The organism is Cupriavidus sp. GW822-FHT06G04 (assembly GCF_058799075.1).
This window is the reverse complement of sequence record NZ_JBXALD010000003.1, coordinates 115,344-171,876: the sequence shown is the minus strand read 5'-3', so window position 1 is coordinate 171,876 and position 56,533 is coordinate 115,344. Positions and strand designations below refer to the sequence as shown.

Here is a 56,533-nt window from a genome sequence, read left to right as displayed (position 1 = left end):
CTGCCTATACTGGATTCGCACCGTGCAAGCGATCGCGCATGCACGCGTGTGCCCCAACAACAACGGGCAGGCGAAGGGCGACCTCGGGAGGACGCCGCGAAGGGCCAAGTCATACTGCCTGCCCATGAATAGGAAAGTGGAGATGGGCATGCCCAGCGAACAGTTCCTTGCTATCCAGGAAACCCGCCGCTCGGGGTTACGAGCCCTGCGCGCGGCACTGCTCGAAGTACACAAGGAAGTTATCGGTTATGACCGTGGCCAGTATGAAAGACTGCACGGCCCGATTCCCGCAGGGCAATTTGTGCAGCTCGTCACGGAAGAATCATTCTTCCGCTGGCTCGATCCGCTGTCGCGCCTGATCATCGAAATCGATGAAGAACTCGATGGCGACGAACACCACGACGAGACTTGCCGGGCCGTGGCAGGCGCTACGCAGAAATTGTTCAGCGAGCGCGGCGACCAGACGTTTCGCAAGCGCTATCAGGAAGCGCTGCAGGACGAAACCGCGGTGACCGTGGCGCACGGCCGACTGATGTCGGTGATCGGGCAGTTGCGTCAGTTGCCGTAACGTCGCTCACTGCACCGATGTCGAGGTGGTGACGATGGCGGTGTCGCCTTGGGTGAGGTGCGGCACGTCAGGCAATGACGCCGGGCGCTGCACGGGCACGCACCTAGTGATGCCCTCCGCCGCCACGCCCACCCCCTCCTCCGCGGCCGCCGCCGCGGTAGCCACCGTAAGCGCCGCCATATCCACGGTACCCGCCGTAACCCCCGTAGCCGTGGTATCCGCCATAACCGTGGTAACCGTAGTAGCCGTGGTATCCGTGATAGCCGTAGTAACCGCGATAGCCGCCGCGATACCCGTAGTAGCCGGAGCCGATCCACACACCGCCATACACCGGCCATGGCGAATATCCGTAGGGATAGCCATATGGGTAGCCGTAGCCATAGGGATATCCATATGCGTAGCCATACGATGTGGCCGGATAGTAGCCGCTCGATAACGTACCGGCATAGCTGGCGCTGTCGTAGCCATATCCATATCCATAGCCGGATGCGACGTCGTAGCCGGGATATGCCACGCAGCCGCCCAGTGCCAGCACGCTTGCGCCCAGCAGGCCCGTCATCCGGCCACGAATGCCACCCATGATTTGTCTCCCGCGTGTCTTTGCCGAGGTCATGACGACGACCTTCCGTGCTTGGACATCGTACGTACAGAAACGCTCCTGAATTAAGGGTAATCCGATTTAGAAATCAGAATCGTCTAATTACACTGCGAGCCACCCATGCAATATGGGTGACCCAACCGAGTTTCGGGGGATACCCCTCCCTGATACTCATTCTTCCGATGCCACGTGGATCCCCGCCCGTGGCATCTTTTTTTTCGGCATGCCAGAGCCGGCTACAGGCCCTTTTCCACCATATCAATCACGCGCTGTCCAAGCAGCGAAGCCTGTTCTCGTGCGTGCGCGCGCAGCGGCCCGTCGATCAGCAGCATCGCCAGACCGTGCACGGCGGACCACGCGATGTATTCGGCGCCAGGCCGCCGCGCCGGCGGAAGCATCCCGGCCTCCACCCAGAGATCCAGTGCCGAGCCAAGCAACTCGAACGGGTTCATGCCGCTGTCACCGGCCTTGGCCGGATCGACGTCGCCCTCCACCTCGTCCGGCGTGGAGAACGCCGTGCGAAACAGTCCGGTTTCGGCCAAGGCAAATTTCAGATATCCCGCGCCCACCGCGCGCAGGCTGCCGCGCGCGCGCTCCTGGGGCGAGGCGTCGCCGGGGATCGATGACAGTTCCGACTCCATGGCCAGAGCCAGCCGCGAAAGCGCCGCCGCGCGCACCGCCTGCAGCAGGTCCTGGCGGCTGGCAAAGTGTCGATACGCAGCATTGGGCACCACACCGGCGCGTCGCGTGGCCTCGCGCAGCACAATGGCGTCCGGGCCGCCGTCGCGGGCCAGATCGATACCGGCCTCCAGCAAGGCGCGGCGCAGGTCTCCGTGTCGGTATGTGGTGCGCGTGGGCGGTGTGGCGGCGACCGTGCGGGTCATGTCGGCTCCTATGTGAACGTCGTCCACAATTTTCCTGGCGTAATAGTAGACAGTGTACACAAACGCCGCATCGCGTGACGGGCCGCCGCCGTCAGAGAATCGGCGCGAACAGCTTGGCCACGTGCATCGCAACGCGCAGTAGCGCGGGCGAATCCAGGAAGTCGTCGCGGCCGATCTGGCGGGCCTGGGCGAAATCGGCCTCGAGCATGCGCGCCACGTCGGCGGCAAACGCCGGATGCGCGGTCATCACCATCAGTTCGAAGTTGAGCCGGAACGACCGGTTGTCGAGATTGGCGGTGCCCACCGCAGCCGCCTCGTCGTCGATCAGGATCACCTTCTGATGCAGGAACCCGGGCTCGTAGCGATACACCTTCACGCCAGCGCAAATCGCCTGGTACGCGTAGATGGTCGACGCCGCGTAAACCACCAGATGATCGGGGCGCGACGGGATCAGGATGCGCACGTCGACACCACGCAGAACGGCCAGCCGCAACATGGCGGAGACCGCTTCGTCCGGCACGAAATACGGCGACGTGATCCACAGGCGGCGGGTGGCGGACTGGATCGCCTCGACAAAGAACAGCGAGCAGGTTTCCTGCGCGTCGGCCGGCCCGGACGGCACGATCTGGCACACCATGTTTCCGGTCGGGCCCGGCGGCGGCATCATCAGGTAAGGCACCTCGCGCGCGGCCCAGTACCAGTCCTCGGCGAATGCCATCTGCAGATCGAGTACCGCTGCGCCGCGGATCTCGATATGGGTGTCGCGCCACGGCGATAGCGGCGCGCGCCGACCCAGATATTCGTTGCCGACGTTGTGCCCGCCCACGAACGCGCGCGCTCCGTCCACCACGACCAGCTTGCGGTGATTGCGAAAGTTCAGCTGGAAGCGGTTGACGAAACCCGGATGGGTCGAGAACGCACGCGCCTGCACGCCGGCCTCGTGCAGGACACGGATATAGCCACGGCCCAGCGCATGGCAGCCAATGCTGTCGTACAGAAAATGGACCTTGACGCCGGCGCGCGCGCGCTCACACAGCCGCCGCTGCAATTCGCGGCCGAGCGTATCGTCGTGAACGATGAAGAACTGTACGAGGATCTGCTCGCGCGCCGCGTCGATGGCGGCGAAGATCGCGTCGAACGTGGCCTCGCCGTTGATCAGCAGGCGCACATCGTTGTTGTTCAGACAAGGGATGCCGGTGAGCCGGGGCAGCGCGCGCATGCACGCCTGTGCCGGGGCATGCACGACGCTCGCGCGCAGCGCCTGGCGCCCCTGTTCGTCCATGCCGAGCCGGATCTCGCGCATGCGATCGTTATTGAATCGTCGCGCATTGACGTAGCCCTCGAAGCGGCTGCGGCCGAAGATCAGGTACGGGATCAGCGCGAAGTACGGCATCATCACCAGCGATCCCGCCCACGCGATGGCGCCGGGCGCAGTGCGCACCGTCATCACGGCGTGCAGCGCCGCCACCATGCCCACGATGTGGAACGTCAGCACGACTGCGGCAATCACGCTAGGAGTGAACATAGACGACCGGCACCGAGGGCGCCCGGACAACAAGGGCCTCTATTCTGGCATAGCGCGTCACTTCGTCGCAGTGCGCAACGACGCATCGCGCAAACCATGCCTAATTTTTAGTCAGGCCGGGCGGCACCCCGCCGCACCACCGCGCCAGCCCAGATTTCGCAACGGTTATCCACAAGATCTGTGGATAAAAATTCTTCCATCCCTACCCGTTGCATTACGACGTCGAGGCAGGCCATTTAAGGGAACCGCGATTGTTGATGGTATGGCCGATGGCTACGCTGCAACGTGTTTGCCCATATCAATGCATTTCGCCTGTTCGATAGTTTCGTATGAATGCCCAAGCTAATATCGCGCTGCTGGCCGGCCGCGCCTCTCCCCTTCAACCGATGCAGGAACTGTTGTCCATCGCAGGCTTCAAGTGCAGCGCCTTCCAGGCCGGTCGAGACCTGATTCATGGTCTGGGCCACGACAACTACGACATGCTGCTGATCGATCGGGAGCTGCCGGACATCTCCGCCATCGACGTGATCCGCGCGGTGCGCGCGGTGCGCAATCGCGATGTGCCGATCGTCATGTTTTCCGGTGAGAGCAGCGACGACGACATGGTTGAAGCACTGGACGCCGGCGCCGACGACTACGTGGTGCGCCCGCTCAGCGCGCGCGTACTGCTCGCGCGCATCGCGGCGCTGCGCCGCCGCATGGCCGGCACGCGGCTGCGCGGCCAGATGCCGCTGCGCGCGGGTCCGTATGAACTGAACAGCCCGGGCCGCTACGCGACGCTGAACGGCGAGCGCATTCCGATGACGCCGAAGGAATTCGACCTCGCCATGCTGATGTTCTCCAACGCCGGCCGCATTCTTGCCAGCCCGCGCATCGAGAACACGATCTGGGGCCATGACCTGCCGCCCGATTCGCGCGCGCTCGCGGGACTGGTTTCACGCATGCGCCGCACGCTCAATCTATGCCCGGAGAACGGCGTCACGGTCTCCGTGGTCTACGCCAAGGGCTACCGGCTCGACATCCTCGACAACGCCGCACGCGAAGAGCTCTCCGTGACCCGCCAGATGCCTCACCGCCTGCTGCCATCGGCCGGCCGCTAGCCGTTAGCCGCTAGCGCCGAACGTCAAACGTCAAGTTCTCCCTGCGCAGCCAGCTCGGCCATGTCGACGATCACCAGGCCATGCGCCAGACGTTTGGCGCGACGCTTGGCAACCGCCGCTGCGGCGCCGATATGCTGGCTGCCCAGCCTCAGCGTCGCCATCGCTTCGGCCCCCACACGGACCACCCCAACCGCCATGGTCACCGGTGGATGGAACACCGGGCGACCGAAGCGGTCTTCCCCGTGAATGCCGCCCGCCACGCGATCCGCAGCCGCGTACATCGCCAGCGCGCCGTCATTGAAACGCGCCATCGCATCCTCAATACGCTCGCGCCAATCCTGACCCTGATAGAGCACCAGGAAATCGTCGCCGCCGACGTGGCCGAGAAAGTCGCGCGCCGCATCGCACGCCTGCGCCAGGATCGCAGCCGCGCCCTTCAGTAGCTCGTCGCCTTTCCAGTACCCGTAGCGGTCGTTGAACGGCTTGAAATGATTCAGGTCGACGTAGCATGCATGAAACGGACTGCCCGCCTCGATCAATCTGTCGATGTGCTGGTTCAACAGGATATTGCCGGGCAGGAAAGTCAACGGGTTGGCATAGCGCGCCGCCTCCATGCGCACTTCGGTGATGGCGCGCAGCAGGTCCGCGCCGGTGCCCAGACCGACGTAGCGGTCCGCATCGGTAATCACGAAGCCGTCTGCCAATGCGCGCGAATGCTCGCCCGCAAACAGGCTCGCCATATCGTCCAGCGTCACGCGTCGATCGAAACACAGCGGCGCCGGATTGGCCAGCGCGATGCATGCCTTGCGTCCGTATAGCTCACGATGAAACGGCGTGGCGTAGCGATCGATCAAACTTTGCCGGTTGATCAGCGCAAGTGGCCTGCCACTGTCGTCGATCACCGCCATCGCATGCAGGTCCGGCTGCGCATGAAAGCGCGCCAGCACCTCGTTGTTGGACGTGTGCGCACTGACTGCCGGCGCGGGACGCAACAACTGGCCCGCGGTGATGCCGGAGCGTCCCGTGCGCAGCGTCTGCGGAAACACTGCGATCTGGCTTGAATCGAGCACGGCACGCACCTGTGGCGACGGTTCCAGCGGCGGAGACAGCGCAGGCCGCCCGAGAAAGTAGCCCTGCCCCGCCATCACGCCAAGGTCGCGCACCAGCGCCAGCTCCTCGGCGTCTTCAATACCCTCTGCGATCACGCCACCGCCCAGTCCATGCATCATCCGCAGCACGGCACGCAACACTTCGAGCCGCCTCGAACTGGCGCCGATACCGCGCACCAGCGACTTGTCGATCTTGACGAACTCCGGCGTCAGCTCGGCCAGCCGATCGAGATTGGCATGACCGGTGCCGAAATCGTCCAGCGCGTATTGCAGGCCAAGTTCGGTCAGCACGCCCATCGCCCGCGCAAAGCTGGTCGCGTCGCCGACCGCGGTCTGCTCGGTGACTTCGATCACCACGCGTGATGGCGCGATGGCGGCGCGTGCGTCGGGCGCGCCGTTCAGCCCAAGCAAAGCCGCCATGCCGTGACCTTGTCGATCGAGCAGATGGCGCAGCGTCAATGGACTGAAATTGAGAAACAGCTTGCCCGGCAAATGCAGCGCCGCCCACGACGACAAGGCGGTGTGCGCCGCGGCGGTTTCCAGCGCCACGGTCGTGCCCGCGGCCTGAGCCATGCGGAACAGCGCATCGGGGGTGGCGTGCGCGGAGCCGGCGGGCCCGCGAATCAGCGCTTCATAACCGAGCACGTCGCCGCTCGCCAGGGCGACGATCGGCTGGAACACCGCGTGCAGCGGTAGCGAGCGCACGTTCTCATCGAACATGGCCGACTCGGGGGCGACGGTAAGCATGGAAAGAATTCAGGCCGGATAGCGGCCCACCTGCGCAATTTCGGTTCGCACCCAGCGATGTCGGGCAAACCAGGGAATCGGGGCTCAGAATGAAGCGCGCGTCATTTCATGACAAAACTATGTCACCCGTATGACAACCTGCTTCGCCCCGGCGCGTCACGCGGGCGTCACATGGCTGGACGACGATCACGCTGCACCGCAACAGGACCATGCCCCGCGATCGTCCGACGCGCCGATCGTCGAGAGGCCGGCCTGGCGCGGTGCATCGGGTCATGTATGCCGGGGCTGCGCCCCGAAGGAGTCTTACTCGTGTTGCGAGCCATCAAGCTTGGGTTGCCGGGACGGCGCGGCAATTCCGTATGGCAAAGACTGGCGCGTCTGCCGCTGGTGATGCGGCTGTCTGCCGCCTTCGTGCTGATTTACGCATTCGGCGCCGTGGTCGGGCTGACCGGCATCGTCAACCTGATCGAGCTGAAACGCGATACCGACACGCTATACCAGCGCGATATGCGCGGCGCGATCTCGGCCGAACGCGCGCAGGCGGAACTGGCCAAGCTGGGACGCGCGCAGCTTGCGTTGACACTGGCCACCAGCGGCGCCGAGCGCGATACCGCCGCGAGCGACATCGCGCAGGCGATGAAGCAGCTCGACGAAGCGGTCGATGGCGTGCGCAACGCCGCCCCGCAACAGGCGCAGGCGCTGCAGAAAGAGCGCGCCGCCGCGGGCCGGATGATGAATGACTACATCACCCTGATCCGCAAGCAGCCGCTCGACGCCTTGCAGTTCGACGCGTCGGTGTCGATCGACAGCCATTTTCTTGGCGAACAACTACAGAAGCTGGGTGCGCTGGTAGAAGGCACACGCACCGCCTTGGCGCGGCAGGCCGGCGATACGGTCGCGGGCGTCGCCGCGGCGCAGATCACTGCGCAGACGGTGATGGCGGCGCTGCTCGTCGCCAGCCTGGTTGCCGCGGCGCTGCTGGCCTGGATCGCGGCCCGCAGTCTGACGCGCGAACTCGGTGGCGAACCGCGTGATGCGGCAGCGGTCGCCAATCGCATCGCCGGCGGCGACCTGACCGCCCGCATCGCGTTGCGCCCGCATGATCAAGACAGCCTGCTGTTCTACCTGTCCGGCATGCGCGATCAGCTTGCCGGCGTGCTCGCACGCATCCAGCAGTGCGCGCACGAGATTTCGGCGGCCAGCGACGGCATTGCCGATGGCAATCGCGCGCTCGCCGTGCGCACCGGCACGCAGGCCACTGCGCTGGCCGAAGCCGCTGCCAACGTGGCGCGCCTGATCGCACTGATCCAGCAGGCCCACGAGCAGGCGCAAGAGTCCAGCGACATGGCCAGCCGCGCGCGCGGCGCCACCAGTGCGGGCATGGCCGCGGTGCGCGACATGAGCGGCGCGATGGCCAACGTGCATGCGCAATCGCGGAATATTTCCGAAATCGTCACGGTGATCGAAGGCATCGCGTTCCAGACCAATATCCTGGCCCTGAACGCCGCCGTGGAAGCCGCGCGCGCGGGCGAGGCCGGCCGCGGCTTCGCGGTGGTGGCGCAGGAGGTGCGTGCGCTGGCGCAGCGCAGCGCCACTGCCGCGCGCGAAATCGGCGGCATTATCGGCGAGGCTGCCAAGGAGATCGGTCGCGGCGCGGAATTGAGCGGCCGCGTGGAGACGGCGATGAGCGGCATCGAGGCGGCGGTCAATCACAGCCACGCACTGGCCGAGGCGCTGCGCACCCTGGCCGACGATCAGGCCGCTGGCATCCGCATCGTCGGCGATGCGCTGGCCCGCCTGGAAGAGACCAGCGCGGACAACGCCAAGCTGGTCGATGAGGTCAGCGATCAGGCGGCGCGCCTCGATCACCAGGCCGCGGCGCTTGAATCGGACGTGGCGCGCTTTCATTTCTAGCGTTGTCGAGACGATTTTTGCCGCACTGCCGCAAACGGCCTCCGCCGCCCAACGTGCCCGGCAGCGACGCGCTGCGTTTCATGTCTTGCGCGTACGGAGCTCAGCTTTTTGCGCGCGCCGCCGTAAATACGGTCAGTCCGATCTGCTGCGATGCGTGCCGTGGCGCCCAGCGCCTTGGCACCGCCTGCCGACGCGCGCGGCGCGCAGGCGCAATCGGACGCCGATCAACGCCAGCGCGGACCACGTCGACAAGCATGCTACGAAAGGTTGTACAGGACGATCTGTCGTTCCAGGAGGATTTCGAGGCTGCCGGCCGGGACTGGGCGCCGCGGTTGAAGCCTTGCGGCACATGCCACGCCTGCGAGCAGCCGGTCGGCAAGACCGACCTGTTCTGCGGCATTGCCTGCCAATACGCTTTTGAGCATTTCGAAATGCAGTTGCTGCAGAAGCGTTGAGTGCCGCGTCGCGGCGTTGTCTCGTCGTCCGGGTGTGTCAGGACGAAGTACATTTCCTTTCAAATTCCTGTCAACCGGCTTTGCCGATCGCCCGTTGAGGCGAACATCATGGCGGCATCCGCACGCGAACATCGGCTCGGAAAGCCAGTCCTGACGCGGCAGATGTGTCCGGCCGAAACAATCGCGAGCACGGGGTAACCGGCATTTACGAATGGCGGCTGCAAGTTACACAACTGTTTCACTTGCGCACATTTTGTGTCCCCTTTCTCACGCAAAAGCCGGATACGCTTGATTCATCCCATCACCGATTGACCACGAAAAATCATGTCTGAACGCCTCATCATGCTGGACGTACCCGGCGTCCTCTATTCGGACCGCTCCGCTGCCCGTCTTGGCGGTACGCCAACCTCGGGGACCCTGCGCGACGTCAGGTTTTTCGATCCGATCGCGCTTGGGTTTCTGCGTCGACTGTTCGGCATCGCCGGCGCGCGGGTTGTGGTGTCCGACGCGTGGCGCCGCGGCACGCCCGCAGCGATCTTCCAGCAGTTGGACCTGCAGGTGGAAGGCATGACCCCGGCGGTGGCCGGTGGCCACGGCGCGGAGATCGACGCCTGGTTTGCCCAGCACCCGGCGCCGGGCGCGTGGATCATCGTGTCGGCGGCGCCTGCCGCATCGTTCAGCGCCGAACAGCGCAAGCATCTGGTGCAGGTCGATCCCGCCGAAGGCCTTGCGGTCGACAACTTCCGCCAGGCGCTGGATCTGCTCGGTGTGGCCTGCCCGTCCACCGTTACGCCGGATTCGCGCGTCGAACCCGGCCTGAAAGCCAAGCTGCGCCATCTGCAACGCCTGGCGCGCGAAGCTCCGGAACGTTTCATGCCGGCCCCCGCCGCCGCCGAGGCGCGCGAACAGGCCATGGCTGTGGCCGTGGCCAGCCTGACCGGCAAGCAACTGACGGCCGCCCCGATCCACGCCTGATCGTACGGCGCGCAACGTCGCGAGACGTACAAAGGCCGCAACCATTCGTTGCGGCCTTTTTCGTTGGCAAACGCCGTTCGGCGCCTGACGCCTCAGCCGTTGACGTTCGACACGTCGACCTTCAATAGTCGACCGTCATCGACAGCTTGAACGTGCGCGGATTGCCCACCACGAGGTAGCCGCCATACGACGACGCCCAGTAGTCCTTGTTGGCGACGTTCTCGACCGACGCGCGCACCGTGTAGCGCATCTGCGATGCCTTGAACGCATAGCGCGCACCCAGATCGAAGCGGTGCCATGACGGCAGGCTGATGGTATTGGTGGCATTGGCCTGCTGCCGTCCCGTCTGGATATAGCGCCCCGAAACCGTCGCGCCCGCCACGAACGGCAGATCGTACTCGGCGCTGGCCGTCACTGTGTAGTTCGGCACGCCCACCGCCTGTTTGCCTTCGGTTGCCGTGTTGCCGGTATTCGACATCTTCGTGTCGATATAGCCGACGCCGCCTAGCAGGCGCAGACCGCGCAGCGGTTCGCCGAACACGCTCCATTCCACGCCGCGATTGCGCTGCTCGCCAGCCACCGAAAATACGTTGTTGACGGTGATGCCGTTGGGCTGGCGGATCTGGAAAAATGCCAGCGTGGTGCCGAAGCGGCCAGCGTCGTACTTCACGCCTGCCTCGTCCTGCTTGGACTTGATGGGCGCGAAAACGGCATCGCGATTGAGCGCCGTGCTGGGCGGCGTGGGGCCCTGCGTCAGGCCTTCGATATGGTTGTAGTAGACCGACAGGTTTCGCAGCGGCTTGACCACCAGCCCGAACATCGGCGACGTGGCCGCATCGCTGTACGGGGTGACCGCGTTGGTGTTGTACGCGTAGGCACGCGTGTTGATCACCTGACGGCGCACGCCTGCGGTCAGCAGCACGCGATCGTCCAGGAACGACAGCGTGTCGGAGATCGACACGCCATTGAGGTTCGTGCGCCCCGTGGTCTGCGGATCGGTCATGCTGCTGCGCGCAATCGACGTCATCGGACGCGCGACGGCCGGCGCGTCATAAAGATTGGTCGGATAGCTTGCCGACATCTCGTACGCCGAGCGCTTCTCCTGCTCCAGTCCGGACCAGCCGAGATTGACACTGTGCTTGATCGGCCCGGTGACAAAGCGTCCGCGGATCCCCACCTCACCGCTCGTGGTGTCCTGCTTGAGCGGCACGGACAGTCGGTACGCCGTGCCGAATCCGGTGTTGCCAACGGTGGCGCCCCCGTAGTTGCCCATCTCGTTAGTGTGATGCATGCCGAAGGCGGCGTACGCGGTCCAGTCCCGGGTGATGTCGTATTCGCTGCGAATCGTGCCCCACGTATCTTCGAGCATCGAGTTGGTCCAGTCCTGCGCGAAGCTGGAACTCGCCTTCGGCACCGGCGGCAGCGCCGTGGTGCCGGACGCCAGGCTGATCGTGGCGCGCCCTTGCTGCACCATCTGGCGCTGGTAGCCAAAATCGGCGTTGACGCGGAACTTGTCGCCCTGATAATCGAGGCCGACACTCAGCAAACGCTGCTGGCGATCTTCCTTGTCGATCGGCGTTTCGCCGCCGCGCGCCATGGCGTTGACACGCACGCCGAATTGCCTGGCATCGCCGAAGCGACGTCCGACATCAATGGCGCCGCCGACTTGCGCGTTGCTGGTGTAGTCGATGGTGGCCTGCGTGATCGGTGCGGCGGTCGCGTATTTCGGCGCGAGATTGATGCCGCCGCCAATCCCGCTACCAGTCGGTGACACCCCATTGAGAAAGGCACTGGCACCGCGAAACGTCTCGACGCGGTCCACCGCCTCGGTGGCGGTCAGTTGACGCGGCGCGATGCCGTACAGGCCATTCCAGGCGAGGTCGTCGCCGGCCAGCTGGAAACCGCGCACCATGAATGTTTCGGCGAAATTGCCAAAGCCGTAGCTGGTGCGGATAAACGGATCGTCGGCCAGCACGCCGGCGATGCTGTGGGCCTGCTGGTTCTGGATCGCCTGCGCCGTGTACGACGTAATGCTGAACGGCACATCCATGAAATCCTGATTGCCTAGCATGCCAAGCCGTCCGCCGCGCGCCACCTGTCCGCCCGCATACGGGGCAGGTGTCTGGTCGGGCGACGCTTCGGCGCGCACCGTCACAGCCGGCAAGGCCGACGACGGGGCTGCCTGGACAGATTGTCCGGGCGCGACGGCGGCTTCTTGCGCGGATGCCAGCGATGGCAGAACGCCTGCCGCAGCCAGCGCCGTCATCAGGCAACCGCGGCGCATCGGGGAAAAACGCGAATCGCGCGAACGTGCGCGAAGATCGGCAAACAACAAGTTGACACTCCCAAAAAAGAAAAAAGGCGCCCCGCGCCGCGTCGATGTCGCGGCGGCTCAGGGGCATGACCCGTCTCTACCCGAGTGAAGGCATTGCTCTGGCGGCAATGCTCGAAGGTGTTGCTATGGCTGCATCAGCCATGGCGACGCGATGGAGGCGACGACGCCCACCGCGATGGATGCGCGCGCAAGGCGCGGTGTGGCGTGGGGCGTCCACGTCAGGGCGCCGACCACGGTCAGGGCGCCCACGGTCAGCAACCCGGCCCAATAGATGACGCCAAACGCCCAGCCTTCGGCCAGTACGCACGCCGCCAGCGCCAGGGCCAGCGCCAGCGCGCCCTGACAACGCAAGCGCGCAACGCGCGCGCCGGAGAGCTGCGCGCCGCGTCCGAACAGATCCGCATGATGGCGATCGATGGCGTGCGCGAGCCATATGAAGCCGCCGACGGCAAACGCCGCACCCGCCACGCAGGCGGGCCATACCGGCACAACCGGCAACGATGCGGCGCCGCTCATTGCGATACCTCGCCCGCAGTGCGCATGGCGCGCGGCGCGCCTGCCCGAACAGGCGCCGCGGCATGCTTGCCCAGCATCCAGGCTGCCGCGCCCAGCGCGATGCCGAGTGCCAGCACCGTCAGGTCGAATCCGGCCAGCACGACGGGTCCGCGCACCAGGGTCACGCCGAGATGGGTCGATGTGGTCAATGCGTTCAGGACCGGCACGCCCACCAGCAGCACGGCGCCCGCCGCCAGCAACACGCGCCACATCGCCCGCGTGGGCCGCCATTGCGCCAGCAGCGCGGCCAGCGCCCACGCACCGAAGAACGCCTGGATCTCGGCGTCAGGCCGCTGCGCCAGATCGATGGGCAGCAACCGGTTGGCCCAGAAATACGCGCCAAAGGCGATCGGCAATCCGGCAATTGCGCCCAGATTGAGCGCCTCGACCAGTCGCAGGCCGAATGGCGTACGTCCCGTCTGGGCAATGATCCTGGCATGGCTTTGCCGCGTCTTGACAGCCCACAGCAACGCGCCCGTCGCCACCATCAGCGCGCCTGCGAGGCCCGAGGCGAAGAACAACGCGCGCAGCAACGGCGGCGCGAAATGCGCGACGTGCAAACCGACCATCGTGCCGCGCGTGACATTGGCCGGTCCCTGTGCGTCGCCGAGGGTCGCCTGCAAGGCGCCGGTGGCGCCGGCAAACACCATCGTCGGCGCGGCCGTATTGATATTGCGGCCCGCATCGCGCGTGATAGACACCACGGCGTTGGCCCGGTTCGGCTGGTCGACGGTGATACGTTGCGGCGGCATCCCCTGCCAGTGCGTGACGGCCTGCGTGAGCATCGGCTCGATGGGCGCCAGCGGCGCGCTTTCCTTCGACGGCTTGACGCGCGGCGCGCGCGTTGCAAGCTCGGCGTTGAAGGCTTTCTCGTCGCCGTGGTAGACGGCCTGGATACCCCACGGCATGTACAGAAACAGCAGCGTGACCAGCCCCGTATAGGTAATCATCAGATGGAACGGCAGCGCCAGAACCGCCACGGCGTTATGGGCATCGAGCCAGGACCGCTGGCCGCGGCGCGTGCGGAACGTAAAGAAGTCCGCGAAGATCCGCCGATGCGTGATCACGCCGCTGATGATGGCCACCAGCATGAACATCGTGCAGAAGCCGATGATCCAGCGCCCCCATAGCGCTGGCATGTAGTGCAGGTCGAAATGCAGTCGGTAAAGGAATTCGCCGCCGCGGGTCTCGCGCGCGCCGGGAATCGGCGCACCGCTGGCCGGATCGAGCGTGCGCGAGACCAGCCGCGCCCGCGCGGGCTTGCCCGCGTCTTCCGATGTGGCGGGACGCACCCAGAACAGCGAAATCGCCGGATTGCGCGCGTCGGGCAGCGTCAGGAACCAGCGCTCCGCATGGGGCGCCTCGCGTTGCAGATAGGCGTAGGCGCGCGACGCGGCTTGCGCAGGGCTGGTCTTTTCGTTGAGCGATGCATGGAGTTCCGGCCGCATCCACAACGAGATTTCATCCTTGACGTAGCTGGCCGTGCCGCTGCAAAACACGAGGAACAACACCCAGCACACCAGCAATCCGGACCATGTGTGCAGCCACGCCATCGACTGGCGCAATCCCTGGCCTTTGCGAAGCATCGTCATCACGCGCCACCCAAGGTGGCCCAGCCCAACGCCAGCACGGCGCCCGACACGATCAATCCCGACCAAGCACGCCAGGCGCTATCGGCCGCGAACACCCAGATCGCGGCCAGCGCAAACCACGCGAACGACAGCAGCGTGGCGGTCATCACGGCCTCTGCCCGTGCCATGCCGGCCCATCGCACCAACGCCAGCGAGAGGCAGCCAGTGGCCAGCGCGGCCACGCCGTAGCCGCCCAGGATAGCGGCCACCGCGCGCGAGGCGACCGCAATGCGATAACTGGCCGGGATGCCGTGCTTCATGTCTGGCTAAGTGTCGAGAACGAGTAGACGCATATGATAAGCGTTCTCATCTGCATTGTCTGCAGCGGCATTACGACACGCGTCCCCATCACGACACGGCCGGTTGCATTGCGGGCATCGCCATTTGCTGCGATGCGGCCGTCGGACCGCTGACGATATTCGCACGTTTTTCAATTTAAATTCTGCATAGCAGAATTGCGATTCTGTACTGCGGTTGACACTTACGTGAAAACGATGGGACGATCCAAGCCATCGAATACCGGCGACCCCACGCCGGAAGTTTTACCCGGAGACCTCATGCGCAGTACCGCCGCACCCGCTGGCCAGTCACGGCCCGCGTCCTCATCGCCCACCCCTTCCGCATTCCAGCCCCAATTCGAACGTCTGCACCAGACCATGGCGCCATGGGTCGCCAGCGATCCCGAACGCATCGCCATCATGGACGCGCATCGCGCGATGCGTTACGCCGAACTCGACGCCGCCGTGTGCGAGACCGCCGAAACCCTGCGCACGCTCGGTGTGCGTGGCGGCGACCGCGTGGTGCTCGTCACCGAAAACAGCGTTGGCTGCGCGGTCATCCTGCTGGCGCTCAGCGCCATCGATGCGTGGTCGGTGCCGGTCAATGCGCGACTGTCGGCGCGCGAGATCGCAAATATCGTCGAGCACGCCGGCGCGCGCGTCACGCTGTATCTGGACAACGATTTCGCCGAGGCGCGCGAGCATGGGCTGGCGCGCGGTGCGCAGTGGGCCGAATGGCCGCACGTGGGCCGGCTGCTGGTAGGCGCCGTCGATGAGGCCGCCACGCCGGAAGCGGTCGAAGCCGATCCGCGCAGACAGGTGGCCGCGCTGATCTACACCACAGGCACTACGGGCGCATCGAAGGCCGTCATGCTGACGCACGCCAACCTGATGTTCATCGGTCATTCCAACCGCCTGCAATCGCGCGTCAGGCCCGGCGATCGCGTCTATGGCGTGCTGCCGATCTCGCACGTCTATGGCTTGTCGGTCCTGCTGGTCGGTCCGGTGTCGAACGGCGCGACGGTCTATTACGAGCCGCGCTTCCGCCCGGAAAAACTCGCCCGCACGCTGCTTGACGAACAACTGACCGTGCTGCACGGCGTGCCGGCGATGTACGCGAAGGTGGTCGAATGGAGCCGCGCCAACAGTCAATCGCTGCGCACGCCGTCGCTGCGCATCGCGCAGTCTGGCGGCGCCCCGCTGACCGCGTCGCTGAAGGCGGCCTTCGAGGACGCATTCGGCATCGTGCTGCACAACGGCTACGGCATGACCGAGACCTCGCCGACCGTATGCCAGACCCGCGTGGACAATCCGCGCAGCGACTGTTCGGTCGGCCCGGCCGTACCCGACGTGGAGATCCGGCTTGGCACGCCGTTGCCGGACGGCAGCGGCGAGCTGCTGGTGCGCGGCCCGAACGTGATGAAGGGCTACTATCGGCGTCCGGACCTGACCGCGCAGACCATCGACAGCGATGGCTGGCTGCACACCGGCGACCTCGCGCGGATCGATGCCGATGGTGCGGTCAGCATCGTCGGGCGTTCCAAGGAAATCATCATCCATTCGGGTTTCAACGTGTACCCGGAGGAAGTCGAGCAGTCGCTCAATGCGTTTCCGGCGGTGCTGCAGTCGGCCGTGGTCGGCCGCGCCACCGAGGGCAACGAGGAAGTGATCGCGTTCGTGGAAGTGCGCGGCGGCATGACGCTGGACGAGGCCGCATTGCGCGCGTTCCTGCGCGAGCGTCTGTCGCCTTACAAGATCCCCGCGGAAATCCGCACCGTTGCGCAGTTGCCCGCCGCACCATCGGGCAAGATCCTCAAGGCTAAGCTGCGCGAGCAGCTTGCAGCCGGCAACATGTGAGCGCGCCATGGCAGACCATCCGATCGACCGCACCGGCATCGCCGCAAACGATATGACCGACCTTAACGATACGACGCCCGCCATCGACCCCGCGACCGCATCCGAGTCCGTGACGGCGGCTGCGAAGAAGGAAAGCAAGCGCAAGGAAGACCGTCACTTCGTCACCGCGCTGGCGCGCGGACTGGACGTGCTGGCGTGCTTCCGCGCCTTCGACAGCGAACTTGGCAATGCCGAACTGGCCCAACGCTGCGGACTTCCCAAGTCGACGATTTCCCGGCTGACGCACACGCTGACCGAACTCGGCTACCTGCAGGCGCTGACCGATCCCGTGCGCTATCGCCTGGGCAGCTCCGCGCTGGCGCTGGCACCGGCCGCCCAACAAGGGGCGGACGTGCTGGCCGTGGCGCGCCCCTTCATGCAGGAACTGGCCGATCTGTCGCAAGGCGTCGCATCACTGATCGTGCGCGACCGCGGCCGTATGCTGATCTACGAGAATTGCCAGGCCGAGAGCTATCTGACGCTGCGCGTGCCCGTTGGCAGCCGCGTATCGGGCCTGAACACGGCAGCCGGGCGCGCCTATCTGCTGGCGCTGCCGGCGTCGGAACAACGTCAGGCGCTCACCGCGTTCCGCACGGATGACAAGGTCAGCGCGGCCATGGCCGAAGGCGTGCTGTCGAACTGTCGCGACGAATCGCGGCGCCTGGGTTGCACCACGTCGTTCGGCGAATGGCTGCCGGACATCAACTCGATCGCGCTGGCATTCCGGCCCGGACCGTCGCTGCCGCCGATGACGCTGAGCTGCAGCGGCCCCAACGCCGTGGTGCCGCCCGCGCATCTGCTGGACAAAGTGCGCCCACTGCTCCAACAGCACATCCGCAAGATCGAGGCGGCGTTCGGCGTGGCGGCCTGACAGCCAGACCCAGACGCATCGCGCGCCGAAGCCCCGCCGGGCCGGCGCGCGATGACGTTTCGTGGTGCGTGGTTCGTTGTTCGTCGTTGAATCGCTGATCGATGGGCGCGGGTCAGAGCAATCCCTGGTCGTCGGGATTGTTGTGCGGCCGTTCTTCGTGCTTGCCCGCCTGGCGGGCCTCGAACCGGCCATGCAGGCTGTTTTCCAGCTTGCCGCCGAGCCGCAACAACAACAGCGCCAGCACCAGCGAGAACACCACGATGGCGTAATAGCCCGCGCCAGCCGCAGCGCCCAGAATGGCCGCCAGCCAGATGCCAGCCGCAGTGGTCAGTCCCTGCGGCTTGTCGGAATTGCCATGGCGCGCGATCACGCCCACGCCCAGAAAACCGATGCCCGTCAAAAGACCCTGCAGCACGCGCGACATCGCATCGGGCGGATGCTGGTTGAGCGCAACCACGCAGACGGCAGCGGCCGCGCCGAGCGACACGAGCCCGAGCGTGCGCATGCCGGCGGCCTTGCCGTGCAGGTTGCGGTCCAGGCCGATGATGGCGCCGGCCGCCAGGCCGCCCACCAGCCGCAGGAAAAGTTCGAGCGAAAATTGGTCCATGGCGCAAGCTTAGCGCGCCGCGCATCGACATGACAGAGGCAAACCGCTGCCGATTGCCGTACGATGCGATTTTCCCGGCTTTCACATCACCGCCCTGCCATGCCCCATCTCGTTATCGAAATTACGGAAAACACGCGCCTGACCTGTTCTCAGGAAGAATTGCTCGACGAGTGCAATGCGGCGCTGCTTTCCAGCGGACAGTTCCAGGAACCCGATATCAAGTCGCGCTGCGTGACGCTGACCACCTACCGCCAGGGCACGGAACAGGCGGAACGCGCCTTCGTGCATGCCACGCTGCAAATCCTGGACGGCCGCGAGCAAGGCGTGCGCAAGCAGCTCGGCCAGTTGGTGGTCAACGCAATTGCGGAAATGGTGCGCCCCGGTGCGGCCGACCAGACCGTCCAGATCACCGCCAACGTGGTCGAGATGGAACGCGCGACGTTTGCCAAGCAGGTGATCGGCGGCTGATTCGGCTCGGGGCCTTTTGCGGCGCTTCGAGAGCGCCGGCGGAGCCGGCCTCAGATACCCCGCGCCTCAGGTCACCGGCGCCGGGTTGAACAGCGCCAGCGAGTTGTACAGGCCATGATGTTCGGCCCATGTCTTCTTGCGGCCGCTGGCCACGTCGATCATCAGGTGGAAAAGCTCCCAGCCCACATCCTCGATGGTGGCTTCACCGGTGGCGATGCGGCCGGCGTTCACGTCCATCAGATCGTGCCAACGTCGTGCCAGATCGCTGCGCGTGGCAACCTTAATCACCGGCACTTCGGCCAGACCGTACGGCGTGCCGCGCCCCGTAGTGAAGATGTGCAGGTTCATGCCGGCCGCCAGTTGCAGCGTGCCGCAGATGAAATCGCTGGCGGGCGTGGCCGCGTAGATCAGGCCCTTGGTCTTGACGCGCTCGCCCGGCGACACCACGCCAGAGATCCGCGCGCTGCCCGACTTCACGATCGATCCCATCGCCTTTTCCACGATGTTCGACAAACCGCCCTTCTTGTTGCCCGGCGTCGTGTTGGCACTGCGGTCGGCACGGCCGCGAGCGAGGTATTTGTCGTACCAGTCCATCTCGCGGATCATTGCCTCGGCCACTTCGGGCGTGGCCGCCCGCGAGGTGAGCTGATCGATGCCGTCGCGCACTTCGGTCACTTCCGAGAACATCACCGTGGCACCGGCACGCACCAGCAGGTCCGTGGCAAAGCCGACGGCCGGATTGGCCGTCACACCGGAAAAGGCATCGCTGCCGCCGCACTGCACGCCGACCACCAGCTCCGACACCGGCACCGTCTCGCGCCGGCGCGCGTTGAGCGCCGCCAGATGCGTCTCGGCCATCGTCATGATCGACTCGATCATCGACGCAAAGCCGACGTGCTTGTCGTCCTGCAGGCAGACCACGCCTACCTGCACTTCGCCGGCACCGGTCTGGATCGGAATCGTGCCGGGCGGCAGCAGCCGTTCTGGCTGCAGTTTTTCGCAGCCCAGGCTCACCATCATCGCCGTGCCGCCGAAGTTCGGATTGAGTGCGATATTGCGCAGCGTGCGGATCGGCACGATGGCGTCGGGCGCGTCGATCGCCACGCCACAGCCGTAGGTGTGCTCCAGGCCGATCACGTCGTCGACGTTCGGGTATTTGGGCAGCAGTTCGGCCTTGATGCGGCGCACCGCAAAATCGACCACGCCGGACACGCATTGCACCGTCTCCGTGATCGCGAGGATATTGCGCGTGCCGACCGTACCATCCGGATTGCGGAAACCCTCGAAGGTATAGCCTTCCAGCGGCGGCAGCGGATCGGGCACGCGCGTGCCGATCGGCAGATCGGTCAGGCCCGGCGCCACGGGCATCTCGATCACGCGCTCGTTGACCCAGCTGCCGCGCGGCAGATCCTGCAGCGCATAGCCGATGGTCACGTTGTAGCGTGTAATGGCGTCGCCCTTCTTCAGATCCACCAGTGCCACCTTGTGGCCTTGCGGCACGCGTTCCACGAGCGTCAGGCCGCAGTCGAACACGGCGCCGGCGGGCAGGCCGCCGTCGTTGGCGACGATCGCCACGTTGTCGTTGGCGTGGATCCGGATGTAGAGCGGCGGGCGTTCGGCCGGTTGGGTCTGCGCGTTTTGTACCGACAAATCCGACATGATGGGAATTCCTTCCTTATTGGGGGTGCTTCAGTTCGACGCGGCGGATGTCCTTGACGATCACCAGATAACTGAGCACGGTGACCAGCGCGTTGACGCCGACGAAGACGAGCGCGCCGTTGAACGAACCGGTGGCGCTCAGGATATAGCCGATCACGATGGGCGTCACGATACCGGCGATATTGCCGAACGTATTGAAAATGCTGCCGGCCAGGCCGATCACTTCCTTGGGCGCGGTATCGGCCACCACGGCCCAGCCGAGCGCGCCGATGCCCTTGCCGAAGAACGCCAGCGCCATGATGCCAACCACCAGCCATTCCGCGTCGACGTAGTTGCACGCGATCATCGACACCGACAGCAGCATGCCGGCCACGATCGGCACCTTGCGCGCCAGCGTCAGCGAATGGCCGCGACGCAGCAGCGCATCGGAAATCACCCCGCCCAGTACGCCGCCCAGGAACCCGCAGATGGCGGGCAGCGACGCCACGAATCCGGCCTTGAGAATCGACATGCCGCGCGCCTGCACCAGATACACAGGAAACCACGTCAGGAAGAAGTACGTCAGCACGTTGATGCAGTACTGGCCCAGGTAGACGCCGGCCAGCATGCGATTGGTCAGCAACTGCCGCGCGTAGAACCAGCCGGCCGGATTGGCGCCCTGGCGTGCCTTGCCCTCGCCTTCGCCCATGTGGATCAGACCGCCGCCCTCGGCAATGTGATCGAGTTCGGCCTGGTTCACCCCCGGATGCGCGGCGGGGCTGCGCATCACCTTGAGCCACACCAGCGCCAGCAGCATGCCCATCACGCCCATCCACAGATAAACGTGATGCCAGCCCCAGCTATGAACGATCCAGGCCATCAGCGGCGTGAAGACCACCGCAGCAAAATACTGGGCGGCATTAAAGATCGCCGATGCGGTGCCGCGCTCCGCGGTCGGGAACCAGCTCGCCACCACCTTCGCATTGGCCGGAAAGGCCGGGGATTCTGCCAGGCCCACCGCAAAGCGCAGCGCAAACAGCACGGCGATGGCCTGCCCGATTCCGGCAAACACGCCGATCCAGCCCTGCAACAACGTGAAGAAGGACCACGCAAAAATGCTGAACGCATAGATGCGTCGCGCGCCAAAGCGGTCGAGCAGCCAGCCGCCGGGAATCTGCGCGATCACGTAGGCCCAGCTGAAGGCGGAAAAGATGTAGCCCATCTGCACCGCCGTGAAACCAAACTCCTCGCGCATCGCGGGGCCGGTGATCGACAGCGTGGCACGATCCGCATAGTTGATCGTGGTGACAATGAAAATCAGGGCAAGGATCCAGTAGCGGACGTTGGTGCGGCGGGTGTCGGCTGACACCGCTGCGCTGGGATTGGATGTTGCGGTCATCTGGGTCTCCTCACAGTCGGCGGGCCATGTTGCGAAAATGCGCAGCCACCCCTCTGTGATATGTCGTCGTACGACTAGGATTATAAAGACGCGGTTCCACGCATTGCAGCGCGCGTTTACCCTAAGTCGGTGCAAAGCGCTGCGCTTCGGTGCATACGATTTACCGGAAATCTTTCATCTTCCTTGCGATCCGGCTTGGCTGCTGGCCACAAGGGGAGATCACCGCGGCGTCGCGCAAGCGCTCCAGGCCGTAGGATCTGGATGCACCAACCCGGGGTTTTCCCTCAATTCATCACCATCCGCTTGCGTGCACGAATCGATAGTTGTACGATGACTTATCTCGAAACATCCCACACGATGGCACGAGGTACCAAGCGCCTTGTTCCACACCAACCATCATTCGCCATGTGGCGATCAGGAAGAGCGACATGACTACACCGCAAGAACTGAAGCAGATCATCTCGGAAGGACTGCTCTCGTTCCCCGTCACCGATTTCGACGCGCAGGGTAACTTCCGCGCCGACACCTATGCCAAGCGCCTGGAATGGCTGGCGCCGTACGGCGCGTCGGCCCTTTTTGCCGCCGGTGGCACGGGCGAGTTCTTCTCGCTGACGCAGCAGGATTATTCGAACGTGATCCGCACTGCGGTGGAAACCTGCCGTGGCAAGGTGCCGATCCTGGCCGGCGCCGGCGGCCCGACCCGCGTGGCGATCGAATACGCGAAGGAAGCGGAACGCCTGGGCGCGCATGGCATCCTGCTGATGCCGCATTACCTGACCGAGGCCAGCGAAGACGGCATCGCCAACCATATCGAGGAAGTCTGCCGCGCCACCAAATGCGGCGTGATCGTCTATAACCGCGCCAATTCGCGCATTGGCGCCGACCTGCTGGCCAAGGTGGTCGACAAGTGCCCTAACCTGATCGGCTTCAAGGACGGCGTGGGCGATATCGAGGCCATGGTGCGCGTACGCCGCAAGCTCGGCGATCGCCTGGCGTACCTGGGCGGGCTGCCGACTGCCGAAGTCTACGCCGCTGCCTACAAGGCGCTCGGCGTGCCCGTGTATTCGTCGGCCGTGTTCAACTTCATCCCGAAGACGGCCATGGAGTTCTACCGCGCCGTGGCCGCCGACGACCACGCCACGATTGGCCGCCTGATCGACGACTTCTTCCTGCCGTACCTCGATATCCGCAATCGCAAGCAAGGCTATGCTGTGTCGATCGTGAAGGCCGGCGCCAAGCTGATGGGCCACGATGCGGGCCCGGTGCGCGCGCCTCTGACCGACTTGACCGCCGAAGAACTGGACAAGCTCGACGCGCTGATCCGCAAGCTCGGACCGCAGTAAATGTTGCCGGTCGCCCGGTGTTGAAGATTGGGAGCCGACAATGTCGGCTCTTTTTTTGCACCATTGCCGACCACCGGTCTGCACCATGGCGCAGCAGGCGATGCGCCATGGCGGTGAAAAGCATCGTGCGGCGAGCGATTTCTGGCGGCCCGAGCGGCTGGCCCGAAACCTGCGTTATCGATACCCGAAGAGTAGAAGCGTTCAACCGCCCTTTCCTTTCCCGAAGGAAGGCGGCAGGAAATTGCTCTTGATGTCCGTGCCCGCGCCGGAACTCGAGAGCCTGAAGCGTCAAGCGTTCCCCGTCGGCCGGACCTGTTCACCTTCCTGAACCCGGAACGACATGACCAACACCTCCGTATCCCTCCACGAACTGGCCCGCGAATCGCGCATGGGCGCGCACGGACACGAGACCGACGCGCGCGAAGTACGGCGCATCGACCTGTCGGATTTTGCCCAACGCAAATCTGAAATTGCGGACCAACTCTGGAACGCCGCGGTCGATATCGGCTTTTTCCAGCTGGAGAATCACGGTATCGACCTGGCAGCCGTGCGCAATGCGTTTGCCATGACCGAACAGTTCTTTGCACTGCCGGACGCCGTCAAGGCCCAGTATCCGCTGCAGAAGGCCAACAACGCCGGCTGGGAATCGCGCGCGCAGATCAGGCCGTCCACCGGCACGCCTGACCAGAAAGAGTCGTACCAGATCACGCGTCCGCATATGGCGCCGTTGTGGCCCACCGAGGCGGAGCTGCCGCATTTCCAGGCCACCATGCTGGCCTTTGAACGGCAATGCTGGGAGGTCGGCATGAAGGTGCTTTCCTGCTTTGCCGACAAGCTCGGATTCGACGCGGACTTCTTTACGCGCGCCCATGATCCCGCCGCGCCGGACTATCAAAGCACGCTGCGGCTGCTGCACTACTACGCCATTCCGCCCGAAGCGCAGGACAAGCTCGACCTCTGGCGCGCCGGCGCGCATACCGATTTCGATTGCCTGACGCTGCTGTTCCAGCGCCAGGGGCAAGGTGGACTCCAGGTGTGCCCCGGCAAGGAAATGGAAGCGCAGGCGTGGACGCCGATCCCGCCCGACGAAGACGTGATCACCTGCAATATCGGCGACATGCTGATGCGCTGGAGCGACGACCGCCTGCCGTCGAACTTCCATCGCGTACGCAATCCTGCGCCGGGCGAGTACATGGGCCCGCGTTACAGCCTCGCGTTTTTCTGCCAGGCCAATCGTAACGCCATCATCGAAGGGCCGTCGGCACGGTATCCGGCGATCACGGCCGGCGATTTTCTGCGCCAGCGCGTAGCCGCGAACTTCAAGGCGTACTGACGTTTGCCCAGGTTGTGCGGCGGCGCGGCGCCATGCCTGCGCAACGCCGCCGCCGGGCCGCGACCCCGCCCGCGGCGCTGGGGCGAAATTTCCGATCACCGCGCCGCACCAAACAAAAAACCCCGCGCTCTTGCAAGCACGGGGTTTCAAGCCGCCCGACTCCCACCGTGTGGGTGCCGGGCTGGCGACTACCAAAGTATCGGGCGATCAGGCCGCGGCGTCCTTCAGCTTCTTCAGCGGGCGCACCTTCACCTTGACGCTGGCCGGCTTGGCCGGGAACCAACGCTCTTCACCCGTGAACGGGTCCTTGCCGAAGCGCTTCTTCTTTGCCGGCACTTGTTGTGCGGTGACCTTCAGCAGGCCCGGCAGCGTGAATTCGCCAGCGCCCTTCTTGTTCAGCGCGCTAACGATGGTGTTTTCGAGATGGGCCAGCACCGTCTTCACGGCCTTGGCTTCGAGCTGGGTTTGCGCCACGAGGTGAGCGACCAGGCTCGACTTGTTGAAGGTGTCCTTCAGCGGCTTCGGGGTCGGAGCAGCAGCGGGAGCAGCCTTCTTGGCCGGAGCGGCGGCCTTCTTTGCGGCAGCCTTCACAGGTGCCTTGGTTGCTGCGGCCTTCTTGGCGGCAGGCTTGGTTGCAGTCTTCGCGGTCGGTTTCGCTTTGGTCGCCATATCGATATACGAGAGTTGAAGATTAGAGTCCCGGCTGCTTGCAACGCCAGCGTTTGCAGCGCTGCTACTGTGCTGGCCGGCACGCACTGAATCATAGCGGAAACGGCCAGAAGTAAAGGGGTTTTCTCACGTGGCATCGGTCAAACCAAGTGAAAACCCCGGGTTTTGTCGCTGGTTTGCGTCAGCAAACACGCCAAGACGCCTGACGTCCCCCCACTTTCGCGTGTGTCAGGCACGCGCTGCCGCGAAAAATTCCCTCGCTCAATGCGCGTGCGCGACCATCGCTTCGCGTGTTTCGCGCGCCAGTCCCATTGCGAAAGCGGCTTCCGCCACGAGGAAAAGCGGGCCGACGATCAGGCCGGAAAGGTCGTCGACGAAGGCCGGCTTGCGCCCTTCGAAGTAGTGGCCCACGAACTGAATCACCCATCCAAGCAAGAACAGTCCGATGCCCGACAGCAGCCACGCAGCGGTGGAAAGCGCTGCGATGCACGCGCCCGCCCAGACGAAGAGGGCCAGGATGGCTGCCATCGCCAGGCCGAATCCGAACGACAGACGCAGATAGAACAGACACGACAGCGCGTAGACGATCATGGCGGGCGACAGATACCATGCGCCATCGCCCAGCGGCCATTGCGGCCGGCCCAGCAGCGCCGTGACGGCCAGCACGATCATCGGGATGCCGATGAAGTGCGTCAGCACGTTGCGCGGATCGCGATGATAGGCCGCGTAGTTCGACAAATGATCGATCAGGGTTTTCACGGGGCGTCTCCTTGTTTTCGGGGCCACGGCGTCATGCGTGAAACCCCGCCGCGCGTGCGGTTTTGATGTGGGCCTATATTAGTGATGCCGCGCCCGGCCGCAAAGGCCCATGACGCCCGTTCGAGCCGCCCCACTATTTCTGCCTATCCATCATGCTGCCCGCCGACGAGATTCCCGCATTGACAGATCCCCAGCGCGCCGCCTGGTTGCAGCGCATCGGCATCGACGCCACGCCAGCCCCTACCCTGGCCGCGCTCGACGCGCTGATCGCTGCGCACCTGACGCATATTCCGTTCGAAAACCTCGACGCGCTGACGGGAAGACGCGTGGACATCGACCTGCCGTCGGTCTTCCGCAATCTGGTCGACGAACACCGCGGCGGCTACTGCTTCGAGCTCAATACCCTGTTCTGCGCCGGGCTGAAATCGCTGGGATTCCACGTCACGCCACTCGCCGCGCGCGTGCGCTGGAACGTTCCCGACACCGCGCCGACCGGGCTTTCGCACATGCTGCTGCGCGTCGAAGTGGCGCACGAAAGCCATATCGCCGATGTCGGCTTCGGTGGCCCGACGCCGGATTTTGCGCTGCCGTTGTCCTTGCCGATCGACAGGAATGCCGGTTATCGGCTGCAGCCCGCGCCTGCATCGACCGCCACGGGCGGTGCGGCATTTCATACGTACGAGCTTGCGGTACGCGTCGCAGAGGACGCGCACGACGGCCAGGACCCGCCCGACCGCACGACCGCTGACGCTGCAGACAGTTGGCGCGCGATGTACCGGTTCGACCTGACGCCGCAGCCGCAGATCGATTTTGTCGCGCGCAACTGGTACGTCAGCACGCATCCGGACAGCCATTTCACACAGACGTTGATGGTGGCGCGCACCGACCACAGCGGTGCGCGGCTGTCGCTGGCGAATGGCTGTCTGGCCGAGCGCCGCACCGATGGTGCGGTGCGCAGGACGCAACTGGAATCGCCCGATGCGGTCATCGCACTGCTGTCGGAGCGTTTCGGCATCCGTCTGGACGAAGGCTTGCGCGCCGCACTGCAGGTGCGCCTTCCCGCCCTTCTGGCAGCGTCGGACTAGCGCGCTTGCACCGGGGCCGCCGGCATCGCGTCGCCCTGCGGTACGCGACATGCATCGCATGAATTGCCGGCAGAAAGTTTGCTGATACAGCTTGCCGCGCACGTCTGCGGCTGTGGACTGGACGCGAGCGCCTGCCCATAATGTCCCGGCCAATTCACGAATCAGGCAGCGGCATGTACCGCAGCCACCCACCTGGAGACACGCATGTCATTGTTCGATCTGTCGGGCAAGGTTGCCATCATCACCGGATCGTCGCGCGGCATCGGCCGCGCCATCGCCGAACAGCTTGCCGTGCAGGGCGCGAAGGTCGTCATCTCGTCGCGCAAGGCCGAAGCCTGCCAGGAAGTGGCGGACGCCATCAACGCGCAGCACGGCGCCGGCACGGCGCTCGCGGTGGCTGCCAATATCTCGTCCAAGGAAGCACTGCAGCATCTGGTCGACGAAACCAATCGCGTGTTCGGCAAGGTCGACGTGCTGGTCTGCAATGCGGCATCCAACCCGTACTACGGCCCGATGAGCGGCGTCTCCGACGATCAGTTCCGCAAGGTGCTCGACAACAATGTGATCTCGAATCACTGGCTGATCCAGATGGTTGCGCCGCAGATGATCGACCGGAAAGACGGCTCGATCATCATCGTGTCGTCGATCGGCGGACTGCGCGGCTCGCCGACGATCGGCGTCTACAACGTCTCCAAGGCCGCCGACTTCCAGTTGGCGCGTAACCTGGCAGTGGAGTTCGGGCCGCATAACGTGCGCGTGAACTGCATCGCGCCGGGACTGATCAAGACCGATTTCGCGCGTGCGCTGTGGGAAGACCCGGTGCGCTACAAGCAGTCAACCGAAAACGCGCCGCTGCGCCGCATCGGAGAGCCGGTGGAAATTGCCGGCGCCGCGTGCTTCCTGGCATCGGCGGCCAGCACGTTCATGACCGGCCAGGCGCTGGTCGTCGACGGAGGCGTCACCATCTGAGCTGTTTCTTGCGGGGAGGCCATGCATGTCGCAACAATCGCAGCATCCGCAGCATCCGCAGCAACTTCCGCAGGCCGGCGCAGGATGGCCGGCCATGTCGATCGCCGAAGCCCACGCGCGGCTGACCGCGCCCGGCGCGCCGTTCGAAACCGAGACGCGCGTCGTGCGCGGCATCCCCACCACGGTATGGAAGAACGCGCCGCCCACGCTGCGCGATCTGTTCCTGATTGCCGCGGCGTGGGGCGACAAGACGTTCGTGGTCTATGAGGACGAACGCGTCAGCTATCGCGCATTCGCACTGGCCGCCACCGCGCTGGCGCATCAGCTGGTCAAGGACGGCGTGCGCCGGGGCGACCGCGTGGCGGTGGCAATGCGCAACCTGCCCGAATGGCCGGTGGCGTTCTATGCCGGGCTGCTTACGGGCGCGATCGTCACGCCACTGAACGCCTGGTGGACCGGTCCGGAACTCGAATACGGGCTGACCGATTCAGGCAGCCGCGTCGCCATCGTCGATTACGAGCGCCTCGACCGTATCCTCGAACATCTGCCTAACTGTCCGGCGCTGGAGCGCATCTACGTGTCGCGCGCGCCCGCGGACGCGCGCTTCGACGATCCGCGCATCGTGCCGCTTGCGGGCGTGATCGGCGAATCGGACGCATGGCCGTCGCTGCCCTCGCAATCGCTGCCCGCCGTGCCGCTGGATCCGGACGACGACGCCACGATCTTCTATACCTCGGGCACCACCGGCCGCCCGAAAGGCGCAGTCGGCACCCATCGCAACGCCAGCACGGTTGCCGTATGCGCGCAGTTCAGTCCCATGCGCAACCTGCTGCGGCGCGGCGAGCCGATTCCGGAACCCGACCCCAATGCGCCGCAGAAAGGCATGCTGCTGGCCGTGCCGTTCTTTCATGTCACCGGCTGCATGTCGGTGCTGAACGGGGCGCTGGCGTCGGGCAGCAAGATCGTGCTGATGTATCGCTGGGACACGCTGCGCGCGATGGAATTGATCGAGCGCGAGCGTTGCACCGCCGCTGGCGGCGTGCCGACGATCGCCTGGCAGATCATCGAGCATCCGCAACGAGCCGAATTCGACTTATCGTCGCTGGAGAACATCAACTACGGCGGCGCGCCCGCGTCGCCGGAACTGGTGCGGCGCATCCAGGAAGCGTTTGCGCACGCCGCGCCGGGCATCGGTTGGGGCATGACCGAAACCTCCGCCACATTCACCAGCCATAGCGCCGAGGAATACGTGTTTCGCCCCGACAGCAGCGGTCCCGCGCTGCCGATCGGCGAGATGAAGATCGACGACGGCTTCGGCAACGCCCTGCCGCCCGGGGAAATCGGCGAGTTGATGGTGCGTGGCGCCAACGTGCTGCACGGCTATTGGAACAAGCCCGAGGCTACGGCCAAGACATTCGTCGATGGCTGGCTGCACACCGGCGATATTGCGCGCCTCGACGAGGAAGGATTTCTCTACATCGTCGATCGCATGAAGGACATGCTGATCCGCGGCGGCGAAAACATCTACTGCATCGAGGTGGAAAGTGCGCTGTATGCGCATCCTGCCGTGATGGATGCGGCAGTGGTCGGCATCGCGCATCGCACGCTGGGCGAAGAGCCAGGCGCGGTGGTCAGCCTGAAGCCCGGCGCGCACGCCACTGAAGCGGAATTACAGGCATTCGTGCGCGAGCGGCTGGCGGCCTTCAAGGTGCCGGTACGGATCATCGTGCGCGACGAGATGCTACCCCGCAATCCCAACGGCAAGATCCTCAAGTCGAATCTGCGCAAGCTGTTCGAGTAGGCGCGCCCGCGCCGCATGCGGCGCCCGGGTCCATCGCATGGATCCGGGCGGCGCCGTCGCTCACCGCGTTGGAATCGGCGTTGCGGCGGGCACCGGCACCGCAGTCACGGCATTCTGCGGGCTGCCGCTGACGATACGGTCGGAGTACGTCAGATACACCAGCGTGTTCCGTTTGCGATCCACGGCGCGCACTACGTGCAGCGTCTTGAACAGAATCGACATCCGCTCTGAAAACACGTCCTCCTGCGCCTTGAGCGGCCCCTTGAAGGCGATCGTGCCCACCTGCCGGCAAGCGATGGACGCCTCCGGCGGGTCCTCGGCCATGCCGAGCGAGCCCTTGATGCCACCAGTGCGCGCCCGCGATACGTAGCAGGTAATGCCTTCGACCAGCGGATCGTCGTACGCCTCGATCACGACCTTGTCGGAGCCGGTCATGCGGAAGTTGGTGGAGACGCTGGCGATTTCCTCGGCATGCGCGACGTCGGACAGCGACACCGATCCGGCCATCATGCCCAACACGCCAAAAATGCAAAACGCGCCCCTCATGCCGAATCCGCCGGGCCGCACGGCAAGCTTGCGCATCATTCTGTCGTCGCTCCCTTGATTTCGTCGTGACGCTTTTCCATTTCTTGGCGCAGCGCGCGGCGTTGCTTGGCCGCTTCGAAACGCTGGCGCTCCACCTCGTCGCGCGGCTGCAGCGGCGGCACTTCTGCCGGCGTGCCGTTGTCGTCCACCGCCACCATCGTGAAATAGCAGCTGTTGGTATGCCGCACGACCTTGCTGCGAATATTCTCGGTCACCACCTTGATGCCGATTTCCATCGAACTGCGGCCGGTGAAATTGACCGCGGCCAGGAAGGTCACGAGTTCGCCGACATGAATCGGCTGGCGAAACACCACCTGGTCCACCGACAGCGTCACCACGTAGCGGCCGGCATAACGGCTGGCGCATGCGTAGGCCACCATGTCGAGGTATTTGAGAATGGTGCCGCCGTGGACGTTGCCGGAGAAATTGGCCATGTCCGGCGTCATCAGCACGGTCATGGAAAGCTGGTGGGACAGATCGTTCATCGCAGAAAATCCAGAAATCGAGCCTGAGGCGCGGGCAGTGTAACTCGACGCGCGCGCAAATGGCGTGCCGAATGCTGCAATCGCGCGGCGGGCATCGCTAAACCGGTATTGGAACGATGAACCGACGGCGGTTCGGAATGGATCGCCCAAAAGAAAAGCGGCCCGTCAGGCCGCTCTCTTTACTGCTGGGACACGATGCGCTTACTTCTTCTTGTTCACGGCGTCCTTGAAACCCTGGCCAGCGGAGAATTTCACCGTCTTGGCGGCCGGAATCTTGATCGTTTCGCCGGTGCGCGGATTGCGACCGGTACGGGCTGCACGCTTGCCCGAGCTGAAGCTGCCAAATCCTACCAGCGTAACCGAGTCCCCCTTGGCCACTGCCTTCTTGATACTGTCCAGCGCAGCGTTCAGCGCGCGCTCGGCGGCGGCATTGCTGAGTTCTGCTTCCGCGGCGATGGCCGATACCAGTTCACCTTTATTCATGGCTGATTTCCCTTGTTGGTCGTCGTCACCGAACCTTTATGCCAGTTGGCAAAAGTCCGATCGGCGCAGTCTAATCTGCCCTTTGCGGCTTGGGCAATCCCTAGTGGCACCGAAGCAACGAAAACTGCCGGAAATCGTTCTCCGACAAGACTTAGCGGGCGTTTTACCCCTTTATTTGCCCGATCGGTTCGTCACTTTTGGCGAGGTTGACGCATCGAACGGCGCACTTCGTCAAGGCGACAGGAAAATGGCGTTTACGCCACGAATGCGCCATTTTCATGTGCTTGGACGCCCACATGAGGTGCAACGCACAAATGCCCGGATTCGGTGCGAAAGCCCATGGCGCACCGAATTGGTTCTGCCGATGACTTCGTCATGCGTCGTTTTGGCGCATCGATGCGGACGGCTATCGGCCACGGCGCCAGAACTGGCAAGCCGACACCGCAGTCCATGGTCCCCGAACACCCCATGCAGGTGCGCTGCGCACCGTCTTTGCGCGCCAATCCCCATAAATGACAATTTCTGGAACGGTATTTGCTTACTCATGCGCCCATTTTGAGCATGAGATCACAATGGACAACTTGAAGACTGGCACGGATGCCTTGTTCATCCTGCTCGGCGCAATCATGGTGCTGGCGATGCACGCAGGGTTCGCCTTTCTAGAACTGGGTACCGTGCGCAAGAAAAACCAGGTAAATGCGCTCGTGAAAATCCTGGTCGATTTTGCGGTATCGACGTTGGCGTATTTCTTTATCGGCTATACCGTGGCGTACGGTGTGCAATTCTTTGCCGGCGCCGAAACGCTGGCGCAAAAGAACGGCCATGAACTGGTCAAGTTCTTCTTTTTGGCTACGTTTGCGGCGGCCATTCCCGCCATCATTTCAGGCGGCATCGCCGAACGCTCGCGTTTCAACCCACAGCTGATTGCCACCTTTGTTCTGGTGGGCTTTATCTATCCGTTTTTCGAAGGCATCGCCTGGAACAATCGCTTCGGCATTCAGGACTGGATCAGCGCCGTGGCAGGCGCGCCGTTCCATGATTTTGCCGGTTCGGTCGTAGTGCATGCGGTCGGCGGCTGGATCGCGCTGCCAGCGGTGTTGCTGCTCGGCGCGCGGCGCGGGCGTTATCAGAAGGATGGCCGCATCAGCGCACATCCTCCGTCGAATATCCCGTTCCTCGCGCTCGGCGCCTGGGTGCTGGCGGTCGGTTGGTTCGGCTTCAACGTGATGAGCGCGCAGACCATCGACAAGATCAGCGGGTTGGTCGCGATCAATTCCCTGATGGCGATGGTCGGCGGCACGCTGGCGGCATGGGCCGTGGGGCGCAATGACCCCGGCTTTGCGTACAACGGCCCGCTGGCCGGGCTGGTGGCCGTATGTGCCGGCTCGGACCTGATGCACCCGCTCGGCGCATTGATCACGGGCGCCGTGGCCGGCGTGCTGTTCGTCTACATGTTCACGCTTGCACAAAATAAATGGCGCATCGATGACGTGCTGGGCGTGTGGCCACTGCACGGCCTGTGCGGCGCGTGGGGCGGTATCGCCGCCGGCATTTTTGGCGCGAAGGCGCTGGGCGGCATTGGCGGCGTATCGTTGCTGGCGCAATTGATCGGCACACTCATGGGCGTGGTCATTGCACTGGCGGGCGGCGCCGTGGTCTACGGGGCGCTCAAGAAGCTGGTGGGAATCCGGTTGGATCCGGAAGAGGAGTTCAACGGCGCGGACCTGACGCTGCACCGCATTTCCGCCACCGCGGAGCGCGAAACCAACTGGTAACCGCATGGCGCGCCACGCGCCAGGGACACGGTGATCGTCAAGGAAAAACGGCTGGACATGAGGTCCGGCCGTTTTGCTTTCCATTCACAAAGATTGCCTTGAAGTTTCATGGCGACGCGCCCAATAATGCCCTTGCCCGTTCCGAAACGCCGACACACGCGTGTCTCGCGATCCTGACATTATCAGCAGCGTTTGCTCTTTCGCTGTCCGTGATTCTTCCCTGCCCGTTCATCACAGGAGCGTGTCCCATGGATACCACCTCACTGCAAAGCATTCGCGATGTCATCTACGGCTACGCCACCGTATTCGGCATAAAGGTCCTGGCGGCCCTGGCGTTCTGGGTCGTGGGCCGATGGCTGATCCATTTCGTGGTCCGTCTGGTCCAGAAATCGCTGTCGAGGCAAAGCGTCGATCCCACGCTGCTGCGCTATGTCGGCTCGATCGTGACGGTCACGCTCAATGTCGTGCTGGTGATCGGCATCCTCGGATACTTCGGCATCCAGACCACCACCTTCGCCGCACTGATTGCCGCGGCGGGCGTGGCGATCGGCATGGCGTGGTCCGGCCTGATGGCCAACTTCGCGGCCGGTGCATTCCTGGTGGTGTTGCGTCCGTTCAAGGTCGGCGATTTCGTGACCATTGGCGGCATCACAGGCACGGTGCGCGAAATCGGTTTGTTTTCGACCTCGATCGACACGCCTGACAACGTCATGACCGTGATCGGCAACAACAAGATCTTCAGCGACACCATCCAGAACTTCAGCGCCAATTCGTATCGCCGCGTCGAACTGAAAGCCCAACTCGCCGGCACCACGGACGCGATGGCCGCGATTGCGCTGCTCAAGGAAAAAATCGCCGCGATCCCCAACGTGCTAAGCGATCCGCCGGTCGACGTGGAGATCCTGGAATTTACACTGGTGGGCCCGGTGCTGGCCGTGCGGCCGCATTGCCACAACGACCACTACTGGCAGGTGTATTTCGATACCAATCGCACGATTCGCGACAGCTTCGGCCAGGCCGGATTTGCCGCGCCGATGCCTGCGCAACTGGTGGTCATGCAAAGCGCGCCTGCCGTGTCGATCGCGCCTGTCGAGCCCGCCAACCAGGCCGCGTGATGGCATACGGGACGACATAACGGACGGCATAACGGACGGCATAAGCAACGAAGAACCGGCGCGGCGCAACGCATGCGACGCGCCGTGCCTGACGTGCATGCCGGCCGATGTGCCATGGAACTATGCGGCAGGACGGGGCCTGTGTACGCCGGCCCGGCCATAGAGGCGCAGCAGCACCGCGCCGCTGCCGCAGATCGCCATGACCACGGCCAGCGGCAACGCCGTGCCGTCGTGCCACAGGCTGACTGCCGCACCGGCCAGCGTGCCGAAGCCGAACTGCAACGTGCCCATCAGCGCCGAAGCCGTGCCGGCGCGATGACTCTGGTGCGCCAGCGCGAGTGCCGACGCATTGGGCGTGATGCAGCCGAGTCCGGCAAGGAATACGAAGAAGCAGAGCAGCAGCACCGGTAACGATGCCACGCCCGCCAGTGCGGTGGCCGCCAGCACCAGGCCCGCCAGGCATGGTGCAAACAACGCGTGGCGCAGCACGTCATCGAGCGCGCGCGCCCGCACCAGCCGCGCGTTGACCTGCGACATTGCGATCAGGCCAAACGCGTTGGCGCCGAAAACGAAGCCGTAGTGGGAGGGATCGATGCCATGCAGTTCGATCAGCACGAACGGCGAGCCTGCGATGTAGGCAAACATGCCGCCCTGCACGCATCCCGCCGCCAGCGAATAGCCGAGGAATTCACGATCGCGCAGCAGCTCCCAGTAGCTGCGCAGCACCGTACCCGGATGCAGGGTGCGGCGTCGCTGCGGATCGAGCGATTCTTCCATGCGTGCATGCACCAGCCACAGCAGCAGCACCGCCGCGCCGGCATGAATCCAGAAGATGGCGCGCCATCCGCTGGCCGCCAGCACCGCGCCGCCAATCAGCGGAGCGAGGATCGGCGCCAGGCCCATCACCAGCATCAGCGACGAAAACGCACGCGCGGATTCACGCGCCTCGAGCCTGTCGCGTATCACCGCGCGCGACACGACCAGCCCGGTGCACCCGCCCAGCGCCTGCAGAAAACGCCACAGCATCAGCGATTCGACGCTCGTCGCCATGGCACATCCGGCCGCTGCCAGTCCGTAGAGTGCCAGTCCGATATAGAGCGGCGCCTTGCGGCCAAAGCGATCGCTGATCGGCCCGTAAAAAGCCTGACCGATTGCCAGCCCCACCAGGAACGTGCCCAGCGTGAGCTGTACCTGGCCGATATCGGTATGCAGATCGGCAGCCAGCGCAGGAAAGCTCGGCAGGTACATGTCGATCGAAAGCGGCGCGATAGCGGTCAGCGACGCGCAGATCAGCAGCCAGAGGGGAAAGCGCGCACTGGAAGGCGAGCTTGTCGAGGACGTCATGGGGGGAATCCGCAAAAGGCAAGACGCAATTGTTGCATAGCACGCCAGCGCGTTGCGGCGCGCCCGTCAAGTCGTCCGAAGTAGCGTGGAAAATCCGCTGCACAGCGTCTGCACGCACGGCAACTTGGGTGGCGTGGCTTTCACGTGCAGCGGGGTGGAGGGTACAATGCGTGCCTGTCGGGACGGATGTCATCCAGTCCACGGAGTCAGACGCATCGCGGGCGACGGATCATCACGGGACCGTCCCCGGCACCGTTATCCCGCATGACCATACGACCCAAGCCGTTTATCGCTACGCTGAGCCTGGTTGCCCTTGCAGCCTTGCCGTCGCTGCCCGCAAGGGCCGCGCCGGGCAGGCCGCCCGCTGTGGCATCCGCACCGTCGCCCGCGCCCGTGGTGGTCGACGAAGCCGAAGCACTGGCGCGCATGCTCAAGGGCGCCGCCACCGGCCAGAACACCGGCGGCGCCGGCGTCCCCGAACTGCTGCGCAATACCAATCGGCCAGACAGCGTGCTGGCGCGCGCCTGCCGTCAGCTCAACGATGCGCTGCCCATGGAAATCGATGGCGAAACGCGTCTGCGGCGTTGCCAGTCGATCCCCGGCAAACACGTCCTGTTCCAGCTCGAACTGACCAACTATCGCGGACCGATGCTCGATCTGGCCAGCTTCGAGGTCAGCTATGCTGCGCCGCTCCAGCGCAACATCTGCGCCAATCGCGACGTCGAAATTCTCACCAAGCTTGGCGTGAGCATGATGTTCCGCTATATGACCCGCAACGACCGTGGCGAACGCCGCGTCGGCGACGTCTATATCAACGCGCCGATCTGCGTATCGGCACTGCGATAAATCGCCGAGTCGTTTAAAACTTTGCGGTTCTTATGCCAGCGGCTTCCGGATAGTCGCGCCCAATAAAAAAGGCAAGCACCCGGCTTGCCTTTTCTCTGAAAGCGCCCCTGCGCGCTTATGCCGCGCGTGGTCGCAATGGCAACACGTTGGGCGCGCGGCGCATCAGCACCCGTGTCTCCTTCCACGCCGCATCGGCCAGCGGCGAACCCCAAACCAGTTCGTGCAGCTTCGACAAGGCAAACGGATCGCCAAGCAGGATGTGCTTCTGCGCTGCGGACAGCGAGTTCGGGCCGTTGGTCAGCGCGTGCTGCACCAGCGACGCGTGCTGCATGCGCGCGGTCTGCGGCTGGATCGTGCGCGCGCTGGCAGTGGCGCACATCAGCGCATTGGCTACTGGGTCGACCACCGCATCGACAAACTTCGGCGGCTCCTGCGCGCTCTCCACATGCTGCTGCGTCTCGACGATTTCTCGCGGCACGACCGATTCTTCGGGAATCATGAACAGGCCGGCTCGGCGTGCGGCGCGTCCCAGCGACACGCGCGACAGCATCACCGAAAGCGGAATCGATAGCGCCAGCGAACCGACGATTGGCAGCAGCCACCAGATGAAACCCGGGCTGAGCCAGTACACGCCGGCGCCCCACACCAGACCCAGCACCGTGTGCCAGCCATGGCGACGGAACGCTTCGCCCCAGGTGGTCTCCGCGTCTTCGCGCGGGGGCGACTTCCACGAGATGCCCCAGCCGCTGTACGCGGCAATCACGAACTTGGTGTGGAACAGCATGCGCGTGGGCGCGAGCAACGCCGAGAACGTCATCTCGATCAACATGCTGAGGAACAGGCGGACCACACCGCCATACTGCCTGGCATCCCTGAGCAGCAGGATCACGCTGGCCAGCTTTGGCAGAAACAGCAGGGTGGCCGTGGCCGAGAACAGCGCCAGGGCCTTTTCCGGATGCCATTCCGGCCACGTCGGAAACAGCTGGTAGGGCTTGGTGAAATACTCGGGTGGCACCAGCGCGTGCTTGGCCAGCGCGGCCGTCGACAGCAGCAGGAACAGGAACCACAGCGGCGCCGACACATAGGCCATGATGCCGGTGAGGAACACCGCGCGGTGCACCGCGTGGAACCCTTGCTTCATCCACAGCCTGAAGTTCATCAGGTTGCCCTGGCACCAGCGCCGGTCGCGCTTGACTTCGTCGAGCAGGTTCGGCGGCAGTTCTTCGAACGAGCCCGGCAGGTCATAGGCGATCCACACGCCCCAGCCCGCGCGGCGCATCATGGCCGCTTCGACGAAGTCATGCGAGAGGATTTCGCCGGACAACGGCCCCTTGCCCGGCAATGGCGCCAGCCCGCAGTGCTCCATGAAAGGCTTCACGCGGATGATGGCGTTGTGGCCCCAGTAGTGCGATTCGCCCAGTTGCCAATAGTGCAGGCCCGCGGTGAACAGCGGCCCATAGACGCGCGTCGAGAACTGCTGCACACGGGCGTAAAGCGTGTCGCGCCCCACTGCCAGCGGCGCGGTCTGGATGATGCCGGCGCCGGGATTCGCTTCCATCAGCCGGGTGAGCGTGGCCAGGCACTCGCCGCTCATGACGCTGTCCGCATCGAGCACGATCATGTAGCGATACTTGCTGCCCCAGCGGCGGCAGAAGTCCGCGACGTTGCCGGTCTTGCGCTTCACGCGGTGGCGGCGCCAGCGATAGAAGATCCGGCCGAACCCGCCCACCGCGCGGCAGATCTCCATCCACGCATCGTGTTCGGCGGTGCGCAGGTCGGGATTGCCGCTATCGGACAACACGAAGAAATCGAAATGCTGCAGTTCGCCCGTGCGCTCCAGCGATTCGTACGTCGCGCGCAATCCGGCAAACACGCGCGTCACGTCCTCGTTGCAGATCGGCATGATGACCGCGGTGCGCGCGTCGGCGGGGATCGGCGCATCGCTGGCTGCGGTGCGCGATATCAGATGCCGGTCGCCGCCCTTTAGCAGCACAAGGAATCCCATCATCGCCGTCCAGAACCCCGCGGACACCCACGCGAACAGGATGGCGAACAGCGCAAGAATGGCCGCTTCAAGCGGATCGGCGCCGTGATAGGGCAGCACCTTGGCCATGAAATAAGTGGCCATGATGGTTTGGACGACTACCAGCGCCAGCAGGAACCAGCGGCGATGCGAGCCGGCCGGATGCCATTTGCCTTCGGCATCGGGGCCGTCGTGCAGCGTATCCCAGGTTTCCGGCACCGGCGGGCGGCCGAGCATGCGGCGCCACGCGTTGCGCAGACCGCCCCAGATGATGTGCGGCGGCCATTGCCGCGGCACCATCGACGCGCGCTGCGGCTCGGGACCGGTGGCGACATGCACGGTGCCGTCGTCGCGCCGTTGCAGCAACGGCTTGCCGTCGACCTGCGGATTGCCGTAGGCCATCGTGAAGCGGCGTCCGACCGATGCGTATGTGGCGCCGCCCGGCGCGTTGCCTTGGTTCAAAGCGTTCGCGTCCTTGTCCTTCGGATCGCGCCCAGCCAGGCGCGTCTGCAATTCAATCATGGCCGATGGCACCTCGATCCCTTCGGTCGGGACGCTCGACATCAGCGACTTCGGGGTATCGGCCAGCAACTCGCTACGCAGTTCGGGCGAAGCCGGCAGCCGATCGACATATCGCTCGCATGCTGCCGCCGCCTGGGCCGGGCGCTGCTTTAGCCGGGGGGTAAGATGTAGCTCCATGTCTCGGATAGCGTTGTATTGCCGTTGCGAAGATAGCCGCGCAACTCAACCGGCTTGTTCTCGTCCTTGCGCCGCATGAACATCGTCATGCGCCAGCCACCCGTGGCCTCGTTGCGCTGGACCGTTGTCTTGAGCACTTCGCCATTGGCGTCCGCCGAAACCACCGGATCCAGCCGCACCTCTTCGGGCAGCCGCTTGAACGCCGGTCCTTCGAAGTCCACCACCAGCGAAAAACTGGTGTCGTCCTGCTTGCGCGTCATGCCTTGTCCGCGGCGCGTCTGCGTGACCCACGACAGCGGCGGCAGGTTCTCGCCGTCCTTCTGCCATTTCAGCCGGTATTCGTAGTCGAACGCCTGCTTGGGCTTGGGCGGGTTGTCGGGCACCCAGAAAGCCACCACGTTGTCGTTGGTCTCATCGGGCGTCGGAATCTGCACCAGCTCCACGCGGCCCGATCCCCAATTGCCCCTGGGCTCGACCCACGCGCTCGGCCTGCGCTCGTACCACGCGCCGATTTCCTGGTAATTGTCGAAGCTGCGGTCGCGCTGCATCAGCCCGTAACCCTGCGGATTGGTGGCGCCGAAGGACGTCACCAGCAGGCGCTTCGGATTGACCAGCGGACGCCAGATCCACTCTCCGGTGCCGAGCTGCACCGACAGGCCGTCGGAGTCATGCACTTCCGGACGGAAGTCCGCCGTCTGGGACGGCTGGTTCTCGCCGAACAGATACATGCTGGTGAGCGGCGCCAGACCCAGCTTGGTCACGTTCTCGCGCAGGAACAGCCGCGACTTCACTTCCATCACGGTCTCGTTGCCAGGCTTGATGATGAAGCGATACGCGCCACTCATGCGGCGCGAGTCCATCAGCGCGTAGATCGTCAGTTGCTTGTCGTTGGGGCCGGGACGTTCGATCCAGTATTCGACGAAGCGTGGAAATTCCTCGCCCGAATTCAGCGCGGTATCGACCGCGAGACCGCGCGCCGACAGGCCATACCACTGGTCCTTGCCGACCGCGCGGAAATAGCTCGCGCCGAGGAACGACGCCAGTTCATCCTTGCGCTTGCCCTGGTTGAGCGGATACATCAACCGGAAGCCGGCAAATCCCAGCCCCTTGAGCTTGGCCGCGTCCACCTTGTGCGATCCATAGTTGAATGCCGCCGGATCGAAGCGGAATTCACGCACGCTGTTGTTGACCACCTCGTTGATCCTGACGGGCTGGTCGAACACCATGCCTTCGTGGAAAAACGAGATCTCGAACGGCAGGCGAGCGCCGCGCCAGGCAAAGCGCTCAGGCTTGTATTCGATCTCGCGATACCGCTCGTACGACAGGTCCTTCAACTCGCGCGGCAACTCCTGCGCCTTGACCGGCTTGTACGGCGACCCCGACAACTGCCGCGCACGCGCCGCCACCGTTTCGAAGTCGAACGCATGCGCGGAAAGCGCCATCACGGCCAGCACGCCACCGCTTAACCATCGTCCCAGCCCGGGCATCCTGCCGACGTATCGGCGCGCGGGCGCGGCGGTCGGACGATGGGCGGAATGGAGCGATGTCGGGTGAGCGGACATGAAAGCCGATAGCAGGGTTGGTGGGAAATCAGGCCACCGGACGGAGCGTGCCGTCCGGAGTGCGTCGGAAAATTTCAACTGATGGCCGGAGCAAAAGACGGACCAGGCAGTAACACGACGGTGACGATGTCGAAAGCGTGCTCAAACCTGGAGGAAAAACGATGCATGGAGCTTGTCGCGATTGTTGCATTGCGATTGCCGAACCTTATCAATCCGCGCCTTAAAAGTCACGTTTCGGTGCCGCAACGTTTGAAACAAAATGTCTCACCGGTGGGCTGAAAGCCGCATCCGGCGTGGGTTTGCGGGCGCAAGACAAGCATAGGCCATGTGCGCGTATGCCATGGGCGCTATCGGCACGGGCAATATTTGACGAGATCGACGCCTTGCGGACCGGTCCGCCGCACTGCGCGCCCCCGACTTTGTGCATCGCAATGCGCCTAAGCCGACATCCCGAGATTACAATCGGCGGCATCAAGGCTTTTCACCAACAAGGAACCGCCATGCCCGTTCTGCGCCAATTCCGCCCCGCCGTCGCCGCCGGCGTCGGCCTCGCACTGCTTATCGGCTCCGCCCAGCCCGCACTCGCCTATTTCGAGAACTACCTGTCCGGCAGCATCGTCGGCACGCTGACGCAGAAGGAAGCGGCGTCGCTGCAGAAAGCCGTGCGCACTGCGCTCAAGGACACTGAGGACAACAAGGTGGTGGAATGGCACTACCCCGCCGAGGGTCGGCGTCAGGCCGTGGATGGCACGATCAGCCCCGTCGCCACCAAGACCGACAACGGCCAGACCTGCCGACGTTTGAAATCGGAACTGCAGCGCGGCAGCGCCACCGAAGCGTGGTCGGGCTGGTTCTGCAAGCAGTCGGACGGCACCTGGAAAGCACGCCACGTGGCGGACTGACGGCTGACAAACGCCGCGATTGCCGGCTGCATTTCCGGCCGCGTCCGGTAAATCCGGCCCGGGACGCGGATCCGATTTACCGGCGCAACGGAGCGCCTAGCGGCACAGGCGAGCGACCAGATCGCCCGCCAGCGTGCCGGAGGCCGCCGGCTGTGGCATGCCGGACTGGGGACCGCGCATCGTATAAAGCGAATCGCCGCGCGCGTAGCGCTTGCTGTACAGCGTCTGTTCGATTACGGCGTACATCGACGTGGCACAGTTCAGCACCATCCGCTTCAAAGAGGAGCGAATTGTGTCGCCGCTGGTGGTCTTGATCACGCCAGGCGGCACGTTATGCACCAATGCCACGCCGACCTCGACACCGCGTCGGCGGATCGACGTCTGGTCCAGATAGGAAATCATGCCGTTGGTGCCCATCAGCGGCAGCCAGCGCTGGGGATCCGGGGGCGCGGGGTCGGCGGAAGCCACCATCGTGCAGCCATCGCGCGGCGACGCACGAAACACCGTGCCGCCCGCGGCGCCCTGGCATTGATACAGCGCGCTCGCCGCGGCTGGCCGCACAGGGACGTTGTTGAGAGGCGCCACACCATTCGATTCGGCCTGCGCGACAAGACTGAAACACGCGCCAACAAGCAGCGTCACGCGCGAGAAAATGCGAAAAAACATCGGGAAACCCTCATAAGGACGGGAAAAAAGGCCCCGGCATTTTCGCACAGCATGGGCGCATCGCAGCACGATAGGCGATGAACAATTGTCCTCAACGAGCATGGCCGATGCGGTTCGAAGGCGATCTGGCGCGCGGCGCGCGGCGCGCGCCCTGCCCCGTCAACCGTGGATTTCGCGCCAGGCGACCAGATCGGCAATCGTCAGCACCGGCAGTTGATACATCTGCGCAAAGGCCAGCGCTTCCGCGCGGCGCGCCATGGTGCCGTCGGGATTCATCAGTTCGCACAGCACAGCCGCCGGCGTCAGTCCCGCCATGCGGGCCAGCTCGACCGAGCCCTCGGTATGCCCGCGGCGCTGCAGCACGCCGCCGTCCACGGCCACCAGCGGGAATACATGCCCCGGACTGACCACGGCATCAATGCCGGCATCGTCGGCGATGGCGGCGCGAATCGTGGTGATGCGGTCCGCCGCGCTGACGCCGGTGCTCACGCCCTCGCGCGCCTCGATCGACACGGTAAACGCCGTGCCGTACTGACTGCGATTGTTCTCGACCATCGGGCGCAGGCCCAGCTGGCGCACCTTTTCGGCGGTCAGGCACAGGCATACGATGCCGCTGCATTCGCGGATCATCATCGCCATATTGGCCTGCGTCAGGCATTCGGCCGCAAGAATCAGGTCCGCTTCGTTTTCGCGGTCATCGTCGTCGAGCAACACAACGGGCCGCCCTTCGCGCATGGCATCGAGCGCCTGCGCGATGCGTTCGCCAAGCGGACGCGCATCGGCATCGGACGCGGCAACGCTATCGCCAGGCAGTTCCGACAGATTGGACGGGGAAGTTTGGGTAAGAGTCAGCATTGGTGAAACGCTCCGTGCAGTAATGTTTCCATGGGCGTTTCAGGGGAACGATCAGCAAAACGCGCAAGACACAACAGCACGCCGCGCGACCATGGCCGCGAGCGTACGTAAATGCATGCGAATTTCGCCCATCTTCTTTCATCCGGACTATGACCGTCGGCCCTGGCATCTCACCAGATCTGCTGACCCCGCACGGGAATGCGGGCGCTCGCGGGCTCGTGGCTACGCATCTTTCGACACCTGCCACATACCGCCGGTGGGGACTTTCACCCCGCCCTGAAGACGTAACGACGCCGCTGCGGCGTGACGGCGACAGCGGCGGGGTGATGTTAGCACGAGTGTGCTTTTCTGGCGGAAGTACGACGCTATGCCGCGGGCGCGGCGGCGGGCGCCGTTGGAGATGGCGCCTTCGCAAGCGATTCGAACACCTGCCGCGTGGCATCGTCGGCGGGAAAGAAACACTCGATGCGCATTTCCTGCAGCGTCACGTCCCGCGGATTGCCGAGCGTGGTCAGCGTGGAAAACAGCGACGCCCGAAAATCTCCGGCGTGCACCACCACTGGCAATAGCGGGCCGGGCGAACTCTCCTGCGCATCGTCGTCGGCCAGCAGCATGCCGCCCGGCCCGACCATATCGGGATGCCAGGCCGCGATGCGCCGGAATATCTCGCGCGCGGCCTGATCATGCGCCTGCACCTGCAGTTCCTGCCAGACACGCCGCAACAGGTAGCGCCCCACCTGGCGCGCGTTCTCGATCACCGGCCACAGCCCGTTGGGATCGAATACCGCCAGCATCAGGTTGATGCGCCCGTGCGCATCGTCCAGCGTGGTTGGCGCGCGCCCCGCGAGCAGCTTGTCGAGCATGCGGCGGTACGCCTGATTGGCGTCGATCAGGTTCCAGAATCGATCGAGCACGACCGCCGGATATGGCTCCTGCTTGGACAGGATCAGCGCGATCGCATGACGCACCATCTGCATCGGCGGCGATGCCAGCGTGTGCTCGCTGTATGCCGGCGCGTAGCCGCTGGCCAGCAGCAGCGCGTTGCGTTGCCGCAGCGGCACGCCAAGCCGATCGGCCAGCGCTACCACCATTTCGCGGCTCGGCCGCGCACGACCAGACTCGAGAAAACTGATATGCCGTTGCGAAACACCCGCGGCCAGCGACAGCGCCAGTTGGCTATAGCCGCGCTTGCCGCGCCAGTAGCGCAAGAGTCCAGGAAAATCGAGAGCGGTTTCAGAACCGGGCGTGAGCGTTTCCATGGCTGGCATTACAGCACGGGCTGTAGTGCTGCGCGACTACCTGCAACGTAATTGGCGCAATTCAGCGACAAGCCAGAGTTGGACGCGGCACGCGCCTTTCAGACAATTCGCATGGCGGCGGTGCGGGAGCAGCGATAAACCTTGGCGATGGATTGCTTGCCATGCCCGGCTCCGTCCAGGGGACATCGCCCGGCATTGCCGCAGTGGCCCCACGGACGGCATGAATATTGCTGTGTTTAGGTGCTTTGCACGCCACTGCGACACAGCGGTGCAAGGTGCGAATGGTATGCTCTGATTTTTCAATTCCCGCGCGCACAGGGCGCGCACCCTGATGGAAATAGCCATACTCTTGGCGCTCATTTTGCTTAACGGCCTGTTCGCCATGTCCGAAATCGCGCTCGTCACGGCCCGCAAGGCCAGATTGCAGCGCTATATCGACGAAGGCGACCGCGGCGCCATGGCGGCCGTGAAGCTTGGAGAAGATCCCACCCGATTTCTGTCCACTGTACAGATCGGCATCACATCGATCGGCGTACTGAATGGCGTGGTTGGCGAATCCACGCTCGCCACGCCGCTCGCCATCTGGCTGCAGGGCGTGGCAGGCCTGCCGGCGACCACGGCCGGCTACGCGGCCACCGCCATCGTTGTGGCGGGCCTGACCTACTTCTCGATCGTGCTGGGCGAACTCGTGCCCAAGCGCCTGGGCCAGATGGCGCCCGAGGCCATCGCACGCCTGGCGGCGCGCCCCATCTCGTTTCTTTCCGTCGCGTCCAAGCCATTCGTCAAGCTGCTGTCCGGCTCCACGCAACTGGTGCTGCGCTTAATGGGCGTCAAGACCGACCGGGGCCCCGCTGTAACCGAGGAAGAAATCCACGCGCTTCTGGTGGAGGGTTCGGAAGCTGGCGTGATCGAGCGCCACGAGCACACGATGGTGCGCAACGTATTCCGCCTGGACGACCGCCAGTTGGCGTCGCTGATGGTGCCGCGCGGTGACGTGGTCTATCTCGATGTCGAGGCGACCGAAGAAGAGAACATCCGTCGCATCGAAGAATCCGATCACTCGCGCTTTCCGGTGGTGCGCGGCGGCATGCACGACATCCTGGGCGTCGTCAGCGCACGCCAGCTGCTGGCGCGTCGCCTGCGCGGCGAAAAGGCCGACCTGACCGCTGTGCTGCAGGCCGCGGTATTTGTGCCGGAAAGCGTTACCGGCATGGAGCTGCTCGAAAACTTCCGCTCTTCGGGCGGGCAGATCGCTTTCGTAATCGACGAGTACGGCGAAGTATTGGGTCTGGTCACGCTGCAGGATTTGATCGAGGCAATTACCGGCGAATTCAAGACCGAAACGGCAGGCGAGGAATGGGCGGTGCAGCGCGACGACGGTTCGTGGCTGCTGGACGGCCTGATTCCGATCCCGGAACTCAAGGATCGCATCGGCCTGCGCTCGGTTCCCGAGGAAGACAAGGAGCGTTATCACACGCTGTCCGGCATGCTGCTGCTGTTGCTGGGACGCCTGCCGCAAACTGCCGACTCCGTGCAGTGGGCCGACTGGAAGTTCGAAATCATCGACATGGACGGCAAACGCATCGACAAGGTGCTGGCTTCGCGCATCCCTCCCGAGGACGGTCCGGAACCCGAAACGACTGGCTGATCTTGCCAACGATCGATTCCCGCATGCGGGAAACAACAACCAATGGGCGCATCGAGCGCCCATTTTTTTGCACTTCGACAGCCGTCGCAGGCGATCCCTCAAGCTGCGCTGCTTGTCGCTGAGGTATCCAAGACCTCCGACGCCGCAGTTGTCCCGCTTGTCGCATTTACAGCGTGCATTTCGCAGGCCCTATCGCCATTCGGGTCAACCGGTCAAGACGACAAGGTCAGCAATACTCGCAACATTGCGCCAAATCAAACACCTGTGCGACGCGCGCGCCACGTCGACATCGTCGTTATCCGAATTTCCCCGCTGCTGCCGTATGATCCCGGCTATGTCGCGTAGAGGTTCCGCAATACTACGTAGACGCTTAAAAAATAGGCGCGCGTAGCGCAGCCAATACGGGGTGCAGTCCGGATGTCGGGGTATCGCCGGTGGCCATTGCAGAGATGACCTCGCTGCCAGCATGAGTCTAGATGGATCGAACAAACAACGACGCGCCAGCTGACGAGGCCGGCGAAGGGTCACTTGACGATCGGCGAATCGCCGAGGTTCAGCCGGCCGCGTTCCTTGCCGCGCTGGAAGAACACCGCGCGCACTTTGGCGCAGCGCATTCGCTGGCCGTGCTGGTGGTGCGGCTGGACCGCTTTGCGCACGCCTGCGCCACCATCGGTCTACATCGCGCACATTTGCTCCGCGCGCAGGTAAAGTCGCGCGTCGCCGGCCTCGCCGCGATGCCGGTTGTCATGCAATGGCTCGGACCTGCGGACCTCGGCCTTGCTTGCGTATTGCCAGACAACGTCGAAAACCCCGATGCGCTGAGCCGGACCATTGCCGAGGCTTTGAATCGACCCTATCAGGTCGATGGCTTCGAGCTGTTTCTCTCGTGCAGCATCGGCGTCGCCATCGATCATCCCGATGCCGGCACCGAACGCCATCTACAGCAAGCATTCGACGCCATGCTGCAAGTGAACCGGCGCGGCGGCGACGGCATCGGCTCGGCCCAGCGCCCTGCCGCGCCCCGGCTGGCCGCCTTGCTGAGCGCACTGCCCGGCGCGATCGAACGCGGTGAACTGAGTCTGCAACTGCAGCCTCGGGCCACGTTTTCCACCGGCGCCATCACCGGCTACACGGTACGGCTGCGCTGGCAGCATCCCGTGCTGGGTCGCGTCGCGCCGCAGGATTTTCTGCCCGCTGCCGACGCCATCGGCCTGATGAGCGAAATTGGCCGCTGGACGTTGCAGCAGTTGTTGCAACTTGTTCGCGAAACGAAGTGCGTCCGTGGCATGACGTTCACACTCCTGGTGTCCGATTCACAACTGCAGTCGGACGAGGCCATCGCGATGTTGCGCGGCGCCATCGAGGCCCACGGCATCTCGCCGGGTCAGATCTGCATCGAGGTGCCCGTCGGCAGCGTCCCGGATTCTCCCGAAACCTCCGCGAAAGCCGCACAACTTCGTGAAGCCGGCGTGCGCATCGCGCTAAACGATTTCACCGACGACGAGGGAAGCCGTCGCGCGCTGCTACTGGTCGAACCCGATCTGGTGACACTCGACGCCCGAAACCTCGGCCATGCTCGTCAGAAACATGACATGACAAGCGCCTTGCAGGCTGCGTGCAGGCTCGCCACGGCGCACGGCGCTGCGGTCTGCGTGAAGGGCGTGGAGACGCAGGTCCAGCTGGACCTCGTACGCCAATGGGGATGTCACATTGTGCAAGGCTACCTGCTGGCCCAGCCGTTCCCGGCGCAATGGCTGGCGCAGACGCACGCCGCCATCGCGGAACGCGCGGCCCGGTTGCTCAAGCCATAACCGGCGCGCTTCGAGTACGCCTGCGCATTGGCAACGCCGACCGGACCCACCGCACCGGCCGCAAACGCCCGATTAAATCGATCTTGTCCGCCCCGCTTCGCACACGCTGTCTGTCGGTTCTTTTCGTATTTACAAATTGGCACACATCCTGCATCGACTGCGGCTGGGGCGACGTTAAAATGTGCCCACTTCTTACTATCCCGAAAGGAGCCACTCGTGAAAAAAGGATGGATCTGGTGCGTACTCGTTGCCACGCTGCTGGCAGGCTGCAATACGATGGCTGGCCTTGGCCAGGATGTCCAGAAGGGCGGTCAGAAGCTGGAAACCTCTGCTGAAAAATCGAAGTAATCGATTCGATTTGGCCGTTGCAGTAAAGAGGGGCGCCGCTGGCGCCCCTTTGTATTGGTCCACGTTCCGCAGGTCAAACCGACGCCGTCTTGTAGTTTTTACAGGCAAGGAACGCGCGTGCAGGGAAAGTCATACCAATTGCCACTTATCCCGCGGAGCACCGCGGCTCCCCAACGGTAACCGGCTCGTACCCGAAAAGCCCTACCGTGGCCGCGATCCCACTCTTCATCCCAGCCGCAGTTGCGCGGCCTCCTCGGCCAGCTTGCGGATGCGCGACCAATCCTTCGCTGCCACGGCGTCCTTCGGCACCACCCACGACCCGCCCACGCACACCACATTGGGCAACGCCAGGTAGGTGGCCGCCTTAGCCAGGTCGATGCCGCCGGTTGGGCAGAATTTCAGTTGCGACAACGGCCCGAACAGCGATTTCAGCATCGGCACGCCGCCGGCCGCCTCGGCCGGAAAGAACTTCAGGAACGAAAAGCCGCATTCGAGCGCGAACATCGCCTCGCTGGCCGTCGCGACGCCCGGCAGCAGCGAGATACCCGCGCCCTGCGCGCCCACGGCGAGCTTTTCGGTCAGGCCGGGCGACACGGCGAACTGCGCGCCGACGTCCCGCACCGCGTGCAGCTGTTCCACGCTGAGCACTGTGCCGGCGCCCACCACGGCCTGCGGCAGCGCCTTGGCCACCGCCTCCATGGCCTGCAAGGCCACCGGCGTGCGCAGCGTGATTTCGAGCATGGGCAGGCCGCCGCTCACCAGCGCTTCGCTGACATGCAGGGCTTCGTCCACCGAATGGAATTCCAGCACCGGGATCACCGGCACATTGGTCAGGCGCGCGAGCAAGGGGGAAGGTTGAATTTGCATGACTGGGTTCGAAAAGGTTGACCGGGCCGACATTGCACCAATGGCAAGTCAGGCAATCACGGAGATGTTTTGTTCCAGGCGCGCCCGCACGGTTTCGGCGTGCGGGATCGGCGCCACCGCGCCATAGCCGGTGGTCGACAACGCGGCGGCCACGTTCGCGTAGCGCGCGGCCTCGAAGGGGTCGTCGCCGGCGCACAGCCGCGCGATAAAGCTGCCGCCAAAGCAATCGCCGGCGCCGGTGGCGTCGACGGGTTTGACGGGATACGGCTGCACCAGCGTGCGCGATTCGGGCGTCGCCACATAGCTGCCCTCCTCGCCCAGCTTCAGCGCCACCACGCCCACGCCGCATTCGAGCAGGTGATCGACGATGGCGTCGCGATCGTCCAGCCCGGTCAGCACCGTGATGTCGTCCCAGCTTGGCAGGCAGATATCGGTCAGGGAAAACGCCTCGCGCATGATGCCGCGTGCGCGCGCCAGCGACCACAGGCGCAGGCGCAGGTTGGTATCGAGCGAAACCTTCACGCCGGCTTTGCGCGCGTGCTCCATCGCCGCGAGGCCCGTATCGCACGCACAGGTGCTGATGGCCAGGCTGATGCCAGACAGATGCAGATATCGCGCCTGCGCTATGGCCGCAAGCGGTAACTGTTCGTGGTGATAACGGCTCGCTGCCGACCCCGCGCGCAGGTAATCGAAGCGATGGCCATGGCTGTCGTGCGACACGAAGTACACGCCGGTGGGCGCTGCGGCATCGACGCTCACATGCCGCGTGTCAACGCGCTCCTGCGTCCACAGCGCAAGCAGCCGTTCACCAAAACTGTCCGCGCCGACCGCGCTGATGTAGCCCGCACTGGCGCCCTGGCGCGCGGCGGCAATCGCAAAGTTGGACGTGTCGCCGCCAAAGCCCTGCAGATAGCGGGTGGCGTCGCCGGGCTGCTGGTTGAATTCGACCAGCGGTTCGCCATAGGCGAGGATATCGATGCTCATGCGCGTGCCACTCCTGTATTAGAAGAACGTTTGCACGATGTCGATGACGCGCAACTGGCTGTCCAGCACGGGAATGTGCCGCCACTTGTCGAACGTCAGGCACGGATGCGAAATGTCGAAGGCAATCATATCGCCGACGCGCACGTCATCGCCAGCGGCAATTTCCAGATAGGCGTGCTGATCCATCATGCCCGTCACCTGCCAGTGCGCGGGCGTTGCGCGCGGCGCTTGCGTACCAGGGCGATAGATCTGCGCGGGGATCGGCATGCCGGCATCGAACGCGGCGTCGCGCTTGCCCATGCCGATGATCGCGCGGGTCGCCTCGGGAATCGACTGCACGTACGCCCACAGTTGCAGCGCAGGCAGCAGTCCCTCGCGCATTTTCTGCGCCACGGGATTGCTGGACAGGATGCGCTCCTGCGCCGCGCGGTAGATGCCGACGTCGTGGGTCAGATAGCAGCCCGGGCGCAGCACGATATCGATCGGCACACCAATCTCGGTGCGCGAGAACTCCTCGGCCACCACGTCGTACCAAGCTGATCCCGCCCCGGACATGACGACGGGACTGCGCGCGAACCGGCCTGCGGCGGCCAATTCGCGCGTGACGGCCACGGTGCGCTGCAGGAACGCGCGGATGTCCGACTCCTGCTGCAACACGCCTTCGTAGACTTCCACGCCGGCCAGCGACAGCGCATCGGGCCAGCGCGACAGCGCTTCGAGCACTTCGGCCTGCTGCGCGGCGTCGCGCACGCCAGTACGCCCTCCAGGCACACCGAGCTCCAGCAACACCTGCAGGGTCTGCCCGCGCGCGCGGAAAAACGCACCGAGCTGATCGACCAGTTCGGCTGAATCGACCAGCGAAAAAAACTCGAAATCAGGCGTGCGCAGCAGGTCGGCGACGATCTCCATATTGCGACGGCCCACCAGCTGGTTGGCCATCAGCACGCGCTTCACACCATGCGCGGCGGCGGCGGCAGTCTGCTGCGCAGTGGCCAGCGTGATACCCCACGCGCCCTCGGCAAGCTGACGCGCAAACAGCTTGGGCGCCATGGTCGTCTTCCCGTGCGGCGCCAGCTTCACGCCATACGCGCCCATGAAATTGCGCATCCACCGAAGGTTGTGAACGAGCCGGTCCTCGTAGAGCACGGCCGCGGGCAGGCTCAGGTCTTCCTGCAGCAGCTGCCAGTCGGGCCGGCTCGCCTCGGCCGGCGCCAGCGGTGCGTCCAGACGGCCGAGCGCCTTGTTCAGCGGATCGATCATTCCCGTCTGGTACTTTGTCTCACGCATGGCTGACATCACCCTGTAAAAATTCGATTGACGTAATCATAGCCTTGAAACTACGATATTTCATCCTTGTTATAAAGTAACACGCTGTGCCCGCGATGGCCCCGACGATGGCCGCCGCCAGCCTGGCTCCGCCCATGACCGCTCCCTTCGACATCCTGACCCGCATCGCCGAACGTGGCCCGTCGCTGCGTCTGGCCGAGCAGAAAGTGGCGCAGGTGATCCTTGAGGATCTTGCGGGCGCGGCGGCGGCAAGCATCAACGAACTGGCGCGGCGCGCCAGCGTCAGCGAGGCCAGCGTGACGCGCTTCGCCAAGGCCATCGGCTGCCGCGACGTGCGCGACCTCAAGCTGCGGCTCGCGCAGGCCACCGCGGTCGGCTCGCGCTTCCTGCAGCCGGCGCCCGCTGCCTCCGAGACCGACACCCCGGCCACGCTGGCCGAGCGCATCCACACCGACGTGCTGACCACGCTCGAAGTCAATCGCAAGCTGATCGATCCCGAGCGGATCGGCATTGCCGCGCGACTGTTGCTAGACGCACGCATGGTCTACGCTTTTGGCATGGGTGGCGGATCGACGTTCATGGCCGACGAGGCGCGCTACCGCCTGGCGCGGCTGGGCCAGCCCGTGGCGACCTATCACGATGCGCTGCTGCAAAAGATGGTGGCCGCCACGCTGACGCGCGACGATGTTGTGCTGGCGTTCTCGGCCAGCGGCAGCGTGCCGGAAATGCTGGCCAGTTGCGATATCGCACGCGAGTACGGCGCGCGTCTGATCGCCATCACCGCGCTCGGGTCGCCGCTCGCGGCACGCGCCGACGTCCTGCTGCCGGTGCGCACGCTGGAAACCGACTTCATTTTCAAGCCTTCGGCATCGCGCTACGCCATGATGCTGGTGATGGATGTGCTGGCCACGCATTGCGCGTTGCTGCAGCAGGACCAGAGCAAGGAAAAGCTGCGCCGCCTGAAATATGTGCTCGACGTCCACCGCGGCGTGAGCCACGACAGCGACGGCCCGGACAGCCGCCAGCCGCTGGGAGACTGACCATGCCACATCTGTTCGACACCCTGATCCGCTGCGTGCTGCTGATCGACGGCTCCGGCGCAGCAGCGCGCATGGCCGACGTGGCGATCCGCGATGGCCGCATCGCCCGCATCGACGATGCCGCCGCGATCGATCCCGACACCGCCTCGCACGTCGTGGAGGGTCACGGTCTGGTGCTCTCGCCCGGCTTCATTGACGTCCACACGCACGACGACACCAATGTGGTGCGCGATCCGGCCATGACGCCGAAGATCTCGCAGGGCGTGACCACGGTAGTGGTGGGCAACTGCGGCATCAGCGCCGCGCCGGTGACGTTGCCCGGCGATCCGCCCGACCCGATGAATCTGCTGGGCCGCGCCGACGCCTTTTGCTATCCCGATTTCAAGACCTACGTCGATGCGGTCAACGCCGCGCGGCCGTCCGTCAACGTTGCCGCACTGGTTGGCCATACGGCGCTGCGCAGCAATCATATGGACCGCTTCGATCGCGCCGCCACCGCCGACGAAATCGCGGCCATGCGCGCGCAGCTGGAAGAAGCGCTTGCGCATGGCGCGCTGGGCCTTTCCACGGGGCTGGCCTATGCCAATGCCTTCAGCGCACCAACCGAGGAAGTGCTGGCGCTGGCGCAGCCGCTGGCCGATGCCGGCGCGCTGTACGCCACGCACCTGCGCAGCGAATTTGCCGAGATCCTCGACGCCATGGACGAGGCGTATCGCATCGGGCGCCATGCGCGCGTGCCGGTTGTGATCTCGCACCTCAAATGCGCGGGCGTGCCGAACTGGGGACGCAGCGCCGAAGTGTTGGCGTCGCTCGAGACCGCGCAGCGCTGGCAACCGGTCGGGTGTGACTGTTATCCGTACACGGCCAGTTCGTCGACGCTCGATCTCAAACAGGTCACCAGCGATTTCGATATCCAGGTGACGTGGTCCGAGCCGCATCCCGAAATGGGCGGCCGGCTTCTGGCCGACATCGCCGCCGAATGGCAGACCGATCTGCACGACGCCGCGCGCCGCCTGCAGCCGGCCGGAGCGGTCTATCACTGCATGGAAGACGCCGACGTCGATCGCATCCTGAGCCATCCGGCCACGGTGGTGGGCTCCGATGGCCTGCCCAACGATCCGCTGCCGCATCCGCGCCTGTGGGGCGCCTTTCCGCGCGTGCTGGGCCACTACGCGCGGGACCGCGAACTGTTTCCGCTGACGGTCGCCGTCAACAAGATGACCGGGCTGTCGGCCGAGCGCTTCGGCCTGGCCGGACGCGGCTTCGTGCGCGAAGGCTACTGGGCCGACCTCGTGCTATTCGATGCCGCCACGATCCGCGACGCCGCCAGCTTTACCGACCCGATGCAGCCGGCCGAAGGGATCGGCGCGGTGTGGGTCAACGGCGAACTCACCTGGCAGCAGCGCGCCGCGACCGGCGTGCGCGCTGGCCGCTTCCTGCCGCGCGCCGCGCGGGATTCCGAACACTCAAACTGAAGACAGGAGTTTCCATGGACATCAAACGATTCGGCGTCGAAGGCGGCACGGGCCAGGGCGGCTCGCATATGCCGTTCGCGCGCGCCGTGCAGGCCGACGGCTGGCTCTATGTGTCGGGCCAGGTGCCGATGGTCAACGGCGAAGTGGTCGAAGGCAATATCGTCACGCAGAGCCACCAGGCCATCAGGAACGTGATGGCGATCCTCGCCGAGGCGGGCTACGGCCCCGAACACGTGGTGCGCTGCGGGGTGTGGCTGGACGACGCGCGCGACTTCCCGTCGTTCAACAAGATCTTCAAGGAATATTTCGGCGCCAATCCGCCCGCGCGCGCCTGCGTGCAATCGAGCATGGTGGTCGATTGCAAGGTCGAGGTGGATTGCATCGCCTACAAGAAACCGGCAGCCTGAAACCGGGCGCCGGCATCGGCGAGCCAGCCGATGTTCCGACAGTTTTATCAACCTGCCGCTACGCACCGGGCATAGCGGCTTTTTCATAGCGGAAGCGGACTGTCCTCGCGGACAGCAACCGTCAAAAGGAGACGAGACATGGGTGCCGTTACCGGAACCACGCTCTTGATATATGCGCTGATCGCCGTGATCGCGCTGGTGATCTTGATCGCCCGATTCAAACTGAACCCGTTCATCACGCTCGTGGTGGTTTCCGTGCTGCTCGGCTTTGCCGTCGGCATGCCAATGGGCGACATCATCAAGTCGTTCGAAGCTGGGGTGGGCGGCACGCTCGGCCATATCGCGCTGGTGATCGGGCTGGGCACGATGCTCGGCAAGATGATGGCCGAATCGGGCGGCGCGGAGCGCATCGCGCTGACGCTGATCGATTTCTTCGGCGAGAAGAACGTGCATTGGGCCATGATGGTCATCGCGTTCATCGTCGGCCTGCCGGTGTTCTTCGAAGTGGGCTTCGTGCTGCTGATTCCCATCGCGTTCAACGTCGCCAAGCGCACCAACACGTCGATGATCCTGGTGGGTATCCCGATGGTCTGCGGCCTGTCCGTGGTGCACGGGCTGATCCCGCCGCACCCGGCCGCGCTGCTGGCCGTGCAGGCCTACGGCGCCGATATGGGCAAGACGATCCTGTACGCGCTGATCGTCGGCATTCCCACCGCGATCATCGCCGGCCCGCTGTTCGCCAAGCTGATCGACAAGCATGTGACGCTGCCCGCCATCAACCCGCTGGCCGAACAGCTGACCGAGGAAGCCGGCGCCTCCAAGGGCAACCTGCCCGGCTTCGGCATTACGGTGCTGACGATCCTGCTGCCGGTGTTCCTGATGCTGATCGGCAGCTGGGCGGACCTGATCACCACGCCAAAGACCTTTGCCAACGACTTCCTCAAGCTGATCGGCAACTCGGTGATGGCGCTGCTGATCGCCACGCTGTTCAGCTTCTACACGTTTGGCAAGTCGCGCGGCTTCACGCGCGAGATGATTCTGAAGTGGACCAACGAGTGCGTGGCGCCCACCGCCATCATCACGCTGGTGGTTGGCGCGGGCGGCGGCTTCGGGCGCATCCTGCGCGATTCGGGCATCTCGACGGCCATCGTCGACGTTGCCACGCACGCCAACGTGTCGGTGCTGGTGCTGGGCTGGCTGGTAGCCGTGATGATCCGTATCGCCACGGGCTCGGCCACGGTCGCGATGACCACCGCCGCCGGCATCGTCGCACCGATCGCGGCCAGCGTGCCGGGCACGCGCCCGGAACTGCTGGTCCTGACCACGGGCGCCGGGTCGCTGATCCTTTCGCACGTCAACGACGGCGGCTTCTGGCTGGTCAAGGAGTACTTCAACATGACCGTGACCCAGACGCTGAAAACCTGGTCGGTCGCCGAAACCATCATCTCGGTGGTGGCGCTGCTGTTCACGCTGGCACTGGCCACGGTGGTCTGATCCACGCCCGGCCGGCTCCCGATACCGCAGCGTATCGGAGCCGGCGCGGCAGCCTGCCGGGGCGCGTCCGCACGCAAGCCGACGTCATCGCAACGCCGCTCGGCGCATGCCAGCGGCCCCGGGCATACCCCATATCGTGCGGGGATTGCTCCACCCCGCCCCGCGCCCTACACTCCCTGATCGATGCGGCCGTCCGATGCCGCACTCCCGGGAGACATCCATGATCGTCAGTCCGCTGCGCCGCGCCATGATGGCTTGTGGCGCCGTTGCCGTCCTTGCCTATTCCACGCTGTGCCATGCCGCCGATCCTGTGAAGATCGGACTGATTGCGCCGTTCTCCGGCAGTTTTGCCGACTATGGCAAGCAAATGGAGGGCGGCATCAAGGCCTGGCAATCGCTGCATGGCGACACCGTGGCGGGCCGCAAGATCCAGATCATCGTCAAGGACACTACCGGCCCGGCGCCCGACATCGCCAAGCGTCTGGCGCAGGAACTGGTGGTGCGCGACAAGGTGGACATCCTGGCGGGCTTTGGCCTGACGCCCGAAGCGCTGGCCGTGGCGCCGATCGCCGAGCAGGCAAAAAAGCCAATGGTGATCTTTAACGCCGCGTCGTCGGTGATCACCACCAAGTCGAATTACATCGCGCGCGTATCGATGACGCTGCCGCAGATTTCCGCGCCGATGGCCACCTGGGCCGTGCGCAATCGCATCAAGAAGGTAGTGACGCTGGTGGCCGACTACGCGCCCGGCATCGACGCTGAAACCGCATTCAAGACCAATTTCCTCGGCGGTGGCGGCCAGATTGTCGAATCGATCCGCGTGCCGCTGCGCAATCCCGAGTTCGCGCCGTTCATCCAGCGCATCAAGGATGCCCGACCGGAAGCGGTCTTCCTGTTTCTGCCCGCGGGCGAACAGGGCGTGGCTTTCATGAAGGGCTTCCGCGAACGCGGACTGGCCGACGCCGGCATCCGCGTGATCGCGACCGGCGACCTGACGGACGACCACGTGCTGCCGGCCATGGGCGACGCAACGCTTGGCGTGATCACCTCGTTCCACTATT

At 64.6% G+C, this 56,533-nt stretch carries 52 protein-coding genes and 1 riboswitch (1 of these 53 running past the window's edge); of the genes, 27 read left to right on the top strand and 25 right to left on the bottom strand.

What is annotated here, in order from left to right:
• The first annotated feature begins 142 nt into the window (after positions 1–142).
• Complete coding sequence (locus AC1RKI_RS08070; RefSeq protein WP_061956745.1) at positions 143–568, top strand: hypothetical protein; 426 nt, start codon at positions 143–145, stop codon at positions 566–568.
• A gap of 103 nt (positions 569–671) precedes the next feature.
• Here the strand turns inward: AC1RKI_RS08070 and AC1RKI_RS08065 are convergent, their stop codons facing one another.
• The 3 genes from AC1RKI_RS08065 to cls all read right to left on the bottom strand — a co-directional run bounded on the left by AC1RKI_RS08065 (position 672) and on the right by cls (position 3,575).
• Complete coding sequence (locus AC1RKI_RS08065) at positions 672–1,148, bottom strand: hypothetical protein (RefSeq protein WP_341248827.1); 477 nt, start codon at positions 1,146–1,148, stop codon at positions 672–674.
• Between the two features lie 254 nt (positions 1,149–1,402).
• Positions 1,403–2,050 (bottom strand): TetR/AcrR family transcriptional regulator, encoded by a 648-nt coding sequence (locus tag AC1RKI_RS08060; protein WP_061956704.1) that lies wholly within the window; start codon positions 2,048–2,050, stop codon positions 1,403–1,405.
• Positions 2,051–2,141: 91 nt separating this feature from the next.
• On the bottom strand, positions 2,142–3,575 hold the full coding sequence (gene cls / locus AC1RKI_RS08055; protein ID WP_150980608.1) for a cardiolipin synthase: 1,434 nt from the start codon (positions 3,573–3,575) through the stop codon (positions 2,142–2,144).
• 329 nt (positions 3,576–3,904) lie between these two features.
• On the opposite strand from cls, the gene AC1RKI_RS08050 reads away from it, so the two are divergent.
• Positions 3,905–4,675, top strand: a complete 771-nt coding sequence (locus AC1RKI_RS08050) for a response regulator transcription factor (protein WP_222156942.1) — start codon at positions 3,905–3,907, stop codon at positions 4,673–4,675.
• A 23-nt stretch (positions 4,676–4,698) separates the two neighbouring features.
• On the opposite strand, the gene AC1RKI_RS08045 is transcribed toward AC1RKI_RS08050, so the two are convergent.
• Complete coding sequence (locus AC1RKI_RS08045) at positions 4,699–6,531, bottom strand: EAL domain-containing protein (protein WP_492796108.1); 1,833 nt, start codon at positions 6,529–6,531, stop codon at positions 4,699–4,701.
• A 309-nt stretch (positions 6,532–6,840) separates the two neighbouring features.
• Here AC1RKI_RS08045 and AC1RKI_RS08040 point away from each other — a divergent pair, with 309 nt between their 5' ends.
• The 3 genes from AC1RKI_RS08040 to AC1RKI_RS08030 all read left to right on the top strand — a co-directional run bounded on the left by AC1RKI_RS08040 (position 6,841) and on the right by AC1RKI_RS08030 (position 9,875).
• Positions 6,841–8,445, top strand: coding sequence for a methyl-accepting chemotaxis protein (locus tag AC1RKI_RS08040; protein ID WP_061956744.1), 1,605 nt, complete (start codon positions 6,841–6,843; stop codon positions 8,443–8,445).
• 254 nt (positions 8,446–8,699) lie between these two features.
• Complete coding sequence (locus AC1RKI_RS08035) at positions 8,700–8,900, top strand: hypothetical protein (RefSeq protein ID WP_061956695.1); 201 nt, start codon at positions 8,700–8,702, stop codon at positions 8,898–8,900.
• Between the two features lie 324 nt (positions 8,901–9,224).
• Positions 9,225–9,875 (top strand): HAD domain-containing protein, encoded by a 651-nt coding sequence (locus AC1RKI_RS08030; protein ID WP_492796111.1) that lies wholly within the window; start codon positions 9,225–9,227, stop codon positions 9,873–9,875.
• Positions 9,876–9,996: 121 nt separating this feature from the next.
• Here the strand turns inward: AC1RKI_RS08030 and AC1RKI_RS08025 are convergent, their stop codons facing one another.
• The 4 genes from AC1RKI_RS08025 to AC1RKI_RS08010 form a co-directional block, all read right to left on the bottom strand.
• A complete protein-coding gene (locus AC1RKI_RS08025; RefSeq protein ID WP_492796113.1) occupies positions 9,997–12,210 on the bottom strand; it encodes a TonB-dependent receptor in 2,214 nt (737 codons plus the stop codon).
• A 123-nt stretch (positions 12,211–12,333) separates the two neighbouring features.
• Complete coding sequence (locus AC1RKI_RS08020; protein ID WP_061956690.1) at positions 12,334–12,726, bottom strand: DUF3325 domain-containing protein; 393 nt, start codon at positions 12,724–12,726, stop codon at positions 12,334–12,336.
• The gene (locus AC1RKI_RS08015; protein ID WP_492796115.1) at positions 12,723–14,357 is read right to left on the bottom strand and encodes a PepSY-associated TM helix domain-containing protein; all 1,635 of its coding nucleotides are present in this window, start codon (positions 14,355–14,357) and stop codon (positions 12,723–12,725) included. The genes AC1RKI_RS08020 and AC1RKI_RS08015 overlap by 4 nt, the downstream gene beginning before the upstream one ends.
• Complete coding sequence (locus AC1RKI_RS08010; protein WP_061956686.1) at positions 14,357–14,656, bottom strand: DUF3649 domain-containing protein; 300 nt, start codon at positions 14,654–14,656, stop codon at positions 14,357–14,359. Before AC1RKI_RS08010 ends, AC1RKI_RS08015 begins: the two co-directional genes overlap by 1 nt.
• Before the next feature lie 297 nt (positions 14,657–14,953).
• Here AC1RKI_RS08010 and AC1RKI_RS08005 point away from each other — a divergent pair, with 297 nt between their 5' ends.
• On the top strand, positions 14,954–16,531 hold the full coding sequence (locus AC1RKI_RS08005; protein WP_492796117.1) for a class I adenylate-forming enzyme family protein: 1,578 nt from the start codon (positions 14,954–14,956) through the stop codon (positions 16,529–16,531).
• A 7-nt stretch (positions 16,532–16,538) separates the two neighbouring features.
• The gene (locus tag AC1RKI_RS08000; RefSeq protein WP_223506162.1) at positions 16,539–17,441 is read left to right on the top strand and encodes an IclR family transcriptional regulator; all 903 of its coding nucleotides are present in this window, start codon (positions 16,539–16,541) and stop codon (positions 17,439–17,441) included.
• Positions 17,442–17,553: 112 nt separating this feature from the next.
• On the opposite strand, the gene AC1RKI_RS07995 is transcribed toward AC1RKI_RS08000, so the two are convergent.
• Complete coding sequence (locus AC1RKI_RS07995) at positions 17,554–18,048, bottom strand: MgtC/SapB family protein (RefSeq protein WP_084003965.1); 495 nt, start codon at positions 18,046–18,048, stop codon at positions 17,554–17,556.
• A 99-nt stretch (positions 18,049–18,147) separates the two neighbouring features.
• On the opposite strand from AC1RKI_RS07995, the gene AC1RKI_RS07990 reads away from it, so the two are divergent.
• Positions 18,148–18,516: a 5-carboxymethyl-2-hydroxymuconate Delta-isomerase gene (locus AC1RKI_RS07990; protein WP_061956682.1), complete on the top strand. Its 369-nt coding sequence runs from the start codon at positions 18,148–18,150 to the stop codon at positions 18,514–18,516.
• A gap of 66 nt (positions 18,517–18,582) precedes the next feature.
• On the opposite strand, the gene garD is transcribed toward AC1RKI_RS07990, so the two are convergent.
• Together garD and AC1RKI_RS07980 are read right to left on the bottom strand one after the other, a co-directional pair.
• Positions 18,583–20,175, bottom strand: a complete 1,593-nt coding sequence (garD, locus tag AC1RKI_RS07985; protein ID WP_492796120.1) for a galactarate dehydratase — start codon at positions 20,173–20,175, stop codon at positions 18,583–18,585.
• Between the two features lie 16 nt (positions 20,176–20,191).
• Positions 20,192–21,553, bottom strand: a complete 1,362-nt coding sequence (locus tag AC1RKI_RS07980; RefSeq protein WP_492796122.1) for an MFS transporter — start codon at positions 21,551–21,553, stop codon at positions 20,192–20,194.
• Between the two features lie 428 nt (positions 21,554–21,981).
• Between AC1RKI_RS07980 and kdgD the strand changes: the two genes are divergently transcribed.
• The 3 genes from kdgD to AC1RKI_RS07965 are packed head-to-tail and all read left to right on the top strand — an operon-like array spanning position 21,982 to position 24,229.
• Positions 21,982–22,896, top strand: a complete 915-nt coding sequence (gene kdgD, locus AC1RKI_RS07975) for a 5-dehydro-4-deoxyglucarate dehydratase (RefSeq protein WP_061956677.1) — start codon at positions 21,982–21,984, stop codon at positions 22,894–22,896.
• A 40-nt stretch (positions 22,897–22,936) separates the two neighbouring features.
• Positions 22,937–23,224 (top strand): hypothetical protein, encoded by a 288-nt coding sequence (locus tag AC1RKI_RS07970; RefSeq protein WP_227460958.1) that lies wholly within the window; start codon positions 22,937–22,939, stop codon positions 23,222–23,224.
• A gap of 12 nt (positions 23,225–23,236) precedes the next feature.
• Positions 23,237–24,229: an isopenicillin N synthase family dioxygenase gene (locus AC1RKI_RS07965; RefSeq protein WP_061956675.1), complete on the top strand. Its 993-nt coding sequence runs from the start codon at positions 23,237–23,239 to the stop codon at positions 24,227–24,229.
• 207 nt (positions 24,230–24,436) lie between these two features.
• Here the strand turns inward: AC1RKI_RS07965 and AC1RKI_RS07960 are convergent, their stop codons facing one another.
• Positions 24,437–24,898: an HU family DNA-binding protein gene (locus tag AC1RKI_RS07960; RefSeq protein WP_061956673.1), complete on the bottom strand. Its 462-nt coding sequence runs from the start codon at positions 24,896–24,898 to the stop codon at positions 24,437–24,439.
• A 261-nt stretch (positions 24,899–25,159) separates the two neighbouring features.
• Entirely contained in the window at positions 25,160–25,657 is a 498-nt protein-coding gene (locus AC1RKI_RS07955; RefSeq protein ID WP_492796126.1) for an Mpo1 family 2-hydroxy fatty acid dioxygenase, read from the bottom strand.
• A 152-nt stretch (positions 25,658–25,809) separates the two neighbouring features.
• On the opposite strand from AC1RKI_RS07955, the gene AC1RKI_RS07950 reads away from it, so the two are divergent.
• The 3 genes from AC1RKI_RS07950 (at position 25,810) to AC1RKI_RS07940 (ending at position 29,512) form a co-directional block, all read left to right on the top strand.
• On the top strand, positions 25,810–26,742 hold the full coding sequence (locus AC1RKI_RS07950) for an arylamine N-acetyltransferase family protein (protein WP_492796128.1): 933 nt from the start codon (positions 25,810–25,812) through the stop codon (positions 26,740–26,742).
• A 204-nt stretch (positions 26,743–26,946) separates the two neighbouring features.
• Entirely contained in the window at positions 26,947–27,711 is a 765-nt protein-coding gene (locus AC1RKI_RS07945; RefSeq protein ID WP_061956666.1) for an SDR family oxidoreductase, read from the top strand.
• Between the two features lie 25 nt (positions 27,712–27,736).
• Positions 27,737–29,512, top strand: coding sequence for a class I adenylate-forming enzyme family protein (locus AC1RKI_RS07940; RefSeq protein ID WP_227460955.1), 1,776 nt, complete (start codon positions 27,737–27,739; stop codon positions 29,510–29,512).
• Positions 29,513–29,572: 60 nt separating this feature from the next.
• Here AC1RKI_RS07940 and AC1RKI_RS07935 read toward each other — a convergent pair whose 3' ends face one another.
• The 3 genes from AC1RKI_RS07935 to AC1RKI_RS07925 all read right to left on the bottom strand — a co-directional run bounded on the left by AC1RKI_RS07935 (position 29,573) and on the right by AC1RKI_RS07925 (position 31,065).
• The gene (locus AC1RKI_RS07935) at positions 29,573–30,022 is read right to left on the bottom strand and encodes a CreA family protein (protein ID WP_084003969.1); all 450 of its coding nucleotides are present in this window, start codon (positions 30,020–30,022) and stop codon (positions 29,573–29,575) included.
• A gap of 71 nt (positions 30,023–30,093) precedes the next feature.
• The gene (locus tag AC1RKI_RS07930; protein ID WP_061956662.1) at positions 30,094–30,582 is read right to left on the bottom strand and encodes an acyl-CoA thioesterase; all 489 of its coding nucleotides are present in this window, start codon (positions 30,580–30,582) and stop codon (positions 30,094–30,096) included.
• Between the two features lie 201 nt (positions 30,583–30,783).
• Positions 30,784–31,065: an HU family DNA-binding protein gene (locus AC1RKI_RS07925; RefSeq protein ID WP_008651272.1), complete on the bottom strand. Its 282-nt coding sequence runs from the start codon at positions 31,063–31,065 to the stop codon at positions 30,784–30,786.
• Positions 31,066–31,637: 572 nt separating this feature from the next.
• Here AC1RKI_RS07925 and AC1RKI_RS07920 point away from each other — a divergent pair.
• Both AC1RKI_RS07920 and AC1RKI_RS07915 read left to right on the top strand, forming a co-directional pair.
• On the top strand, positions 31,638–32,840 hold the full coding sequence (locus AC1RKI_RS07920; protein WP_061956660.1) for an ammonium transporter: 1,203 nt from the start codon (positions 31,638–31,640) through the stop codon (positions 32,838–32,840).
• A gap of 248 nt (positions 32,841–33,088) precedes the next feature.
• Positions 33,089–33,955, top strand: coding sequence for a mechanosensitive ion channel family protein (locus tag AC1RKI_RS07915; RefSeq protein ID WP_061956658.1), 867 nt, complete (start codon positions 33,089–33,091; stop codon positions 33,953–33,955).
• 120 nt (positions 33,956–34,075) lie between these two features.
• On the opposite strand, the gene AC1RKI_RS07910 is transcribed toward AC1RKI_RS07915, so the two are convergent.
• Positions 34,076–35,299 (bottom strand): Bcr/CflA family multidrug efflux MFS transporter, encoded by a 1,224-nt coding sequence (locus AC1RKI_RS07910; protein ID WP_061956656.1) that lies wholly within the window; start codon positions 35,297–35,299, stop codon positions 34,076–34,078.
• Between the two features lie 264 nt (positions 35,300–35,563).
• Here AC1RKI_RS07910 and AC1RKI_RS07905 point away from each other — a divergent pair, with 264 nt between their 5' ends.
• Positions 35,564–36,145: a hypothetical protein gene (locus AC1RKI_RS07905; RefSeq protein ID WP_061956654.1), complete on the top strand. Its 582-nt coding sequence runs from the start codon at positions 35,564–35,566 to the stop codon at positions 36,143–36,145.
• A gap of 115 nt (positions 36,146–36,260) precedes the next feature.
• Here the strand turns inward: AC1RKI_RS07905 and mdoH are convergent, their stop codons facing one another.
• On the bottom strand, positions 36,261–38,867 hold the full coding sequence (mdoH, locus tag AC1RKI_RS07900; RefSeq protein WP_084003964.1) for a glucans biosynthesis glucosyltransferase MdoH: 2,607 nt from the start codon (positions 38,865–38,867) through the stop codon (positions 36,261–36,263).
• Complete coding sequence (locus AC1RKI_RS07895) at positions 38,840–40,354, bottom strand: glucan biosynthesis protein G (protein ID WP_150980766.1); 1,515 nt, start codon at positions 40,352–40,354, stop codon at positions 38,840–38,842. Before AC1RKI_RS07895 ends, mdoH begins: the two co-directional genes overlap by 28 nt.
• Positions 40,355–40,510: 156 nt before the next feature.
• On the opposite strand from AC1RKI_RS07895, the gene AC1RKI_RS07890 reads away from it, so the two are divergent.
• A complete protein-coding gene (locus tag AC1RKI_RS07890) occupies positions 40,511–40,708 on the top strand; it encodes a hypothetical protein (protein WP_150980563.1) in 198 nt (65 codons plus the stop codon).
• A 221-nt stretch (positions 40,709–40,929) separates the two neighbouring features.
• Positions 40,930–41,331 carry an RT0821/Lpp0805 family surface protein gene (locus tag AC1RKI_RS07885; protein WP_061956734.1) on the top strand — a complete coding sequence of 134 codons (402 nt, stop codon included), beginning with the start codon at positions 40,930–40,932 and terminating at the stop codon, positions 41,329–41,331.
• Between the two features lie 96 nt (positions 41,332–41,427).
• Here the strand turns inward: AC1RKI_RS07885 and AC1RKI_RS07880 are convergent, their stop codons facing one another.
• The 3 genes from AC1RKI_RS07880 to AC1RKI_RS07870 form a co-directional block, all read right to left on the bottom strand.
• Positions 41,428–41,997, bottom strand: a complete 570-nt coding sequence (locus tag AC1RKI_RS07880; protein ID WP_244787973.1) for a surface-adhesin E family protein — start codon at positions 41,995–41,997, stop codon at positions 41,428–41,430.
• A 159-nt stretch (positions 41,998–42,156) separates the two neighbouring features.
• Positions 42,157–42,852, bottom strand: coding sequence for a 3,4-dihydroxy-2-butanone-4-phosphate synthase (gene ribB / locus AC1RKI_RS07875; protein WP_492796134.1), 696 nt, complete (start codon positions 42,850–42,852; stop codon positions 42,157–42,159).
• Positions 42,853–42,978: 126 nt separating this feature from the next.
• A riboswitch (FMN riboswitch) is annotated at positions 42,979–43,140 on the bottom strand.
• A gap of 77 nt (positions 43,141–43,217) precedes the next feature.
• Positions 43,218–44,111: a helix-turn-helix domain-containing protein gene (locus AC1RKI_RS07870; protein WP_244787975.1), complete on the bottom strand. Its 894-nt coding sequence runs from the start codon at positions 44,109–44,111 to the stop codon at positions 43,218–43,220.
• A 331-nt stretch (positions 44,112–44,442) separates the two neighbouring features.
• Here AC1RKI_RS07870 and AC1RKI_RS07865 point away from each other — a divergent pair, with 331 nt between their 5' ends.
• The 3 genes from AC1RKI_RS07865 to AC1RKI_RS07855 all read left to right on the top strand — a co-directional run bounded on the left by AC1RKI_RS07865 (position 44,443) and on the right by AC1RKI_RS07855 (position 47,918).
• Positions 44,443–45,759, top strand: coding sequence for a hemolysin family protein (locus AC1RKI_RS07865; protein WP_492796137.1), 1,317 nt, complete (start codon positions 44,443–44,445; stop codon positions 45,757–45,759).
• A gap of 476 nt (positions 45,760–46,235) precedes the next feature.
• Entirely contained in the window at positions 46,236–47,570 is a 1,335-nt protein-coding gene (locus AC1RKI_RS07860) for an EAL domain-containing protein (protein ID WP_492796139.1), read from the top strand.
• 216 nt (positions 47,571–47,786) lie between these two features.
• Positions 47,787–47,918, top strand: a complete 132-nt coding sequence (locus AC1RKI_RS07855; protein WP_061956640.1) for an entericidin A/B family lipoprotein — start codon at positions 47,787–47,789, stop codon at positions 47,916–47,918.
• A 225-nt stretch (positions 47,919–48,143) separates the two neighbouring features.
• On the opposite strand, the gene eda is transcribed toward AC1RKI_RS07855, so the two are convergent.
• Genes eda through AC1RKI_RS07840 form a run of 3 tightly spaced genes read right to left on the bottom strand, consistent with a single transcriptional unit; the run spans position 48,144 to position 51,056 of the window.
• Positions 48,144–48,785 carry a bifunctional 4-hydroxy-2-oxoglutarate aldolase/2-dehydro-3-deoxy-phosphogluconate aldolase gene (eda, locus tag AC1RKI_RS07850; RefSeq protein WP_490714775.1) on the bottom strand — a complete coding sequence of 214 codons (642 nt, stop codon included), beginning with the start codon at positions 48,783–48,785 and terminating at the stop codon, positions 48,144–48,146.
• A gap of 48 nt (positions 48,786–48,833) precedes the next feature.
• Complete coding sequence (locus AC1RKI_RS07845; RefSeq protein WP_150980551.1) at positions 48,834–49,769, bottom strand: sugar kinase; 936 nt, start codon at positions 49,767–49,769, stop codon at positions 48,834–48,836.
• A gap of 18 nt (positions 49,770–49,787) precedes the next feature.
• Positions 49,788–51,056: an amino acid deaminase gene (locus AC1RKI_RS07840; protein WP_251164635.1), complete on the bottom strand. Its 1,269-nt coding sequence runs from the start codon at positions 51,054–51,056 to the stop codon at positions 49,788–49,790.
• A 134-nt stretch (positions 51,057–51,190) separates the two neighbouring features.
• Here AC1RKI_RS07840 and AC1RKI_RS07835 point away from each other — a divergent pair, with 134 nt between their 5' ends.
• The 5 genes from AC1RKI_RS07835 to AC1RKI_RS07815 form a co-directional block, all read left to right on the top strand.
• Positions 51,191–52,096 (top strand): MurR/RpiR family transcriptional regulator, encoded by a 906-nt coding sequence (locus tag AC1RKI_RS07835; protein ID WP_227460948.1) that lies wholly within the window; start codon positions 51,191–51,193, stop codon positions 52,094–52,096.
• A 2-nt stretch (positions 52,097–52,098) separates the two neighbouring features.
• Positions 52,099–53,571, top strand: a complete 1,473-nt coding sequence (locus AC1RKI_RS07830) for an N-acyl-D-amino-acid deacylase family protein (protein WP_492796142.1) — start codon at positions 52,099–52,101, stop codon at positions 53,569–53,571.
• A gap of 14 nt (positions 53,572–53,585) precedes the next feature.
• On the top strand, positions 53,586–53,978 hold the full coding sequence (locus AC1RKI_RS07825; RefSeq protein WP_061956631.1) for a RidA family protein: 393 nt from the start codon (positions 53,586–53,588) through the stop codon (positions 53,976–53,978).
• A gap of 138 nt (positions 53,979–54,116) precedes the next feature.
• Positions 54,117–55,472 (top strand): GntP family permease, encoded by a 1,356-nt coding sequence (locus AC1RKI_RS07820; protein ID WP_061956629.1) that lies wholly within the window; start codon positions 54,117–54,119, stop codon positions 55,470–55,472.
• A gap of 220 nt (positions 55,473–55,692) precedes the next feature.
• Positions 55,693–56,533: the 5' portion of an ABC transporter substrate-binding protein gene (locus AC1RKI_RS07815; RefSeq protein WP_244787981.1), read on the top strand. The gene runs 341 nt beyond the window's last position; 841 of the gene's 1,182 nt are visible here — the first part of the coding sequence; the start codon lies at positions 55,693–55,695; its stop codon lies beyond the right edge, outside the window.

Coding starts and splice junctions, on each gene's coding strand:
- AC1RKI_RS08070 (WP_061956745.1), top strand. CDS start 143: ATGGGCATGCCCAGCGAACAGTTCCTTGCTATCCAGGAAACCCGCCGC.
- AC1RKI_RS08065 (WP_341248827.1), bottom strand. CDS start 1,148: ATGGGTGGCATTCGTGGCCGGATGACGGGCCTGCTGGGCGCAAGCGTG.
- AC1RKI_RS08060 (WP_061956704.1), bottom strand. CDS start 2,050: ATGACCCGCACGGTCGCCGCCACACCGCCCACGCGCACCACATACCGA.
- cls (WP_150980608.1), bottom strand. CDS start 3,575: ATGTTCACTCCTAGCGTGATTGCCGCAGTCGTGCTGACGTTCCACATC.
- AC1RKI_RS08050 (WP_222156942.1), top strand. CDS start 3,905: ATGAATGCCCAAGCTAATATCGCGCTGCTGGCCGGCCGCGCCTCTCCC.
- AC1RKI_RS08045 (WP_492796108.1), bottom strand. CDS start 6,531: ATGCTTACCGTCGCCCCCGAGTCGGCCATGTTCGATGAGAACGTGCGC.
- AC1RKI_RS08035 (WP_061956695.1), top strand. CDS start 8,700: ATGCTACGAAAGGTTGTACAGGACGATCTGTCGTTCCAGGAGGATTTC.
- AC1RKI_RS08030 (WP_492796111.1), top strand. CDS start 9,225: ATGTCTGAACGCCTCATCATGCTGGACGTACCCGGCGTCCTCTATTCG.
- AC1RKI_RS08020 (WP_061956690.1), bottom strand. CDS start 12,726: ATGAGCGGCGCCGCATCGTTGCCGGTTGTGCCGGTATGGCCCGCCTGC.
- AC1RKI_RS08015 (WP_492796115.1), bottom strand. CDS start 14,357: ATGACGATGCTTCGCAAAGGCCAGGGATTGCGCCAGTCGATGGCGTGG.
- AC1RKI_RS08010 (WP_061956686.1), bottom strand. CDS start 14,656: ATGAAGCACGGCATCCCGGCCAGTTATCGCATTGCGGTCGCCTCGCGC.
- AC1RKI_RS08005 (WP_492796117.1), top strand. CDS start 14,954: ATGCGCAGTACCGCCGCACCCGCTGGCCAGTCACGGCCCGCGTCCTCA.
- AC1RKI_RS08000 (WP_223506162.1), top strand. CDS start 16,539: ATGGCAGACCATCCGATCGACCGCACCGGCATCGCCGCAAACGATATG.
- AC1RKI_RS07995 (WP_084003965.1), bottom strand. CDS start 18,048: ATGGACCAATTTTCGCTCGAACTTTTCCTGCGGCTGGTGGGCGGCCTG.
- AC1RKI_RS07990 (WP_061956682.1), top strand. CDS start 18,148: ATGCCCCATCTCGTTATCGAAATTACGGAAAACACGCGCCTGACCTGT.
- garD (WP_492796120.1), bottom strand. CDS start 20,175: ATGTCGGATTTGTCGGTACAAAACGCGCAGACCCAACCGGCCGAACGC.
- AC1RKI_RS07980 (WP_492796122.1), bottom strand. CDS start 21,553: ATGACCGCAACATCCAATCCCAGCGCAGCGGTGTCAGCCGACACCCGC.
- kdgD (WP_061956677.1), top strand. CDS start 21,982: ATGACTACACCGCAAGAACTGAAGCAGATCATCTCGGAAGGACTGCTC.
- AC1RKI_RS07970 (WP_227460958.1), top strand. CDS start 22,937: ATGTCGGCTCTTTTTTTGCACCATTGCCGACCACCGGTCTGCACCATG.
- AC1RKI_RS07965 (WP_061956675.1), top strand. CDS start 23,237: ATGACCAACACCTCCGTATCCCTCCACGAACTGGCCCGCGAATCGCGC.
- AC1RKI_RS07960 (WP_061956673.1), bottom strand. CDS start 24,898: ATGGCGACCAAAGCGAAACCGACCGCGAAGACTGCAACCAAGCCTGCC.
- AC1RKI_RS07950 (WP_492796128.1), top strand. CDS start 25,810: ATGCTGCCCGCCGACGAGATTCCCGCATTGACAGATCCCCAGCGCGCC.
- AC1RKI_RS07945 (WP_061956666.1), top strand. CDS start 26,947: ATGTCATTGTTCGATCTGTCGGGCAAGGTTGCCATCATCACCGGATCG.
- AC1RKI_RS07940 (WP_227460955.1), top strand. CDS start 27,737: ATGTCGCAACAATCGCAGCATCCGCAGCATCCGCAGCAACTTCCGCAG.
- AC1RKI_RS07935 (WP_084003969.1), bottom strand. CDS start 30,022: ATGATGGCCGGATCGGTGTCGCTGTCCGACGTCGCGCATGCCGAGGAA.
- AC1RKI_RS07930 (WP_061956662.1), bottom strand. CDS start 30,582: ATGAACGATCTGTCCCACCAGCTTTCCATGACCGTGCTGATGACGCCG.
- AC1RKI_RS07925 (WP_008651272.1), bottom strand. CDS start 31,065: ATGAATAAAGGTGAACTGGTATCGGCCATCGCCGCGGAAGCAGAACTC.
- AC1RKI_RS07920 (WP_061956660.1), top strand. CDS start 31,638: ATGGACAACTTGAAGACTGGCACGGATGCCTTGTTCATCCTGCTCGGC.
- AC1RKI_RS07915 (WP_061956658.1), top strand. CDS start 33,089: ATGGATACCACCTCACTGCAAAGCATTCGCGATGTCATCTACGGCTAC.
- AC1RKI_RS07910 (WP_061956656.1), bottom strand. CDS start 35,299: ATGACGTCCTCGACAAGCTCGCCTTCCAGTGCGCGCTTTCCCCTCTGG.
- AC1RKI_RS07905 (WP_061956654.1), top strand. CDS start 35,564: ATGACCATACGACCCAAGCCGTTTATCGCTACGCTGAGCCTGGTTGCC.
- mdoH (WP_084003964.1), bottom strand. CDS start 38,867: ATGGAGCTACATCTTACCCCCCGGCTAAAGCAGCGCCCGGCCCAGGCG.
- AC1RKI_RS07895 (WP_150980766.1), bottom strand. CDS start 40,354: ATGCCCGGGCTGGGACGATGGTTAAGCGGTGGCGTGCTGGCCGTGATG.
- AC1RKI_RS07890 (WP_150980563.1), top strand. CDS start 40,511: ATGGCCGGAGCAAAAGACGGACCAGGCAGTAACACGACGGTGACGATG.
- AC1RKI_RS07885 (WP_061956734.1), top strand. CDS start 40,930: ATGCCCGTTCTGCGCCAATTCCGCCCCGCCGTCGCCGCCGGCGTCGGC.
- AC1RKI_RS07880 (WP_244787973.1), bottom strand. CDS start 41,997: ATGTTTTTTCGCATTTTCTCGCGCGTGACGCTGCTTGTTGGCGCGTGT.
- ribB (WP_492796134.1), bottom strand. CDS start 42,852: ATGCTGACTCTTACCCAAACTTCCCCGTCCAATCTGTCGGAACTGCCT.
- AC1RKI_RS07870 (WP_244787975.1), bottom strand. CDS start 44,111: ATGGAAACGCTCACGCCCGGTTCTGAAACCGCTCTCGATTTTCCTGGA.
- AC1RKI_RS07865 (WP_492796137.1), top strand. CDS start 44,443: ATGGAAATAGCCATACTCTTGGCGCTCATTTTGCTTAACGGCCTGTTC.
- AC1RKI_RS07860 (WP_492796139.1), top strand. CDS start 46,236: ATGGATCGAACAAACAACGACGCGCCAGCTGACGAGGCCGGCGAAGGG.
- eda (WP_490714775.1), bottom strand. CDS start 48,785: ATGCAAATTCAACCTTCCCCCTTGCTCGCGCGCCTGACCAATGTGCCG.
- AC1RKI_RS07845 (WP_150980551.1), bottom strand. CDS start 49,769: ATGAGCATCGATATCCTCGCCTATGGCGAACCGCTGGTCGAATTCAAC.
- AC1RKI_RS07840 (WP_251164635.1), bottom strand. CDS start 51,056: ATGCGTGAGACAAAGTACCAGACGGGAATGATCGATCCGCTGAACAAG.
- AC1RKI_RS07835 (WP_227460948.1), top strand. CDS start 51,191: ATGACCGCTCCCTTCGACATCCTGACCCGCATCGCCGAACGTGGCCCG.
- AC1RKI_RS07830 (WP_492796142.1), top strand. CDS start 52,099: ATGCCACATCTGTTCGACACCCTGATCCGCTGCGTGCTGCTGATCGAC.
- AC1RKI_RS07825 (WP_061956631.1), top strand. CDS start 53,586: ATGGACATCAAACGATTCGGCGTCGAAGGCGGCACGGGCCAGGGCGGC.
- AC1RKI_RS07820 (WP_061956629.1), top strand. CDS start 54,117: ATGGGTGCCGTTACCGGAACCACGCTCTTGATATATGCGCTGATCGCC.